Below are 57671 nucleotides of genomic sequence, written 5' to 3' on the forward strand. Positions count from 1 at the left end.
CCCGCTTTTTTCAGCACTTCAGCAGCAATGGCTACGGTGGTATTCACTGGGTTTGTGATAATACCGATACATGCTTTCGGGCAAGTTTTAGCAATCTGTTGAACCAGATTTTTCACGATACCCGCGTTGACGTTAAACAGGTCAGAACGGTCCATACCTGGCTTACGTGCTACACCCGCAGAGATCAGCACCACGTCCGCACCAACTAGGGCTGGAGTCGCGTCTTCACCGCAGAAACCTTTAATTTTCACATCGGTCGGGATATGACTTAGATCGACCGCAACACCAGGGGTGACAGGTGCAATGTCATACAGTGAGAGTTCTGAACCTGAAGGCAGTTGGGTCTTGAGTAGAAGGGCAAGCGCCTGGCCGATTCCGCCTGCTGCGCCGAGGACTGCAACTTTCATCCTAAACTCCTTATTATGGTTAGCAAATAGGTGCCGTAACTCCATGCGGTGGCGACCATAATCCAGAGAAGGGGTAATTACAATATTCCCGCTTGAGGTTTGCGACGTTACGCAAGCCTGAAACGTTACTGCTGCATTTACTCGCCGGGTGGAAATGACGCCTTAGCGCCCGGTCACAACCTGATGTTGTCACATCAACGGCGGTTACATTACCCCTCCCATCGCAGCAAAACAACATCATTTTGATAACATTTAATTTACTTGCCAACTTATTTTCGAGTCGTGACGAAGGCATGTTTCTCGATAACAAAATTTGATAAAATCCGCCTCTTTCATAACATTATTTCAGGCTTATACCCTGTTAATTATGCCCTTTAGCAGCTAACACCTTTGGCTCAAAGGATCTGGGCATATTGCATAAAAATTCATTTAAATGCATAGTAATGTTATCTTCGTTGGTCTGTATATAGGTGACCTATGCGTATTTCCTCAAAACAAGAAGAATTAGTTAAAGCATTCAAAGCATTATTGAAAGAAGAGAAATTCAGCTCACAAGGCGAGATTGTCCACGCATTGCAAAATGATGGTTTTGAAAACATTAACCAATCCAAAGTTTCTCGTATGCTGACCAAATTTGGTGCGGTGCGTACGCGCAATGCCAAAATGGAGATGGTGTACTGTTTGCCCGCAGAGCTTGGCGTGCCAACAACATCCAGCCCGCTGAAAAATCTGGTGCTGGATATTGATTACAACGATGCGGTCGTCGTTATCCATACCAGCCCGGGTGCGGCGCAGTTAATTGCTCGCCTGCTGGATTCTTTAGGTAAAGCAGAAGGTATTCTTGGCACCATTGCCGGGGATGACACTATCTTTACTACGCCTGCAAAAGACTTCACCGTTAAAGAGTTATATGAAGCTATCCTGGTGTTGTTCGAGCAAGAGCTTTAAGCACTAGTACTCCTGTTCCCGCTGTTTAGGCGGCGGGAATAACATTTCCGATACCCCTTCTTCTATCTTTTACTCCTGCCCTAAATTCCACTTCAGCGCTTCTTCTGTGCGTAAACGTTCGTTCTTCAGCTAGTTATGTGATGCACCGCACAAAAAGTCAAAGCCAGCCATCTCATTGTTTTTACTTATATTTAACATTAAAACAGCAATAAAAGATCATTTTTAATAACTTTACGAAATAAACAAAGCCTCTATTATTGTAAAGTTTCATAGAGAATAATTAGCGTGGTATTAATTTTTGCCGTTATTAGTGTATACTTGATTTTGTGATGAGGGTCACGAAACGAAGACCCCAATAAAAGAATACGACGAGGTAAAAATTATGAACATGAAATCAACCGTAGTAGCCGCAAGCCTGCTTTCAATGCTGTCATTTGGCGCTTTCGCAGCCACTTCAATCAACGCAGAACAGGCTCAGGGCCTGCAGCCAATCGGCTCAATTTCTGTAAGCCAGGTGGGCAGCGCGCCAATGGATATGCATCAGATGCTGAATGAAAAAGCCGAAGAGAAAGGCGCTTCTTCTTACCGCATCACCGAAGCACGTTCCGGCGACCAATGGCATGCTACTGCTGAGCTGTATAAATAACAGTCAGGCAGACATAAGAAACAAAGATAGACCGATTAACTAAAACGACGACCCCAAGAACAATAAATGCAGTTAAGCCCTTCCGGTCGTTGAAAAAATATTTCAGGAGTAGACATCATGAAAACTAAATTATCCCTCGCAGCACTGAGCCTTTTTTCCGTTATCTCTTTCGGCGCTAACGCAGCCGCACATCAGGTAACCAGCGAGCAGGCACAAAATATGCAATCTATGGGCAGCATTTCTGTAAGTCAGGTGGGTAGCTCGCCAATGGATATGCGTCATGAATTATCACAGAAAGCGACAGAAGAAGGTGCTTCAGCTTATCGTATTACCGAAGCACGTGACGGCGATGCATGGCACGCCACCGCTGAGCTGTATAAATAAACCCTCGTCGTCATGTCCGACGACTTTGCCCCCGCTTGCGGGGGCTTTTTTATGCCTTCAAAACAGTAATTTTAGCCGCGCACGTTAAACCGTAGTTGGCCTTCAAGCTCCTCTTCTGCTTCATCAAACAGCAAAATCAAAGCCCCATAGCGCCGCCGCTGCATCTCTGGCAGATGAACAAACTCAATCTCTGCCGGGAGCGGTAAAACGCCCCCGACAACCACATCCCATAAACTATCGAGATCGTGAACCTGTTTTTTCTCAAGTTGAAAAGCCTGGATAAAGTGACGATAGAATCCCGGCTGATCTTCTATCTGACTAAAATCAAAGGTGTATTTCTTCATTACTTGCCACCTTAACCAGAACGAGTCGTACCTTCTGAATTTCTACAGCCCACCGATATGCAAGGTTTTGACTTCCAGAAACTCGTCCAGCCCTAATACGGAACCTTCTCGACCCAGGCCGGATTCTTTAACGCCACCAAACGGCCCCAGTTCGGTCGATACAGCACATTCGTTAATCCCAATCATCCCGCTCTCAAGCGCCTGCGAAACCCGGAATACGCGCGATAAATTCTGAGTATAGAAGTAAGCCGCCAAACCAAACGGCGTATTATTCGCACGCTCAATCACCTCTTCTTCGGTTTTGAAACTAAAGCAGGCGGCTAATGGGCCAAAAGTCTCTTCCTGCGCCAGTTTCATATCATCGTGAGCATCAACGATGACGGTCGGTTCCCAAAAGTTGCCGCCCAAAGCATGGCTCTTACCGCCCACCAGCGCTTTTCCGCCCTTCGACAGGGCATCTTCAACGTGCTCACGGACTTTATCGACCGCAGATTTTTCAATGAGTGGCCCAACGACAACGCCCTCATCCAGACCATTACCCACTTTCAGCGCTTTCACTGCATCGGCTAATTTATTAACGAATTGATCGTAAACCTTCTCCTGAATGAAGAAGCGATTAACGCTGACACACACTTGGCCTGCGTTGCGGAATTTATTGGCAATAGCCCCTTTCACCGCTTCGTCGATGTCGGCATCATCAAATACGATATAAGGCGCGTTACCGCCAAGCTCCATCGAAACCTTTTTCATGGTTTCGGCCGCATTGCGCATTAATGTTTTGCCCACTGCGGTAGACCCGGTGAAGGAAATTTTACGCACCTCATGGCTCGCCATAATGGCGTCGCTGATTTCTTGCGTATTCCCCGCAACGGCATTCAGAACGCCGTCCGGCACACCTGCTTTTTTAGCCAGGGCAAGCAAAGCAAAGGCGGATAAAGGTGTGTTATTGGCTGGTTTGATAACACCGGTACAGCCCGCAGCCAGTGCGGGGCCGAGTTTGCGCGTCAGCATCGCCATCGGGAAATTCCACGGCGTAATCGCCGCTACCACACCGATGGGTTCTCGGGTGGCAAGAATGCGTGAGCCAGGTTTCGCGGGAGGAATAATTTCACCATTCGCCCGTTTCGCCTGTTCGGCAAACCACTGGATAAAACTTGCGGCATATTCGACTTCACCTTCCGCCTCTTTTAACGGCTTGCCTTGCTCGGTGGTCATTAAGCGCCCTAACCAGCTTTTGTTTTCAATAATCAGTTGGTACCAGCGATAGAGAATGGTGGAGCGTTCTTTGGCGGTTTTTGCACGCCATGCAGGAAAAGCTCTGGCCGCGGCGGCGATAGCTTCTTGGGTTTCCTTTTTGCCCGCTTTTGCGACTTTAGCGATGACGTCACCAGTGGCGGGATTAAGCACATCGAAGGTTTCGTTGAGTTTCCGCCATTCGCCATTGACCAGATAACCGGTGCTAAATAATTCACTGTCCTGGAGTGCCTGATTTGTCATAATTTTCTCCTGTTATGAATTGCGCATCAGTAAGTATAGATACAAAAAAGCCGACGCATGGCGTCGGCTCGGGTTAAGCATCTATTAGGGCGTGCTGGTATTTATGCAGCACCGTCGCCAGTCGTTTCACCGGCTCGGTGACCTGTAACGGCGCATCCCAGATACGCAGCTTTTCCTGGTAAATATCGAGTTCTTCCAGTAACTGATTAAAGTAACGGCGTTTTTTATCGTCGCTGCTGGCTGACGTCATTTTATCTGCCGTATTGCGCAGTTGCCGATGAAACGCAGAAAGATCGTCATTCACCGGTATCGGCGCATCGCGTAACCGCTGATGGGCGATAATCAACGTCAACGCCAGGCGATAACGGTCAATATCCCCAGGAAACGTATTCAGCAATAAGAAAAGCTGCTGATACAACGCCGGAAGGTGGTTCTCTTTACGACGGTTGTTATTGGTCGTCAGCGCAGAGACCGCAGCAGAAACAAATTGATTCAACAAGTTGCGTCCGGTGCGCTCTTTGGAGTTATCACGGATAAGCAATATCACCATCATGGCCAGGAAACAGCCTACGATCTGGCCCAGTGCGCTATCAAGGAAAGAGCTGAAATGGAATGTCATTGGGTTATCAAGCACGATAACGTTGATGGTTCCCGCAAGCGCCCCCATCGATCCCAGGCGCCGTTTCTGTACTTCAATCCCAATAAAGAATCCGAGTAAAGCAAGGCTTATGCACAGCAACAACAGGCTTTGCTGCGTCGACGGAATAACGACTAAAAAGTAGAACGCGCCCAGCGGAAGGGCCACTAACATACCGTATAAAAAATCGAGCGAAACCATGCGCGGATTAGGCAGACGCATCGCCAGCGAGGTGACCACGGCAATCATAACCATCGCACCGCTGCCTGAAGTCCAGCCCGTCCATAACCAAAACAGGCAGCCGAGCACGCATGAAATGGTGGTGCGCCAGAAGTTTATCATCGCGTGATGACCCTCTGCCGATTGCACTTTGATCACCACTTCCTGAGTTAAAACCTCTTCTTCAATGGAACTGATACGGGTATTGCAGATGACGCCGCGTTTTAGCAGAAGGTAGCGGGTGAGCGCGCCAACCCAAGTACGGATGGTCGCAGGCGTATTTTTATCACCGGCATGGGAAATCACGCTGCGGACAATTTTCATCTGCTTATGTACATCAGCAGCCGTTTCCACAGGTGTCTCAAACAGCATGCGGAACTCCGGCGTCATGTATTCCGGGCGCGTGTTTTGAATCAGAAACGTTTCACAAGCCTGGGTGATGAGCGTCAGCGAAAGCGTATTGATTGCCTTTAAGCGACGGTTAGCACGGCTCCAGCGCGCCGATTCAATATTGAGGTTTGCGCGCATGCCTTCCAGAGCAGTCGTGCGGCGCACCAGGCCGCTCCAGGCTTTATCAACTTCTGTTTTATCGCCATGGGCAATACATAGCTGCATCAGCCGGTATTGATCCACCAGCAAATTATCCAGCTCTCGGTCGATTTCTTGTTTAATGGATCGAGGTGAAAAAATTAAGTCGGCAAGGATCGCGCAAACAATCCCAATCACAATCTCACTGCAACGCTCGACGGCAAACTGCGGAGCGGTGAGAGGATTAGCCTGAATCGTGATAACAATAATTAATGCTGTATAACCCGAAAGGCCCCAGGCATAGGAGTTTTCAACTTTAACCAGCGAGGAGATCCACGTACAGAATCCCGCCCAGATACAGCACACCAGCAGCATCACGACCGGAGCACGAATCATAGAGGTGATGATAAACAATGCAGCGAAACAGCCGATAAACGTTCCCACGATACGCAGCATACCGCGATAGCGAATCGCTCCAGAATAGGGTTCGCCACCGGCCGCAAATGCCGGGCCTGCCGCCACAATCGCCGCCGTCAGAACGGCCCAGCGTGGCGTTTCGAGCTGAAAATGGAAGCCAACAAACAAAGCCAACACAATGGCGAAAGCCAGTTTGAAGGCAAAGCGTAAATGTAATCGCGAGATAAAATACATATTGTCCTACGCTTAGCCGAATTCGCGCAGACGATGCATTAACTTAATAAAGACCGATTCATGGTCCGTATTTCTGTCTTTCTCACCGGTTACTACTACCGTAGCCGTGGTGCCTGCGGGGTATAAATTACCCTGCTGCTCATCAAGATGAATGCGTACCGGCACGCGCTGCGCCAGACGTACCCATTCCAGATTGGAGTCCACTGTCGCCATACCTTTGGTATCGATCGTGCTGCTGGCATTCGTCACCCCGGCAGATACGCTATCTACCGTTCCATGTAATATGCGATTGCTACCCAGCGGCGTTATCTGTACCCGATAGCCAGGGCGAATACCTTCAAGCTTGGTCTCTTCCATATAGGCCAGAATGTAGAAAGTACCGCTTTTTACCAGGGCAACGCCTGTTGAACCACGCGTAATAAACTCGCCGGTGTAAACGTTAAGGTTGGTTACCCAACCTTCTGCTGGCGCACGAATAACGGTACGCTGTAAGTCCAGTTGAGCTAAATCACGGGTCGCTTCGGCTTTTGCCAGTTGGTGTAAAACGGTCTGTAACACGTTGTTGGATTGTTCAATTTCTTCACGCGACATCGCCTGAATTCCCAACGAATTTCGACGCCCCGCTTCACGGCGTTTTTCTCCGGCCAACGCCTGGTAATAGGCAACGTCGGCCTGAGCTTCTTCCAGCGCTTTTTGATAACGAGGCTGATCGATGGTGAACAGAATCTGATCTTTTTTCACCAGTTGGTTGTCATGTACCTTCACATCGGTAATCAAACCCGAGACATCCGGCGCAATCGCCACAACTTCAGCGGTAAAACGCGCATCTCGCGTCCACGGGGATTCGGTATAAAAAACCCAGGCGCGGAAGATGGCGATAAAAGCCAACAACACCAAAATGAGTGTGATGGCAGTGCGGGTCATTTTTCTTGTAAGTGCTTTCACATCAACCTCAAACAAAAAGACGCGAGATCAGATAAAACAGGCAGCAATAGAGCGCTGTGTTAAATAATGCCGGGTGCCAGACAAAATCGTAAATTCCCGTCGGGGTCAGCAGACGGCGAACTATCCAGAATAGTGCCAGCGAAAGAATTAGCTCGAAGAATATCGGCGGAAAAGAAAGGCCGAATATCACGATAACGGGAAATAGACTCATGTTAACCTTGCAGAAAATACAGAAGACGCAACTCCTGGAACAGCCAGGAACACTGAGCTAACGCGCGATAGGTGTCGTGTTGTTAATAGTATTTTAACGTAATTGTTAGCCAGTTATCTATAATGTGTGATCTAAATCACTTTTAACTCAGAGTGAACAATGGAAAGACTTAAACGTATGTCAGTGTTTGCCAAAGTGGTCGAGCTGGGTTCATTTACCGCCGCCGCAAGGCAGCTAGAAATGAGCGTATCGTCCATCAGTCAAACGGTATCCAAACTCGAAGATGAGTTACAGGTGAAGCTGCTAAACCGCAGTACTCGCAGCATTGGGCTCACCGAAGCCGGTAAAATTTACTATCTCGGCTGCCGCAAAATGTTGCATGAAGCACAAGAAGTCCACGAGCAACTTTACGCTTTTAACAACACCCCGATCGGTACACTGCGTATCGGCAGTTCTTCAACTATGGCACAGAATGTCCTCGCGTCCATGACGGCCGAGATGCTGAAAGAGTACCCTGAGCTGACCGTGAACCTGGTGACAGGCATTCCTGCACCCGATTTAATTGCAGATGGGCTGGATATCGTCATTCGCGTGGGGGCTTTGCAGGACTCGAGTCTGTTCTCGACACGCCTCGGATCGATGCCGATGGTAATTTGCGCCGCGAAAAGCTATTTACAGCAAAATGGCACGCCAGAAAAACCGGCCGATCTTGCCAACCATTCCTGGCTGGAATATAGCATCCGTCCACACAATGAATTTGAGTTGATCGCCCCGGAAGGCCTCACCACGCGCATGCTTCCGCAAGGGCGGTTTGTCACCAACGATCCCATGACGCTTAGCCGCTGGTTAAAAATGGGGGCCGGGATCGCCTATGTCCCGCTGATGTGGGTGATCGATGAGATCAATGATGGAACGCTTGAGATCTTACTTCCTGGCTACCAATCCGATCCGCGCCCGGTATACGCGCTATATACGGAAAAAGATAAGCTGCCGCTAAAAGTGCAGGTTTGTATTAACTATCTGACCGAGTATTTCGTGAAGGTGTCGCAGCTTTATCAGGGCGTGCGCGGAAGAAATGGAAGTGGGGATGAAAACAGCCGGGATTAACCCGGCTGTTAAATTTATTACGCGGTTCCGCCAACCGTCAGGTTATCGACTTTAAGCGTTGGCTGGCCAACACCCACAGGCAGACTTTGCCCTTCTTTGCCGCAAACGCCCACGCCGTTATCCAGCGCCAAATCGTTACCGACCATCGAAATCTGCTGCATGGTTTCGATGCCGGAACCAATCAGCGTGGCACCTTTCACCGGTGTAGTCACTTTGCCGTTTTCGATGAGATACGCTTCGGAGGTTGAGAAGACAAACTTACCGGAGGTGATATCCACCTGCCCGCCGCCAAAGTTCGGGGCATAGATACCGTACTCAACGGATTCGATAATCTCTTGCGGCGTAGATTTCCCCGCCAGCATATAAGTGTTGGTCATTCGTGGCATTGGCAGGTGCGCGTAAGATTCACGGCGACCATTCCCCGTTGGCGCAACGCCCATCAGGCGAGCATTGAGTTTGTCCTGCATGTAGCCTTTCAGCACACCGTTTTCGATCAATACGTTGTATTGACCCGGTACGCCTTCATCGTCGATAGCCACTGAACCACGGCGATTTGCCATGGTGCCGTCATCGACCACGGTGCACAGTTCAGAGGCCACGAGCTGGCCCATTTGCCCGCTGAATACAGAAGTGCCGCGACGGTTAAAATCACCTTCCAGACCATGGCCTACCGCTTCATGCAGTAGCACGCCAGGCCAACCTGCGCCCAGAACTACCGGGAACATACCTGCCGGTGCGGCAACGGCTGAAAGCGTTACCAGCGCCATACGCACGGCTTCTTTTGCCCACGCATCAGCGCGAACTTCGCCTTCAACGGTTTCAAGGAAATATTCATAGCCAAAACGACCGCCGCCGCCGCTGGAACCGCGTTCGCGTTTGCCGTCTTCTTCAACCTGAACGCTGACGGAAAGACGCACTAACGGGCGAACATCTGCCGCCAGGGTTCCGTCTGTTGCCGCGACCAGAATCAATTCATAAACACCAGTCAGGCTGGCGGTCACTTCCTGAACACGCTTATCGGCGGCACGAGCCACGCTGTCGACGCGTTTCAGGATGTCGAGTTTCTCTTCGCGAGTCATGCTTTGCAGAGGATCCGCGCTGGTGTAGAGCGCACTATGTTGCACCGCACCTAATGTCTGTACGCGACCATTTCCTTTTTCCTGCACAATGCTTCGCGCTGCATGAGCACTTTGCTCAAGCGCCAACAGGCTGACCTGGTCGGCATAAGCAAAACCGGTTTTCTCACCGCTTACGGCACGCACGCCCACACCTTGATCGATGTTGTAAGAACCATCTTTAATAATGCGGTCTTCCAACACCCAGGACTCGTGATAACTGGACTGGAAATAGAGATCTCCATAATCGAGTCGGCGTTCGGACAATTGTCCCAAAATGGAAAACAGATCTTGATGGGTTAAGCCATTCGCAGACAGCAACTGCTCACTTACCAGGTTCAGACTCATCGTTTCGCTACTCTTATTACTTACCGATTTGGTTGATCTATTGAGCTTGAGGCAATTAACCCCGCACGTCAAATCACTTAGCGTCCTTCACCCTTGGCTGACGGAGCACTTCATTAATTTGCGGTTTATCGACCGAACCGCTGATGTGGTAACGCAGCACGGAGATTTTGCTCCATACCGGTCCTAATACTTTACTGGCAGCGAACACGGCGGCACCCACTATTGGGTTAACTGCAAACGCAGCCGCGACACCCACGGTTGCCGAGATTTCAGGGGCGACGACCGCTTCCATATCCAGCCGACGGCGAACCAAATCGACAGAACCTTTCATAGCGATATCCGCCTCCAGGCCATCCACCAGCGTATCGTCAGTGTGTAACACACCCTCTTTGATCCACGCCGTGCTGCGGATGGAGTCGAAATAGAAGCCATTGCCGAAGGTATCGCTGAAGTCAAAACGCAGTTTGCGCATTAAGGCATCCACGCTAACCAGGCGTAATAGCTGCCCGGCATGGCCGGTACCTAAATCAGCTATCTGGCCTTTACCCAATTTGCTATGAAGAATGCCATTTAATGAGGCAGCATCAGGCTGCCAGGGTTTATCACGCCAGTGCAAATCATAATCCACATCAAACGAGGAGCCCTGAATCGGAGTTTTAACGCCAAAGAAGTTCGTCGCTGCGTCAAGTTTACCGCCGCTCAGTTTGCCTTTTAGCGAAGTGCGCTCCTCAGCCGGGCTATTGACCCACTGACCATTGGCGGTGAGCCTTGCAAATCCTGAATCGACCAAACCATTTTCCAGCTCCAGCGTGCTGCCTTTAACGGTGAAGTCCCCTTCAATGCGCCCGTATTTTTGCCCCCACAGCCAGCACTCGGCGCAACGCAGTTGCAAATCAGGCCAGTCACGGAAGTCAATTGAGCTGTTTTCACTCAGCGGAGAAGCGCTTCCCGATTTTGCCGTGCTGTTACCCCAGTTTGGATTGAAGTAGAGATATTTAATGGCTGCCCGCCACGGCGCGTTATTCTGCATGGTCAACGCCGCATTCACTTCACGTCCCTGAGCTTCTACACGCGTACCGCCCGGAATAGTGTGAGAAACCAGGCTCAGGTTGTTCCACTGCTGACCAGCAAACGTCAGGGATGGCGTGCGTAAGGTAATATCGGTCGGGAATGAGGTTGAACTGCCAACGCCTTCCGCCGCCCCCTGGCTAAACAGCGCTAACCATTGCGCACCATCCATTGCCGGAAGGTCGAGTTCCAAACCTGAGTTGTCCGGTAATGGCGGGATGGTATGGCTATTGGTTGCCCAAATCGCTCGGTCAAGCGTCAGCTTTTTATTCAGTAGCCAGCGGCTGGAGAAATGATTAGTGGCCCCTGCGTTACCCGTCAATGTGAAACTATTAAGATTGCCTTTTACGGCTACTTTCAATGGCATAGGCTGACCCGCAGCTTTATCTACTGGTGCTGGTAAGTGACTGCTCACATTTTTTAGATCTGCCGCCACGTTAACCTGGTAATTCGCCTCTGCATGATAAGGAAGCGTAATCGCAACATCACCTTTCCAGGGAATATTTCCACTGAGTTCTTTATTAACCGGCGCGGGCAGCACACCCATTTTGGTCGGCTGCCAGTCGCCCTGTAAATTAACGCCAACCTGGTAATCTTTCTCGCCAGTTTTGGTATTGAAATCAATATCTACAGGCTGATTAAACCAAGTCGCCCTTAACGGCTCGCTTTTCAAATCACCATTCGTGAAGCTAAATTTCCCGGTTAAATTATGAAGCGTGCTGGAGAGCGGTTTTATCAGCAACGTATTGTTGTTGAGCTGAACGTCACCGGAAGCCGTGGTCATTTTGCCATCAAGCGGGATATCCAGATGTAAGCGAGCATTCACATCACCCCCAAGCTGGAGTTCATCAAGAGCCGCAGAGAGGGAATCTTTGAGAGGCGTATCTTTGAAGTACGGGCCCACCGCATTTCCAGGGCCGCTAATATCAGAATCAATCAGCAGCTTTTCTTTCGAGTAATCCGGAATGATAGCCGTGAGATTTCGCCCGGTCACACCACCGAGTTTGACCGCATCGGATTTCATCCACAAACCGTCGTTGATGAAATCCAGATTGATATCCAGGTTTTCTAAAGCAGGCCAATCAGGCTGGAAGGCAAATTTTGCATTGCGCAGCGGGACGTAAACTTCAAACTGACCTTCGTTATGCAGATAAGGGAAAAGATGCGGATTGCCGCCGTAAACTAACGTTGCATTATCTGCTGTCCCGCCCTGAATCGCACCGCTGAGATAATCCACCAGCTCTTTGCCCATCAGATTCTCAGGGAAGTAGCGCCAGGCATCAGCCCCGTTACTGGTACTGATTCCGGCTAAAATACCTAACCACGGATCGCCGCCCATTGGCTGGTAATAACGGAAGTCACCTGCTGCCCATACTGAGAGCGCTTTGACATCAAGATTTTTACCGTCAAGCTGGAAACCTGCGGAGTTTTTCTTCCATTCGAGCGTTGCGTTTCCATGTTCAATTTCGAGCGGCGCGCGGAAAACGCCTTCATATGGCATTTTTGCATCAGTAACCTGAGCGTTAAGCTGACCGTGCCCGACACTTCCCGTCACTGAGCCCGAGAAATGCTCGACGCCAGGCAACATCTTCCATTGGTTCCAGCTCACCTCTTTCCAGCGCCCCTGCATACGGGTGTTTTCTGTCTGCTGAAGCGGGATATCCAGCGCCAGCACGTCTATGTGCCCGCGCGGTTTTAATGTGGTCCAAATCTCACCTAATTCAGGCGAGATTTTCTCAGCAATCGGCAGCAAACCAGCGAAGCTTTCCAGCTCCATATTGGTTGCGCGAACGCGTAATTCATCGCTGCGGGTGCTTTCTTTCCCACCCACATCCTGGGGGCCTATCCATGCCAGCGCCAGCGAACCTTTCGGCCAGGTTTTGTCATCAAGTGTGATATTGGTAGAGGGAATCGCCAGGTTCCAGCCTTCATCCGAACGATTGACGTGCGCCATTAAATTATCAACGGATAGCTTATGTGCCGTGCTTTTCCCCGCCCAGCTCGCGCCGCCCTGCTTCAGCCAAATGTTACCGCCAGCAATGTCGCCCGCTTTAATATCCATCCAGGCTTCAAGCGTAAATTGCGCGGTCTGCAAATCGACATTGTCTTTCATCCAGCGGCCAAGCCACGGCTTCACATCAACATTTTCTGCCTGCAACCAGACCTTGCCGTTATTAAGCAAACCGTTGTCGTCACGCAGATCCATGCGCACTTTCGCCACGCCATGTTGGCCGGTAAAGCTTGAGAGACTGACGAGCCCCTCCGCGCGGTGGCGGTTTTCTGTGTTCAACCAGGTCAGTTGTGGGATCGCAAGTTCAGCACGTTGGCCGGAAAGGGTGAGGAAACTCAGTGTGCTGTCGCGCAGATCGAAATGATCGAACTGGCGTAAGAAGAGATCGCTAATTTTGCCCGTTTCGAACTGGCTGTCTCCGCTGTTTTGACGCAGAGGAGTATTGGTGCGCATTTGTAACTGATAGAAGGTGAGATCGCGGAATTGCCAGCGAGCATGCAAGAGACTTTGCCAGAGATCGAGCGCCAGCGTAACCCGCTTTATCGTCAATTCGCCGCCGTCTTTCAGGCCCGCTTTAATGTCGCGTACGTCCAGCGTCGGGCCGAAATTTTGCCAGCTGGCATCAAGTTGGCTGGCATCCACCGGCGTACCGGTCATGGCTTCAATTTTTTCGAGCAACGCCGGGCGCCAGGCATCGAGATGCGGCAAAACCAGCCGCAAACCACTCACCAGCAGTGCGACGATAACGATCAACGTTGCGCCAGTGAGTAGCAGAATGCCGGGCAGTCGCCTCACGAATATCTCCTTGTTTGCCGCCGGAGCGGAACTCAACTCTGCACATTCCGCGCTGAGAGTTACATCATAACGACGTCGAACTGCTCCTGATTATAGAGCGGCTCAATCTGCACCTTGACTTGCTTGCCGACAAAGATTTCCACTTCCGCCAGGGAATGGGACTCTTCGCTTTTCAGCGCTTCACCCACGGCTGGAGAGGCATAAACCAGGAAGCGATCGGAATCGTAAGCATGATGCACGCGGACAATTTCACGCATGATTTCATAGCAGACCGTTTCAACGGTTTTCACCGTACCGCGGCCATGGCAAGTTGGACAGTCGTTACAAAGCACATGTTCAACGCTTTCACGCGTACGCTTGCGCGTCATCTCAACCAGACCGAGCTGCGAAAAACCGTTAATGCTGGTTTTCACGCGATCTTTACTCAGCGCCTGTTCGAGAGAGTGCAGTACGCGACGGCGGTGATCTTCATTATTCATATCGATAAAATCAATAATGATAATCCCGCCCAGATTACGTAAACGTAACTGGCGAGCGATGGCCTGCGTCGCTTCAATATTAGTATTGAAAATGGTGTCATCAAGATTACGGTGGCCAACAAACGCACCGGTGTTGATGTCGACGGTCGTCATCGCTTCAGTTTGGTCGATAACCAGATAGCCGCCAGATTTCAGCTCAACTTTTCGCTCCAGCGCGCGCTGAATTTCGTTTTCGACATCAAAGAGGTCAAAAATAGGTTGGCGCCCACTGTAGTGTTCGATTTTGTTGTGCATTTCCGGCATGTATTCTGCAGTAAATTCCAGCAGCATGTCGTAGGTCAGACGGGAGTCGACACGAATTCTGTCGAGAGCCGCATCGGCAAAATCACGCAGCACGCGTTGCGCGAGCGCCAGTTCACCGTAGAGTTGGCAGCGCGTTTTGTTGCGTTTTTTGCGCTCGCTAACTTTCGTCCAGACGCGTTTCAGGTAAGCCGCATCTGCGGATAAATCTTCTTCGCAAACCCCTTCCGCCGCGGTGCGAATGATAAATCCGCCCTGCTCATCGCAATAGGCATTAACGACTTTTTTAAGACGATCGCGCTCTGCTTCACTTTCGATACGCTGCGAAACACCTACGTGTGACGCTCCCGGCATAAAGACCAGGTAACGGGATGGCAACGTGATGTCCGTGGTGAGGCGTGCGCCTTTAGTGCCGAGCGGGTCTTTAACCACTTGCACCATGAGGTCTTGCCCCTGACGAACCAGCTCAGAGATATCACGCACGGTGAAGTTTTTCTGCTCTTCACCTGCCACGCATTCGGTGTGTGGCATGATGTCAGAAGCGTGAAGAAACGCGGCCTTTTCAAGGCCAATATCTACAAATGCCGCCTGCATTCCCGGAAGCACCCGGCTAACACGACCTTTGTAGATATTCCCTACGATCCCGCGACGTGCTTCACGCTCAATATGAATCTCTTGCAGTATCCCACCGTCAATGTAAGCCACCCGAGTTTCCGATGGGGTCACGTTGACTAATAATTCAGCCGTCATGTTTTCCTCGTCCATCACGCAATGCGTGAAAATTACTCAGCAATTCATAGGTTTCAACGAGCGGTAAACCGACTACAGCATGGTAGCTGCCATTAATCTTCCTGACAAAACAACCACCCAGCCCTTGAATACCGTACGCACCTGCTTTGTCCATAGGCTCACCGCTGGCCACGTAACCGGCGATATCCTGTTCTGATAATGCACGGAATGTCACTTCTGTCGTTACCAGGCATTCCAGCAACGATTCCCGGTCAGCAACGGCCACCGCCGTCATCACCTGGTGCTGATTACCGGACAACATCCGCAGCATTTGGGCTGCGTGTTGTGCATCTTTAGGTTTTTCCAACACATTGCCATTGTAGATAACAATAGTATCTGCACCTAAAACCGGTAAATCATGTTCAGCAAGTGCAACGCCTGCCCGCGCTTTATCACGCGCAAGGCGCACAACATATTGTTGCGCGCTTTCATGGCTAAGACGCTTCTCTTCCACGTCAGTAATGATGCGCTCAAAAGAGACGCCCAGTTGAGTCAGAAGTTCCTGCCGACGCGGTGAACCCGATGCCAGATATAAGGATGTCATGTTCAATCCTATTGCACAGCAAATTGTTGGCGAATTTTACGCATCAACAAAAATATCCATGGCCAGAGTACACCATTGACCACGCTGCTCCAGAAAATTTCTGGGCGGAAAGAGACATTGATAACTAAAAATTCAGACCAGAAAACAATGACATCTGTCATCAGTGACAACAGCATGACCACTAAGGCCTGTTGCCAAAGCGCGAGATTACGGAATAGCTGGTACTTTAACGCCACCAGATAAGCGACGATGCTCAGGGATAACGCCCGTACGCCAAGGGTCGAGCCGCTGATCAGATCCAGTATGGCACCGACCACAAAACCTGTTCCGACATTTACGCGGTGCGGCAAAGCCAGAATCCAGTACAGCAGGATAAGCAACACCCAGTCCGGACGATAAACTTTTAAATCGTCTGGCCAGGGCATGACTTGTAACAGCAAAGCGACGAGGAAAGAAAGCCAGATAACCCAACGGCCCTGGCTACGATAACTTCCCACTACTGCCCTCCCTGGGTAGCAGGTGCCGCAGAAGTTGCTGCGGGCGACTGTGCCATTCCCGTTGCTGGAGCAGGAACTGGCGCGGGAGCCGGTGGCCCCACAGAATCAGCTGGCGGTAAAACCTGCGGCATCATTTGCATTAAACGTTCGTTAGCTACGCGATGAACTTCTTCCGGCGGCATCGGGGTTTTGCCTTCACGATCGGCCCCCCACAACAACAGCAAATAACGCAGACGTTGCAAGCCAGCCGTTGGGCGAGCCTGAATGACTGTGTATGCGCGTTGCGTATCGAGTTTCACCGAAGAAACCACACCTACTGGGTAGCCTTCCGGGAAGCGACCGCCTAAACCAGATGTCACTAATACGTCGCCTACGCGAATATCGGTATTAGCCGGCAAGTGTTCCAGTTGCAAATCGTCGGTACAGCCGTTACCCGCCGCAATAATACGGATGTCATTACGCAGAACCTGAATCGGCAGCGCATGGGTCGCATCACAAATCAGCAAAACACGGCTAGTGAGTTTCGCGACGGCAACAACCTGGCCTACGACGCCTTTATCACTGATGACCGGCTGGCCTTCATAAACCCCGTTCACGCTGCCTTTATCAATAACCACCTGGTCACTGTAAGGGTCGTTAACGGTGGAGATCACCTGGGTCACCATTTTTTGCTCGTCCTGACGCAATGGCGAACCGAGTAACTCGCGCAGGCGTGCGTTTTCCTGACGATACTGTCCCATCATCAGTAGTTCGCTGTTTTTCAGGATCAGTTCCTGACGCAGAGCACGATTTTCGAGTTCTAGCTGGTCGCGTGATGCCAGTGTTTGCGAGACGCTGTCGAGCAATTCACGGGGACCATTTGAGACAAAATAGAAAGGGCTGACGGCAGTATCCATATACGTTCGGATCTGACTGAACGTACCCAGACGGCTATCGGCAATAATGACACCAATCGCCACCAGCACCGCCAGAATCAGGCGAAACTGCAACGAAGGGCCACGGCTAAAAATTGGCTTCATAGGCTATGCGTATTCCAGGGCCAGCAAGGAAAAGGCAGTGATATTCACTGCCTTTTACGTGTGGCTGATTACTCTTCGCTGAACAAGTCGCCGCCGTGCATGTCGATCATTTCCAGTGCCTTACCACCGCCACGGGCGACGCAAGTCAATGGATCTTCTGCAACTACTACCGGAATGCCTGTTTCTTCCATCAGCAGACGGTCAAGGTTACGCAGCAATGCGCCACCGCCCGTCAGAACCATACCACGCTCAGAAATATCGGAAGCCAGTTCTGGCGGGCACTGTTCCAGCGCAACCATAACGGCACTCACGATGCCCGTTAAAGGCTCTTGCAGCGCTTCGAGGATTTCGTTGGAGTTCAGGGTAAAGCCACGCGGAACACCTTCAGCCAGGTTACGGCCACGGACTTCGATTTCACGGACTTCGTCGCCAGGGTAAGCAGAGCCGATTTCGTGTTTGATACGTTCAGCTGTTGCTTCACCAATCAATGAACCGTAGTTACGGCGCACATAATTAATGATGGCTTCGTCGAAGCGGTCACCACCGATACGTACGGAAGAAGAGTAAACCACGCCGTTCAGAGAGATAACGGCAACTTCGGTAGTACCACCGCCGATATCCACAACCATAGAACCGGTTGCTTCAGAAACTGGTAGGCCAGCACCGATTGCCGCAGCCATTGGCTCTTCAATCAGGAAGACTTCGCGAGCGCCTGCACCTTGCGCAGATTCACGAATTGCACGACGTTCAACCTGAGTTGCGCCAACTGGCACACAAACCAGAACACGCGGGCTTGGACGCATAAAGCTGTTGCTATGCACTTGCTTAATGAAGTGCTGCAGCATTTTTTCGGTCACGAAGAAGTCGGCGATAACGCCATCTTTCATCGGACGGATAGCTGCGATGTTGCCAGGGGTTCGACCCAGCATCTGTTTAGCATCATGGCCGACGGCCGCAACGCTTTTAGGTGAACCGGCACGATCCTGGCGAATAGCCACGACGGATGGCTCATTCAGTACGATGCCTTGTCCTTTTACATAAATCAGGGTATTCGCGGTACCCAGGTCAATGGACAGGTCATTGGAAAACATGCCACGAAATTTTTTCAACATACTAAGGGATAATCCTGAAAGCTGGGGCGGAAACAAAATCCGCTTACTTTACCAACCACTCATTGCAGCGACAAGGCGCAAAAATGTTCTGCAATGGTGAAAAATTGTGCAGTTTACTACGACCATTACACTTTCGGCACGTTTATCCTCGAGGTGCAGAGGAAATAAACAAACGCTGTAGATTAAACGAACAGTGTAAGGAAGCAAACCGGGTTCATTTCATGCTTCAACAATCTGGTCAGCAGGCGTATTCGCCCCCTTGAGATGCAGCGCGCGTTATTCTACGTGAAATATTTATAAACGGCAGGTTAAACCGAATATCTTTGCGAATATTTTTTCACGTTGCTATCGAGCGGTTGAGAGGCGGCAAAAAAATCCCCCTGAGCACCCGCTACGCCTTTCTCGACCAGTGTCTGCCATTCACTTCGCGTCCTGACACCAACCGCAAAAACTTGCGTCTGAGTCCCGTTACAGGCCTCAACCAGGCTCTGGACAAACAGCTGATTTTCGGTTCGTTTCTCAATGTTGCGCACAAGCCCTGGATGCAGTTTTATTAATTCCACATCCAACTCTTTAATATAAGAGGTGCTCACGACAGTCAAACCGGCCTGGGAAATCGCAATGCGAACGCCCAACGCTTTGACCAGGCGAATCACTGGCTGTAAACGGCTGATGTGTTGACAAACATCTGCCTCAGCAAGTTCAAAAAGAATGCGCTTGCGAAGTGATTTTTCGGATTGCATCAGTGCATCACGCAACCAACGCTGGAACGGCGCCCGAATCAGAGATTCTACCGACACTTGAATCGCTAACGTCTCTTCTGGCCAGAATCCTGCTAATGGCAACAAACGGGCAATGGTTTGTCGATCATATTGCTCTGACAAACCAAACTGTTTCACCATCGGCAAGTATTCAGCGGCGAGCACTTCTTGCTCGCCGTCAAAAATACGACACATGATTTCACGGTGATGCACATAACCATTCCGTAACACCGACGGCTTCTGGTAAAAACGGGGGCCGCCGCGCTGCAGGACTTGCTCAATGAGCGTACGCCATTTCACATTACCGCGCCCCTTTTCAGGCAAACTATCGTCATATACAGACCAATTGTTTGTCCCTTGCAGGGCTGCGTTACGGGTCGCCACTTCGGCGTTTTCCATAACCTGCTCTTTGGTTTGCCCGCTACGCCACGCGCAAATACCGATATGCATCATGTCATTACGGTCCAACATTCGCGTCGGCGGCAGAGAATCCACGGCATTGAGTAACTGGCTGGCGATGCTGTCGGCTTCTTTTAAGGTACGGTGCGGTAACAATACGGCAAAATCGCTGCGGAAATAGCGTGCCAGTAAAGCGCCGGGATAACGCATCACAAATGTCGACAGCATATTAATAATGGTAAATAAATATTCCTCGACCGCATTGCGCCCCCACGTTTCATGCAGGGTTTCAAAATCCGGTAACCGGATAATCATCACTACCCCGTGCGCGCCAACTTGCTCTTGCTCATCGAGTAAGGTGGCCAGTTGGTTATCAAAGAAAAGTCGATTATTCAGGCCTGTTTTTGCATCTTGCGCGGCGAAAGCACGAATCAGGGTATCCATTCTGCTGCGCTGATCGCTGGCGTTTTGCAAATCTGAAAGCAGCAAATCAAGGGCGCTGCTGGCCTGCGGCGGCCACTCCAGAACCGAACCTCGCACATCAACGCCTCTTTCTCCATTCAGAATGCGTCGCGCGCGGTTTTCCAGCAGTTCTTGCCCGGCAAGTTGCTTTTTCATCCAGCGTATGGCAAAGAACAGCACGATAAGCATGATGCCGACCGCGATAGAAAGGGGAATCGTGGTGAAAAGCGAGTTGTAGTAATTCGATACCGGATCGCGATAAGTCAGGCTGAGAAACATCCCGGGGTGCTTCATCAGTTCGATTGTCACGGTGCGAAAACTGTAGCTATTTCCCAGTATGCGATAGGTTTGAGCCAGTTGATGTTGATAAACCGTGCTGTCGCCTATTTTGAAATCGACTTCGGTGATATCAATGGGAACCATCACTTCGTTGAGGCGATTGATAAGCTCTTCTGGGGAACTTGAAACCAGGTCGTTATCAATGATGGTAGCAACAGCCGCCACACGCTGATTCACTTTATAATGCATAGCATTAAAGAAGCTTAATGAGCAGCCGACGAGCGTCACAAAAATTGCGAGGCCGGTCAGAAGCGTCATAAAAGCAGAAAGTTTCGTCGTTAATCGCATCCTTGTGTTAACTCCGTGTGGTGAAAATAGACCTGCCTGACCTGATGCGGCATTACATAGTAAAAGAGCGGGTCTGGCAAACGTGACGAACGGATTCTCACCCTTTGTGGTATAGAACCAGCTTGAAACACACGCTTTCAAGTATAGACTTCGCCCCCTCTTTTTCCCATCAATGGCGATTAACCCCCTTAAACAGCCCATTTAAGTTTCAATTTTTTGTGACATATTCGCAGGGTTAGCCGTTCTCCGTCATGCTTAGGTTGTAATGCCACTCTGGAGAATAAGATGAAAAAGGTCGACTGCTTGACCGAAGCCGATGTCACACCCGAATCCGTCTTTATGCTGAAACGTCGCCAGGTGCTGAAAGCGCTAGGCATTAGTGCGGCCGCCCTTACACTTCCTCAAACGGCACAGGCGGATATTCTCTCCTGGTTTAAAGGTAACGACAGGCCGCCCGCGCCGTCTGGGAAGCCTTTGCAATTCAGCCAGCCTGAACAGTGGCAGGCAAAGTTGACTATGACGCCAGAAGATAAAGTCACTGGCTACAATAACTTTTATGAATTTGGCCTTGATAAAGCCGACCCTGCCGCCAACGCCGGTAGCCTGAAAACCGATCCGTGGAAAGTCAGTATTAGCGGTGAAGTTGCAAAACCGCTCACGCTTGATCTCGATGATTTGTACAAGAAATTCCCGCTTGAACAGCGTATTTATCGGATGCGCTGCGTTGAGGCCTGGTCGATGGTTGTCCCATGGATTGGCTTCCCGCTCCACAAATTATTGGCGATGGTTGAGCCCACCAGCAATGCAAAATACGTCGCCTTTGAAACGCTTTACGACCCGGAACAAATGCCCGGACAGAAAGATCGATTTATTGGCGGTGGGTTGAAGTATCCCTATGTTGAAGGGTTACGCCTTGATGAAGCAATGAATCCCCTGACGCTGCTAACCGTTGGGGTTTATGGCAAAGCATTACCCCCACAAAACGGTGCCCCGATACGTCTCACCGTTCCGTGGAAGTACGGCTTTAAAGGAATAAAGTCGATTGTCAGTATCAAACTGGTACGTGAACTGCCCCCGACAACCTGGAATATGGCCGCGCCTGACGAATATGGGTTTTATGCCAACGTAAATCCGCATGTTGATCATCCGCGCTGGTCGCAGGCCACTGAACGATTTATCGGTGCGGGCGGCGTGCTTGATGTGAAGCGCCAGCCAACATTGCTGTTTAATGGCTATGCCGATCAGGTTGCATCGCTTTATCGCGGTTTGAATCTGAAGGAGAATTTCTAAAGTGAGATTAACAGCGAAACAGGTCACATTCCTGAAAGTAGTGCTGCATCTGGCTGCCTTTTTGCCGTTTGTCTGGTTATTTTATGCCGCAAGCCAGGGGCTGTTAAGCGCCGATCCCGCCAAAGATATTCAGCATTTTACTGGCAGGATGGCGTTGAAGTTATTGCTGGCAACGCTTTTAGTTACGCCTTTAGCCCGTTATGGGAAGCAACCGCTGTTGATTCGCACCCGCCGCCTGCTGGGATTATGGTGCTTTGCGTGGGCGACACTTCATTTAATCAGTTATGCCACGCTGGAGTTGGGCATCAATAATCTGGCGCTACTTGGCCAAGAATTGGTGACGCGCCCCTATTTAACTTTAGGAATAATCAGTTGGCTGGTGCTGCTATCATTGGCAGCAACATCCACCCAAGCTTTACAGCGAAAATTAGGCACGCGCTGGCAAAAACTGCATAACTTCGTCTATCTTGTGGCGATTCTGGCACCGATTCATTACCTCTGGTCAGTGAAGATAATCTCCCCTCAGCCACTGTTTTATGCGGCAGGGGCAGTCATCCTTTTGGCCTTGCGCCACAAGAAGTTTCGCCAGTGGCTGCGATAACACCAGATATGTGTTCTTCCCCGCAGAAAAGTGATCAACCATTCCCCTGAAAAGGATATCGGTTGATCATCTTCCCTGATAAGACCAGTATTTAGCTGCCAAATGCTACGAAATCGTTATAATGTGCGACTTTGGTTTTTCTGACAGGCCATTTTCTGGCTCTGAAGGTGACAACCGAGCAACTTAGGTATATTTTGTAAATTACCTACAAATTGCAGGAGATGGCAGCACGATGTCAGCTAATTTTCACATTTTGCTTTTGAATGGTCCGAACCTTAATATGCTGGGCACACGTGAGCCTGAGAAGTACGGCACGCAGACGTTAACCCAAATTGTTAACTCGCTCGAAGATGAAGCAAAGCAGCTAAATGTCTCGTTAAGTCACCTGCAATCCAATGCGGAATATGCGTTGATCGACCGAATTCATCAGGCTAAAGACACTGTCGATTTTATTCTGATTAATCCGGCCGCGTTTACGCATACGAGCGTTGCACTGCGTGATGCCTTGTTAGCGGTAGATATTCCGTTTATCGAGATCCATCTCAGCAATGTGCATGCGCGTGAACCCTTCCGTCATCATTCATATCTTTCTGATAAAGCGGTTGGTGTCATCTGCGGATTAGGCGCTGACGGCTATTCATATGCACTACAGACAGCGGTAAAACGTTTGTCAAAATCCATCTAAACAAGAGTACGGAACCCACTCATGGATATTCGTAAGATTAAAAAACTGATCGAGCTGGTTGAAGAATCAGGCATCTCCGAACTGGAAATTTCTGAAGGCGAAGAGTCTGTACGCATCAGCCGCGCACCGGCAAACACGGGTTTCCCGATGATGCAACAGGCTTATGCAGCTCCAATGTACCAGCAGCAGCCAACCCTGGCTGGCGCTGTTGCCCCTGCCGCAACACCAGTAATGGAAGCGCCAGTTGCTGCTGAAGTCAGTGGTCACATCGTGCGTTCCCCAATGGTCGGTACTTTCTACCGCACCCCAAGCCCGGATGCTAAAGCATTTGTTGAAGTTGGCCAAAAAGTAAACGTTGGCGACACTCTGTGCATCGTTGAAGCAATGAAAATGATGAACCAAATCGAAGCTGACAAAGCCGGTGTGGTGAAAGCCATCCTGGTTGAGAATGGCCAACCGGTTGAATTTGACGAGCCGCTGGTCGTCATCGAGTAACGAGGCGAACATGCTGGATAAAATTGTCATCGCTAACCGTGGCGAGATTGCTCTGCGTATTCTTCGTGCCTGTAAAGAGCTGGGCATCAAGACTGTCGCTGTGCACTCCACTGCGGATCGCGATCTAAAACACGTATTGCTGGCGGATGAAACCGTATGTATCGGCCCGGCTCCATCCGTGAAAAGCTATCTGAATATCCCGGCAATCATCTCTGCGGCAGAAATTACTGGTGCAGTAGCGATTCACCCGGGTTATGGCTTCTTGTCTGAAAACGCCAACTTTGCTGAGCAAGTTGAGCGTTCAGGCTTTATCTTCATTGGCCCGCGCGCTGAAACTATTCGTCTGATGGGCGATAAAGTTTCTGCGATCAATGCGATGAAGAAAGCTGGCGTACCTTGTGTACCAGGTTCTGACGGCCCGCTGAATGACGATATGGATAAAAACCGTGCCCATGCTAAACGCATTGGCTACCCGGTGATTATCAAAGCGTCCGGCGGCGGCGGCGGTCGTGGTATGCGCGTTGTACGTAGCGATGCCGACCTGGAACAATCCATTAATATGACCCGTGCGGAAGCAAAAGCTGCTTTCAACAACGACATGGTCTATATGGAGAAGTACCTGGAAAACCCACGCCACATCGAGATTCAAGTTCTTGCTGATGGCCAGGGTAACGCGATTTATCTGGCTGAACGTGACTGCTCTATGCAGCGTCGTCACCAGAAAGTTGTTGAAGAAGCGCCAGCGCCAGGCATCACGCCTGAACTGCGTAAATTCATCGGTGAGCGCTGCTCCAAAGCGTGTATCGACATCAACTATCGCGGTGCTGGTACCTTTGAGTTCCTGTTCGAAAACGGTGAGTTCTACTTTATCGAGATGAACACCCGTATTCAGGTTGAGCATCCGGTAACAGAAATGATTACCGGTGTTGATCTGATTAAAGAACAACTGCGCATTGCAGCTGGGCAGCCAATGTCTATTAAGCAAGAAGATGTTCAGGTTCGCGGTCATGCGGTTGAATGCCGTATTAACGCCGAAGATCCGAATACCTTCCTGCCAAGCCCGGGCAAAATTACTCGTTGCCACGTGCCGGGTGGTTTTGGTGTACGTTGGGAATCGCATATCTATTCCGGCTACACTGTTCCTCCGTACTACGACTCAATGATCGCGAAGCTTATCTGTTACGGTGAAACCCGCGAAGTTGCGATTGCTCGTATGAAGAATGCTCTGGCTGAGCTGATCATCGATGGCATTAAAACCAACGTTGATTTGCAAACGCGCATCATGAACGATGAAAACTTCCAGCACGGTGGAACAAACATCCACTACCTGGAGAAGAAACTGGGTCTTCAGGACTAAGTTCTCTCAGGTTTTCAGCTTAAAAGGCCGGTTTTCCGGCCTTTTTCTTTTTTGATCCCCATCCCGCAGCTATGCGTTACAATCGCCGCTTTCCGCCAACTCAAGGGATAATAATGGACGCGCGTTTTGTTCAGGCCCATAAAGAAGCCCGCTGGGCGCTTTGGCTGACTCTTTTCTATCTTGCAGCATGGTTAGTGGCTGCTTACTTACCTGGTAATGAGATCGGCCCAACCGGCCTGCCGCACTGGTTTGAAATGGCATGCCTGCTGGTACCGTTGCTGTTCATTTTGCTGTGCTGGGCAATGGTTCGGTTTATCTTCCGTGACATTCCTCTGGAGGATGATCATGCAGCTTGAAGTTATATTGCCTCTGGTGGCGTATTTGTTGGTGGTATTCGGTATTTCAATGTACGCCATGAGGCGCCGCACTACGGGTAATTTCCTCAACGAATATTTCCTTGGCAGCCGTTCAATGGGTGGCTTCGTGTTAGCGATGACACTCACCGCTACCTACATCAGCGCAAGCTCATTTATTGGTGGGCCAGGGGCGGCATATAAATACGGTCTTGGCTGGGTTCTGCTGGCGATGATTCAGCTTCCGGCGGTTTGGTTGTCGCTGGGTATTTTAGGTAAAAAGTTTGCCATTCTTGCCCGTCGCTATAACGCCGTTACCTTGAATGACATGCTGTATGCCCGCTATCAAAGCCGTTTACTGGTGTGGCTGGCGAGTGTGAGCCTGCTGGTCGCTTTTGTGGGCGCAATGACCGTCCAGTTTATTGGCGGAGCGCGACTGCTGGAAACCGCCGCCGGTATTCCTTACGAAACAGGCCTGTTGATTTTTGGTATCAGTATTGCGCTGTACACCGCATTTGGTGGCTTCCGAGCCAGCGTTCTCAACGATGCCATGCAGGGAATGGTGATGTTAATCGGCACGATTTTGCTGCTGGTTGGCATCGTTCATGCTGCGGGTGGTTTGCATAGCGCGGTTGATAAACTTCAGCATATCGATCCTAAACTGGTTTCGCCGCAGGGTGCGGATAACATTCTGTCTCCGACGTTTATGACTTCATTCTGGGTGCTGGTCTGCTTTGGGGTGATTGGTTTGCCTCATACCGCAGTGCGTTGTATCTCGTATAAAGATAGCAAAGCCGTACACCGCGGAATTATTCTCGGCACGATTGTGGTCGCTATTCTGATGCTAGGTATGCACCTGGCGGGAGCATTAGGCCGCGCGGTTATCCCTGATCTGAAAGTCCCTGATTTGGTTATTCCAACATTAATGGTCACCGTTTTACCGCCGGTCGCGGCGGGCATTTTCCTCGCCGCCCCGATGGCCGCCATTATGTCGACAATCAACGCCCAATTGCTGCAATCTTCAGCTACGATCGTCAAAGATCTTTATCTGAATATGCGTCCGGAACAGATCCACAATGAAAAGCGTCTGAAGAGGATGTCATCCGTGATCACCCTGGTGCTGGGGGCATTATTGCTGCTCGCGGCCTGGCGCCCACCGGAAATGATTATCTGGCTGAATTTACTGGCGTTTGGTGGGCTTGAAGCCGTGTTCCTGTGGCCGTTGGTGTTGGGCCTGTATTGGGAACGCGCCAATGCTGCCGGGGCGCTGAGTGCAATGATTGTCGGTGGTGGACTGTATGCGGTGCTGGCGAGTTTCAAACTCCAGCCACTAGACTTCCACCCTATCGTACCGTCGCTATTACTAAGTTTGCTGGCGTTCCTGGTGGGCAACCGTTTTGGTCAGCCGCTTCCTGTTCCAGCACTCGTTTCAACTACTGATAAATAAAGAGTTTCGCTATGCCATGGATTCAACTGAAAATTAATACTACCGGTGGGAGCGCTGAAGAGCTCGGCGATGCACTGATCGAAAGCGGTGCGGTTTCCGTTACCTTTCAGGACACCCATGACACACCGGTATTCGAGCCGCTGCCAGGCGAAACCCGTTTATGGGGCGATACCGATGTCATTGGACTGTATGACGCTGAAACGGATATGAAAGAAGTCGTGGCAATTCTCGAAAACTGCCCACTGCTCAGCGTCGGTTTCCACCATAGAATTGAACAGCTTGAAGACAAAGACTGGGAACGTGAATGGATGGACAACTTCCACCCAATGCGCTTTGGTCAACGTTTGTGGATCTGCCCAAGCTGGCGTGATGTTCCGGATGAAAACGCCGTAAACGTGATGCTTGACCCGGGCCTTGCATTTGGTACCGGCACTCACCCAACTACTTCGCTGTGCCTGGAATGGCTTGATGGCCTGGATCTGGCTGGCAAAACGGTAATTGATTTCGGCTGCGGCTCCGGCATTCTCGCGATTGCCGCACTGAAATTGGGCGCAGCCAAAGCGATTGGTATTGATATCGATCCACAAGCGATTCAGGCCAGCCGTGATAACGCGCAGCGCAATGGCGTTTCCGATCGCCTTGAACTCTATTTACCAAAAGACCAGCCAGAAGCCATGAGCGCCGATGTTGTCGTCGCTAACATCCTTGCAGGCCCATTACGTGAACTCGCGCCGTTAATCAGCGTGCTGCCTGTACAGGGCGGTTTCCTGGGGCTTTCTGGTGTACTGGCAAGCCAGGCTGAAAGTGTTTGTGAGGCGTATCAGGATAAATTTACTCTCGACCCTGTCGCTGAAAAAGAAGAATGGTGCCGTATTACCGGTCATAAACGTTAATCCCACCGTCTAAAACAACATGGCCTTCGGGCCATGTTGTCGCTGAATAAAACCCTTTTTACCCCACATTTCATTCCGTTCCCTTTACGGAAAACGCCTCTCTTTTCACTCGGCAAAATGGGATGCAGCTCTCAGAAAAACACTAAAATAGGTGAACAAAACAGCAATTTATCTGGCGCTTACTGCTTATTTTGCGGTTAATTGCTGTCAAATTTCACTAAAAACCAATAGAGCAAATATTAACCAAAAACAGGTAACTAAATGAAAATTAATATAAATAATTTTCATTTTATTCTCTGGATAATGATTCATTGATCTACAACATCTGATTGTTCAAAGTTTGTCCTTTCATCTCGTGTAAAAAATGCGTAATATACGCCGCCTTGCAGGTATGAATGGTCATTTCTTAACTCATGCACATCGGACACCACCAGCTCAGAAATCGACTAATCGCAGCACCTATGGCTGGTATCACTGACAGACCATTCAGGACGCTGTGTTACGAAATGGGAGCCGGGTTAACCGTTTCCGAGATGATGTCCTCTAACCCTGAAGTTTGGGCGAGTGATAAATCACGTTTACGAATGGTGCACGTGAATGAACCAGGTATCCGCACCGTGCAAATCGCCGGGAGCGATCCTGATGAGATGGCAGAGGCCGCACGCATTAACGTGGCTAATGGCGCCCAGATTATTGATATCAATATGGGATGCCCGGCTAAGAAAGTGAATCGTAAACTGGCGGGCTCCGCTCTGCTGCAATACCCAAGCCTGGTGAAGTCTATCCTGACGACGGTCATTAACGCAGTTGACGTACCCGTTACGTTGAAGATTCGCACAGGCTGGGATACGGCGCACCGTAACTGTGAAGAGATTGCCCAACTGGCTGAAGACTGTGGCATTCAGGCTCTGACAATTCATGGACGCACACGCGCCTGTTTATTTCAGGGTGATGCTGAATACGACAGCATTCGGGCAGTTAAGCAGAAAGTTTCCATTCCGGTAATCGCGAATGGTGACATTACTGACCCGCTTAAAGCCAGAGCTGTGCTTGACTATACAGGGGCTGATGCTCTGATGATAGGACGTGCAGCTCAGGGAAGACCCTGGATCTTTCGGGAAATCCAGTATTATCTGGACACTGGAGAGTTGCTTCCTCCACTGCCTCTGGCAGAGGTGAAGCGCTTACTTTGTGGACACATTCGGGAACTTCATGGTTTTTATGGCCATGCAAAGGGATACCGAATTGCTCGCAAACACGTTTCCTGGTACTTACAGGAACACGCTCCAAATGACCAGTTTCGGCGCACATTCAACGCCATTGAGGATGCAAGCGAACAGCTTGAGGCGTTGGAGGCATACTTCGAAAATCTTGCGTAATTAGAAATAAAGAGCTGACAGAACTATGTTCGAACAACGCGTAAATTCTGACGTACTAACCGTTTCCACCGTTAACTCACAGGATCAGGTTACCCAAAAACCTCTGCGTGACTCCGTGAAACAGGCACTGAAGAACTATTTTGCTCAACTGAATGGTCAAGATGTTAATGATCTGTATGAGCTGGTATTGGCTGAAGTAGAGCAGCCATTGTTGGACATGGTGATGCAATACACCCGTGGCAACCAAACCCGCGCTGCCCTGATGATGGGCATCAACCGTGGCACGCTGCGTAAGAAATTGAAAAAATACGGCATGAACTGATATTAATCAGTTAAGTTGTTGTTTAAAAAGGCGCTACTCGGCATGGGGAAGCGCCTTTTTTAATATTCGTGATACATCAGGTGAGAAACTAACTTCCGAATAAAGACGATCGATTGAAAAGAGCATGCATCCGTAAAACTTAATCGGTATGCGCATGTTCAGCTTGTACTAGTGCCCGGAGCTGCTCCTGCATATACGAAGAAAAGTATTCAGGATTTTTAATAAGAACACGTTCGCCGGAGTCGATTTTTTCAGCCCACCCAGCCACTTTTTTTGTGAATTCAATATTCCATCCTTCCTTAGTAGCCCGCGCTGTAACATCTTCTGCACTAGCAGGTACACCTAGCGCTTTCAGGTACTTAAATATTCCCTTAGCTGTACTCTCATCCATAGAATGTGGCGTTGATGCAGATGTGTTCATACCGCCAATATAATCCAATGCTTTTTCAATGACAGCTGGCATATTCTTATCCTTAAATTAACCATGTATTAAACGAGTCTGTAGCATGCATCGACGCTTACCAGTTAACCATATGGCTTGAATGGTTACTACTCTTGGTCATGCACGCTTTTTTATAGTTGTGACACGGCTCGGTTATCTGAAAATGCGTCACTTCACTTTCTCTCCACACTCCTTTGCCCTTTGTTCACTTTTCTCCACTTTGTTTACACAGCACATGAATTGCAATTATTCCTCTCTCCTCTTAATCCACCCCCCGGTGATAAAATCAGCTTATTCACACCGGAACAGGTTTTAAGGTACCTCTTTACTTTAATACACGAGTTATCCCTGACCGGAGTTTGCGTTAACGAGGTTCCAAATGAAAAAGCTTATTGCCGCTGCGTTGCTTTCTACACTTCTGGCTGGCTGTGCAACCAATTCACCTTGCGTTCCAGTCTATGATGACCAGGGTCGTTTGGTGCACACCAATACCTGTATGAAAGGCACTACTCAGGATAACTGGGAAACCGCAGGCGCTATTGCCGGTGGGGCCGCTGCCATTGCGGGTTTAACCTTGGGTATCGTTGCTTTAACTAAATAAGTACCACCACTTTGAAAAAGCGCGCCCTTATGAGGCGCGCTTTTTTATTTGATGCGCGAAAGGAGTTTGTTTGCATCATTTGAGTGCAACCTCCTTGAAACCAACAAAATTTTAGCGTGAAACAAATCACTCCATTCTTTCTACGTTTGTTTTATTGCAGCAGTAGTCGTGATCACTTTCACATTCCAATCTGAATAGTATTCAGGCTAATTTTCCCCCACGAAATTACTTCTTTTAACATGATCAAAAACTGAAACTTTTTTGCGCTGAAATGTGGCGTAGGTTTCAGTTTTGCACCTTTGCGGGGCGCTGAGAGCCATTTTTACTGTCTACACTCTGCTTACTGTGACGAGAGGTGCACGCACACTGTCTCTCGCAATCTTGGCACTCCGTTTGCTTTAACCAGACAGGCAGATGCCGCAGACAGGAAAAACGGCGCCACTCGGACGCCAACACTTATAACGATAATTTCGCCACACAGGATGCATTATGAAAAAGACATTGATCTCCACTCTGGTCGCTGCCGGTGCATTATTCGCGGTTGTAAACCAGGCTCATGCTGGCACTACATTTGACGCGGTTAAAAAGAAAGGCTTCGTGCAATGCGGGATAAGTGATGGCTTGCCTGGTTTTTCTTATGCCGATGCAAACGGCAAATTTACCGGTATTGATGTGGATGTTTGCCGCGGCGTCGCTGCTGCGGTATTTGGGGATGCCTCGAAAGTTAAATATACACCCCTGACAGCGAAAGAGCGTTTTACCGCACTTCAATCCGGTGAAGTGGACATTCTGTCGCGTAATACCACATGGACATCTTCACGCGATGCCGGTATGGGTATGGTGTTTACCGGCGTCACATATTATGACGGTATCGGCTTCCTGACGCACAATAAAGCAGATTTGAAGAGTGCTAAGGAACTGGATGGCGCAACGGTTTGTATTCAGGCGGGTACGGATACTGAGTTGAACGTGGCTGACTACTTCAAAGCAAACAATATGAAATACACGCCGGTAACCTTTGATCGTTCCGATGAATCTGCCAAAGCACTCGAATCTGGGCGCTGCGATACCCTCGCCTCGGATCAGTCTCAGCTCTATGCCCTGCGCATTAAACTAAGCAAACCAGATGAATGGATTGTTCTGCCGGAAGTCATCTCGAAAGAGCCTCTGGGGCCGGTCGTTCGCCGTGGTGATGAGGAATGGTTCTCCATCGTGCGTTGGACGCTGTTCGCTATGCTGAATGCCGAAGAGATGGGGGTGGACTCGAAAAACGTTGATCAGATGGCGGCCAATCCAACAACGCCTGATATGGGCCACCTGTTAGGGAAAGAGGGTGATTTTGGTAAAGATCTAAAACTTGATAATAAATGGGCTTACAACATCGTCAAACAAGTCGGTAACTATGCTGAAATCTTCGAACATAACGTTGGATCCGAAAGTCCTTTGAAGATCAAACGTGGGCAAAATAATCTGTGGAACAAAGGCGGGATCCAATACGCACCACCGGTTCGCTAAGCGATACATCAGAAATGGGCACTACTGCGGTAGTGCCCAGGGTTAGAGTTTATATTACTGAGGTTCGCTTATGTCCCATCGCCGCCCACTCTTAAAAGGTGATATATCCTTTTCTAATCCAGCGGTTCGCGCCTGGCTGTATCAGATTATCGCCGTCGTCGTTGTCGTTGGCATCGCTATTTACCTGATACACAATACCGTCACCAACCTTAGCAATCGTGGCATTACCTCAGGTTTTGCATTTCTCGACCGCAGCGCGGGTTTCGGTATCGTTCAGCATCTTATCGATTACGAACAGGGCGATACGTACGGCCGCGTGTTCGTCGTCGGTCTGCTGAATACCTTATTGGTTTCTGCGCTGTGTATCGTATTCGCTTCATTTATCGGGTTCTTTCTCGGTCTGGCTCGCCTGTCTGATAACTGGTTACTACGCAAACTTTCTACGTTCTACATTGAGACGTTCCGCAATATTCCGCCTCTATTGCAGATTTTCTTTTGGTATTTTGCGGTATTGCGTAACCTGCCGGGTCCCCGTCAGGCGGTCAATGCCTTCGATCTTCTCTTTGTGAGTAACCGCGGACTTTATATTCCTTCTCCACAAATCGGCGAAGGAGCTCTGGCATTTGTTGCCGCGATTGTTCTGGCATTGATCGTCTCTGCGGGTTTGTTTCGCTATAACAAAATGCATCAAATCAAAACCGGACAACTGCGCCGTTCCTGGCCTTATGCTTTAACGTTGCTGATCTTATTACCCATGTTTGCTCAGTGGGTTTTCGGTGCGGCATTGCATTGGGATGTACCGGCATTACGCGGCTTTAACTTCCGTGGCGGTATGGTGTTGATTCCAGAGCTCGCAGCACTCACTCTGGCTTTGTCGGTATATACCTCCGCATTTATCGCCGAAATCATTCGTGCCGGTATCCAATCGGTACCTCACGGCCAACATGAAGCGGCACGTTCTTTAGGGATACCGAACCCGGTCACATTGCGACAGGTCATCATCCCGCAAGCAATGCGCGTGATCATTCCTCCGCTCACCAGTCAGTATCTCAATATTGTGAAGAACTCATCTCTGGCAGCTGCTATCGGTTATCCGGATATGGTTTCACTATTTGCAGGCACGGTTCTAAACCAGACCGGTCAGGCAATTGAAACCATTGCCATAACCATGTCGGTCTATCTGATTATTAGCCTGACGATTTCGTTACTGATGAATATCTATAACAGACGAATTGCCCTGATTGAGCGCTAAGGAAATATGATGACTAAAGCATTGATGTCACATCAAGCGCCCCCAAAGGTAATTCGCTCAGGGGCGATGCAATGGATTCGTAGGAATCTCTTTTCCAGCTGGTCTAACAGTTTACTGACCATTTTCTGCATATGGATGATGTGGGAGTTAATTCCACCCTTATTAAACTGGACGATTTTCCAGGCGAACTGGATTGGTGACAGCCGAGCAGACTGCACCAAAGAAGGTGCATGTTGGGTGTTTATCCACACACGTTTTGGACAGTTTATGTATGGGCTTTATCCGCACGATCAGCGCTGGCGAATTAATCTCGCCCTCATTATTGGCCTGACATCCATTATTCCCATGTTCTGGAATGCCATGCCGAGGCGGGGGCGTTATATCGCCGCATGGGCTGTTATCTACCCGCTGATAGTTTGGGGGCTGTTATACGGTGGATTTTTGGGGCTGGAGCGCGTCGAAACACGTCAGTGGGGCGGGTTAACTCTAACGTTGATTATTGCTTCGGTGGGGATTGCCGGTGCTTTGCCGCTGGGGATTTTACTGGCATTAGGGCGTCGCTCAACAATGCCAGTCGTCAGAATCTTGTCGGTGATATTTATCGAGTTCTGGCGCGGCGTACCGCTGATTACCGTGCTGTTTATGTCATCAGTGATGTTACCGCTATTTCTCTCTGAAGGCACAAGCATTGATAAATTAATCCGCGCGCTGGTCGGGGTCATTTTATTCCAGTCGGCTTACGTGGCTGAAGTAGTACGTGGGGGTTTGCAGGCTTTACCAAAAGGACAATATGAAGCAGCAGAATCGCTGGCGTTGGGATACTGGAAAACTCAAGGGCTAGTTATCTTACCGCAAGCCCTGAAAATGGTTATTCCAGGCCTGGTTAACACGATTATTGCCCTCTTTAAAGATACCAGCTTGGTGATCATTATTGGCCTGTTTGATCTCTTTAGCAGCGTACAACAGGCCACGGTTGACCCTGCATGGCTCGGTATGTCGACCGAAGGCTATGTCTTTGCCGCTCTTATTTATTGGATTTTCTGTTTCAGTATGTCGCGCTATAGCCAACATCTTGAGAAGCGTTTTAACACCGGACGAGCACCGCATTGAGGATGAATAAATGAGTCAAATTACATTGCAACCCGCTGATGCGATGATCATGTTGGAAAATGTGAACAAATGGTATGGGCAGTTTCACGTACTAAAAAATATTAACCTGAAGGTAAAACAAGGCGAGCGTATTGTACTGTGCGGCCCTTCTGGATCCGGTAAGTCCACAACAATACGTTGTATTAACCACCTTGAAGAGCATCAACAAGGACGAATTATTGTTGATGGAACAGAGCTTAACGATGACTTACGCAATATAGAAAAAGTAAGGACGGAGGTTGGGATGGTGTTCCAGCATTTTAACCTTTTCCCGCATCTGACAGTCTTACAAAATTGTACCCTGGCACCAATTTGGGTACGTAAAATGCCAAAGAAAGAAGCCGAAGCGTTAGCCATGCATTATCTGGAAAGAGTTCGTATCGCGGAGCACGCCCATAAATTCCCCGGTCAAATATCCGGTGGCCAACAACAACGTGTCGCTATCGCTCGATCGTTATGCATGAAACCAAAGATTATGTTGTTCGATGAACCGACTTCTGCTCTTGATCCCGAGATGGTAAAAGAAGTACTCGATACCATGATTGGTCTGGCTGAATCTGGTATGACAATGCTGTGTGTAACACATGAAATGGGATTTGCGCGAACCGTAGCAGATAGAGTGATCTTTATGGACCGTGGGGAAATTGTTGAGCAAGCAGCTCCTGATGAGTTCTTTGCTCACCCTAAGTCAGAACGTACCAGAGCGTTTCTGTCTCAGGTTATTCATTGATATTTAAAACTAAAGGTCACTAAAGTGGCCTTTCCTTTTTGAAAAACACCAAAACAAAAAGGCCATCCTTTCGGATGGCCTTTTTGTTTATTTGAAGCCTGGCAGTTCCCTACTCTCGCATGGGGAGACCCCACACTACCATCGGCGCTACGGCGTTTCACTTCTGAGTTCGGCATGGGGTCAGGTGGGACCACCGCGCTACTGCCGCCAGGCAAATTCTTTATCTAGCGCCGAACTTTAACCTAAAAACTGGTGCTGATACCCAGAGTCGAACTGGGGACCTCACCCTTACCAAGGGTGCGCTCTACCAACTGAGCCATATCAGCACGCTTTAATTTGGAGCCTGGCAGTTCCCTACTCTCGCATGGGGAGACCCCACACTACCATCGGCGCTACGGCGTTTCACTTCTGAGTTCGGCATGGGGTCAGGTGGGACCACCGCGCTAGTGCCGCCAGGCATATTCTGTTTCATCGACCGTTATACTTCTGTATAACCATCAACTTAAATTCCGGAATTCAGCTGAAAATTAAATCTCTGTCTCTCAAACAAAACACCTTCGGTGTTGTAAGGTTAAGCCTCACGGATCATTAGTACTGGTTAGCTCAACGTATCGCTACGCTTACACACCCAGCCTATCAACGTCGTCGTCTTCAACGTTCCTTCAGGAGCCTTAAAGGCTCAGGGAGAACTCATCTCGGGGCAAGTTTCGCGCTTAGATGCTTTCAGCGCTTATCTTTTCCGCATTTAGCTACCGGGCAATGCCATTGGCATGACAACCCGAACACCAGTGATGCGTCCACTCCGGTCCTCTCGTACTAGGAGCAGCCCCCCTCAATTCTCCAGCGCCCACGGCAGATAGGGACCGAACTGTCTCACGACGTTCTAAACCCAGCTCGCGTACCACTTTAAATGGCGAACAGCCATACCCTTGGGACCTACTTCAGCCCCAGGATGTGATGAGCCGACATCGAGGTGCCAAACACCGCCGTCGATATGAACTCTTGGGCGGTATCAGCCTGTTATCCCCGGAGTACCTTTTATCCGTTGAGCGATGGCCCTTCCATTCAGAACCACCGGATCACTAAGACCTGCTTTCGCACCTGCTCGAGCCGTCACTCTCGCAGTCAAGCTAGCTTATGCCTTTGCACTAACCTCACGATGTCCGACCGTGATTAGCTAACCTTCGTGCTCCTCCGTTACGCTTTAGGAGGAGACCGCCCCAGTCAAACTACCCACCAGACACTGTCCGCAACCCGGATCACGGGTCTACGTTAGAACACCAGCCATTAAAGGGTGGTATTTCAAGGTTGGCTCCACAAGAACTGGCGTCCTCGCTTCAAAGCCTCCCACCTATCCTACACATCAAGGACCAGTGTTCAGTGTCAAGCTATAGTAAAGGTTCACGGGGTCTTTCCGTCTTGCCGCGGGTACACTGCATCTTCACAGCGATTTCAATTTCACTGAGTCTCGGGTGGAGACAGCCTGGCCATCATTACGCCATTCGTGCAGGTCGGAACTTACCCGACAAGGAATTTCGCTACCTTAGGACCGTTATAGTTACGGCCGCCGTTTACCGGGGCTTCGATCAAGAGCTTCAGCTTGCGCTTAACCCCATCAATTAACCTTCCGGCACCGGGCAGGCGTCACACCGTATACGTCCACTTTCGTGTTTGCACAGTGCTGTGTTTTTAATAAACAGTTGCAGCCAGCTGGTATCTTCGACTGCCTTCAGCTCCACCCGCGAGGGGTTTCACTTACCGACAGCGTGCCTTCTCCCGAAGTTACGGCACCATTTTGCCTAGTTCCTTCACCCGAGTTCTCTCAAGCGCCTTGGTATTCTCTACCTGACCACCTGTGTCGGTTTGGGGTACGATTTGATGTTACCTGATGCTTAGAGGCTTTTCCTGGAAGCAGGGCATTTGTCACTTCAGCACCGTAGTGCCTCGTCGTCACACCTCAGCGTTATACAGAAGTCCGGATTTACCTAAACTTCCCGCCTACATGCTTAAACCGGGACAACCGTCGCCCGGCCAACATAGCCTTCTCCGTCCCCCCTTCGCAGTAACACCGAGTACAGGAATATTAACCTGTTTCCCATCGACTACGCCTTTCGGCCTCGCCTTAGGGGTCGACTCACCCTGCCCCGATTAACGTTGGACAGGAACCCTTGGTCTTCCGGCGAGCGGGCTTTTCACCCGCTTTATCGTTACTTATGTCAGCATTCGCACTTCTGATACCTCCAGCAGCCCTCACAGGCCACCTTCGACGGCTTACAGAACGCTCCCCTACCCAACAACGCATAAGCGTCGCTGCCGCAGCTTCGGTGCATGGTTTAGCCCCGTTACATCTTCCGCGCAGGCCGACTCGACCAGTGAGCTATTACGCTTTCTTTAAATGATGGCTGCTTCTAAGCCAACATCCTGGCTGTCTGTGCCTTCCCACATCGTTTCCCACTTAACCATGACTTTGGGACCTTAGCTGGCGGTCTGGGTTGTTTCCCTCTTCACGACGGACGTTAGCACCCGCCGTGTGTCTCCCGTGATAACATTCTTCGGTATTCGTAGTTTGCATCGGGTTGGTAAGCCGGGATGGCCCCCTAGCCGAAACAGTGCTCTACCCCCGAAGATGAGTTCACGAGGCGCTACCTAAATAGCTTTCGGGGAGAACCAGCTATCTCCCGGTTTGATTGGCCTTTCACCCCCAGCCACAAGTCATCCGCTAATTTTTCAACATTAGTCGGTTCGGTCCTCCAGTTAGTGTTACCCAACCTTCAACCTGCCCATGGCTAGATCACCGGGTTTCGGGTCTATACCCTGCAACTTAACGCCCAGTTAAGACTCGGTTTCCCTGCGGCTCCCCTATACGGTTAACCTTGCTACAGAATATAAGTCGCTGACCCATTATACAAAAGGTACGCAGTCACCCCATAAAGAGGCTCCCACTGCTTGTACGTACACGGTTTCAGGTTCTGTTTCACTCCCCTCGCCGGGGTTCTTTTCGCCTTTCCCTCACGGTACTGGTTCACTATCGGTCAGTCAGGAGTATTTAGCCTTGGAGGATGGTCCCCCCATATTCAGACAGGATACCACGTGTCCCGCCCTACTCTTCGAGTTCACAGCATGTGTATTTTTGTGTACGGGAGTATCACCCTGTACCCTGCGACTTTCCAGACGCTTCCACTAATACACAAACTGATTCAGACTCTGGGCTGCTCCCCGTTCGCTCGCCGCTACTGGGGGAATCTCGGTTGATTTCTTTTCCTCGGGGTACTTAGATGTTTCAGTTCCCCCGGTTCGCTTCGTTAAGCTATGTATTCACTTAACGATAGTGTGACGAATCACACTGGGTTTCCCCATTCGGAAATCGTCGGTTATAACGGTTCATATCACCTTACCGACGCTTATCGCAGATTAGCACGTCCTTCATCGCCTCTGACTGCCAGGGCATCCACCGTGTACGCTTAGTCGCTTAACCTCACAACCCGAAGGTGTCTCGTGAGACACAATCGGTGTCGTGAAAATTTGAGAGACTCGAACACACTTCACTTCCTTTCTTATTACGGAGAAAGGAAACAGTGTGTCGTTTCAATTTTCAGCTTGTTCCGGATTTTTAAAGAGCAAATATCTCAAACGTGACTGATTAAGTCAGTTTTGAGATATTGAGGTCGGCGACTTTCACTCACAAACCAGCAAGTGGCGTCCCCTAGGGGATTCGAACCCCTGTTACCGCCGTGAAAGGGCGGTGTCCTGGGCCTCTAGACGAAGGGGACACTGAAGTCTCACTCGCAAGACGCCTTGCTTCTTTACATCTATCAGACAATCTGTGTGAGCACTACGCAAGTTCGTATCTTTCAGGTAAGGAGGTGATCCAACCGCAGGTTCCCCTACGGTTACCTTGTTACGACTTCACCCCAGTCATGAATCACAAAGTGGTAAGCGCCCTCCCGAAGGTTAAGCTACCTACTTCTTTTGCAACCCACTCCCATGGTGTGACGGGCGGTGTGTACAAGGCCCGGGAACGTATTCACCGTAGCATTCTGATCTACGATTACTAGCGATTCCGACTTCACGGAGTCGAGTTGCAGACTCCGATCCGGACTACGACGCACTTTATGAGGTCCGCTTGCTCTCGCGAGGTCGCTTCTCTTTGTATGCGCCATTGTAGCACGTGTGTAGCCCTACTCGTAAGGGCCATGATGACTTGACGTCATCCCCACCTTCCTCCAGTTTATCACTGGCAGTCTCCTTTGAGTTCCCGGCCGGACCGCTGGCAACAAAGGATAAGGGTTGCGCTCGTTGCGGGACTTAACCCAACATTTCACAACACGAGCTGACGACAGCCATGCAGCACCTGTCTCACAGTTCCCGAAGGCACTAAGGCATCTCTGCCGAATTCTGTGGATGTCAAGAGTAGGTAAGGTTCTTCGCGTTGCATCGAATTAAACCACATGCTCCACCGCTTGTGCGGGCCCCCGTCAATTCATTTGAGTTTTAACCTTGCGGCCGTACTCCCCAGGCGGTCGACTTAACGCGTTAGCTCCGGAAGCCACTCCTCAAGGGAACAACCTCCAAGTCGACATCGTTTACGGCGTGGACTACCAGGGTATCTAATCCTGTTTGCTCCCCACGCTTTCGCACCTGAGCGTCAGTCTTTGTCCAGGGGGCCGCCTTCGCCACCGGTATTCCTCCAGATCTCTACGCATTTCACCGCTACACCTGGAATTCTACCCCCCTCTACAAGACTCAAGCTTGCCAGTTTCAAATGCAGTTCCCAGGTTGAGCCCGGGGATTTCACATCTGACTTAACAAACCGCCTGCGTGCGCTTTACGCCCAGTAATTCCGATTAACGCTTGCACCCTCCGTATTACCGCGGCTGCTGGCACGGAGTTAGCCGGTGCTTCTTCTGCGAGTAACGTCAATCACTGTGGTTATTAACCACAATGCCTTCCTCCTCGCTGAAAGTACTTTACAACCCGAAGGCCTTCTTCATACACGCGGCATGGCTGCATCAGGCTTGCGCCCATTGTGCAATATTCCCCACTGCTGCCTCCCGTAGGAGTCTGGACCGTGTCTCAGTTCCAGTGTGGCTGGTCATCCTCTCAGACCAGCTAGGGATCGTCGCCTAGGTGAGCCATTACCTCACCTACTAGCTAATCCCATCTGGGCACATCTGATGGCAAGAGGCCCGAAGGTCCCCCTCTTTGGTCCGAAGACGTTATGCGGTATTAGCTACCGTTTCCAGTAGTTATCCCCCTCCATCAGGCAGTTTCCCAGACATTACTCACCCGTCCGCCGCTCGCCGGCAAAGTAGCAAGCTACTTCCCGCTGCCGCTCGACTTGCATGTGTTAGGCCTGCCGCCAGCGTTCAATCTGAGCCATGATCAAACTCTTCAATTAAAAGCTTGATTTGCTTCAACTCGTGAAGCGGTGCTCAAAAATTAACTTTCGTAATAATTCAACTAAATGAATTACTGCTTGGTCACTCTTCAAGACTTGATATTTTTTTGATACCCGGAGGTATCTGAGATATCAATCCTGCGAGTGCCCACACAGATTGTCTGATAAATTGTTAAAGAGCAGTGAGTTACGCGCTTTCGCTTGCTAACTCGAGGTGGCGTATATTACGCTTTCCTCTTTCAGAGTCAACCCTTAATTTCAGGATATTTGACTCTCATCGCCGCCGTTACTCTGTGATGTTGTTCACATGTTTCGTGTCGATGGAGGCGCATTATAGGGATCTCTTTTTATTGCACAACCCTTTTCTCGATCTTTTCTATCAACTGCTTAGTTTTCGCCCTTTTCGCTGCGATCGTGTTCTATCTGCCCTGTTTTTGACGCTTTACTTTCTTGCCATCGGTTAAGAAAGCAGCCACAGTCTATCTACAAAGAGAACTTCCAGAGGTGTTTATGTCAGCCGTATTACGACCTTTCCAAAAAACTTATCCTGAAGTTGGCCAACGCGTGATGCTTGATCGTTCGAGTGTAGTGATTGGTGATGTACGTCTTGCAAACGATGTGAGTATCTGGCCATTAGTTGCCATTCGTGGTGACGTTAATTATGTAGTGATTGGCGCTCGGAGCAATATTCAGGATGGAAGCGTACTGCATGTCACCCACAAGTCTTCCTATAATCCAGAAGGCAACCCGCTCATTGTTGGTGAAGATGTGACTGTTGGGCATAAGGTGATGCTACACGGCTGTACGATCGGGGATCGCGTGCTTGTGGGTATGGGATCAATTTTGCTGGATGGTGTAGTAATAGAAGACGATGTAATGATCGGTGCGGGAAGTCTGGTGCCGCAAAACAAGCGTTTAGAAAGCGGCTACCTTTACTTAGGCAGCCCGGTAAAACAGATCCGCCCTCTTACACCTGAAGAGCGCGAAGGCTTAAAATATTCAGCGAATAACTATGTTCGTTGGAAAGATGAATATCTTGCTCAGGAAAGCCAGACCCAACCTTGATCATCATCTTCACCAGCAGCAATTAGCGCTTCAGCTTCTTCTTCAAGATCCCAGCGATTCATGCGAAAGAACTCAAGCCATAACTCTTTATTATCGCCACCAGAACGGCTGGCGATAATCTCCCTGCTAATACCGCACATTACCTGAAAGCCATTCACTAATGCAGGAAAGCAGATAGCCTGATGTTGTTCGTCCCATTCTTCACGATCGGGAAATTGAATCGCTTGGTTCACTGTGACATCTCTTGTTTAAGCTTTTCTATTACTGGCGTGATTTCGGGTAATACACCATGCCACAAGAAAAAGGCATGCGCGGCCTGAGCCACGAGCATTCCTAAACCATCAGCATAATGTTGAACACCGTGCTGCTTGCACCAATGCAAAAATGGCGTATCGCCTTTTTGGTAGAACATGTCGTAGCAGCTTACGTTATGTGAGAGCAGCGATGCAGGGATTGCTGGAATGTCTCCGGCAATTCCACTGGACGTAGCATTTATGATGAGATCAAATTTGTGACTCTCCAGCTCTGACTGCTCTAGCGCCTGTACGCTACCCATGTGCTTAAATAACTGCGCGAGTTCTTGCGCACGAGAAAATGTTCGGTTGCAGATCGTCACCCCGCAATCTAACGAAAGTAGCGGAAGCAACACTCCCCTTGCCGCGCCACCAGCACCCAACAATAAAACTCGCGAACCCGGCTTAATAAGAGATAAACGTTCCAGATCGGTTAATAGACCAATTCCATCCGTGTTATCTCCCAATAGGCGGCCATCTTCCAGGCGCTTCAGGGTATTTACTGCCCCCACTAAAGCAGCGCGCTCCGTCAGTTCATCGGCACGTGTAAATGCCTGCTCTTTAAAGGGAACCGTAATATTGGCTCCTTTACCGCCCGCTATAAAGAACCGCTCAAGTGCTTCACTAAAAGCATCTACAGGTGCAAGCACGCGACCATATGGATGCTCTATTTTTAGTTGCTCAGCAAACATATTATGAATTTGCGGTGATTTACTGTGCTGAATGGGATTACCAAAAACGGCAAAGGATTCCATTAATTACCCCTGGCGGAAAAGTTCGCCGGTCAAAGCGTCACGAATTTCAGAAGGATTAAGTCGGCCTCCGGTATCGCCACACAGAACAGGGAAGTCATCACCAAATTGTAAAAAGACTTCCTGGAAAGTACGACATGGAGGTAAACCAGATAAATTGGCACTGGTAGAAACCAGAGGCTTTCCATATGCCAGGCATAAATCACGAACCAATGGATGATCCGTCACTCTCACAGCTAAGGAGTCAAATCGCCCAGTTAACCACCGTGGCGTTGAAGGAAGCGCAGGGAATACAAATGTGACGGGGCCAGGCCAGCGAGAAAATACAGCTTCTTGCTGCATCTTTGAAAGTGCAGAGCTATCTATATAAGGAATAAGCTGCTCGAAATTCGCGGCTATTAGGATTAGGCCTTTATCGATGGGACGATGTTTTAATTCAAGCAAACGCGTAACTGCCAGCTCACTGTCTGGATCACAACCGACGCCAAATACAGCTTCAGTTGGGTAAGCGATGACTTGTTGTTGTTTTAAGGCGGCAACGATCTCTACGAGTTGCTCTTTTTGCAGGTTTGTCTTCACAAGCTTTTATTCCGCCGTTACCGGCTTTCCACATTGTTTGCTGGCACAGAACTGTTTTAATCCTTGCGCCGTTTTCTTTTCGATGAGTAAAGGATAGTGACACGCAGGGCATTCGCCTGCCACTGGTTTGCTATTAATGACGAACTGACATGTCGGATAACTATCACATGACCAAAAGTTTTTACCGAATCGGGAACGTCGCTGGACTAATTGCCCTTTCTGGCATTGCGGGCAACTGATTGCAGTTTCGTCGGGTTTGTCGATGACGTCAGTGTGTTCACAAGTTGGATAGTTAATGCAAGCAATGAACATCCCGAAGCGCCCTTGCCGTAAAACAAGGTTTTCCTGACATAGCGGGCAGAGTTGCCCCTCGAGCACTTTAACAACATGCCCATCAGCCTGGCTTTTTAGTGGGCGTACATAATCACATTCCGGATAATGAGAGCAGCCAAGAAAAGGGCCGTGTTTACCAGAACGAATGACTAACCCTGCCCCGCATTGAGGACAGGGTTCATTTTTAGGCACAGTGAACAGTGCTGATTTGGTCATAACATCTCATACAGGAACTTTAATTTAGTGCAGCATACCTTCATTTACTTCGAAGAGTAATTCTTCCATCTGTTGATAAGCGTTTTCGCACCCAGGGATGTTGAACAACACCATTAGCACCACCCACTTTAAATCCTCAAGCTCAAACTCGGCGGTGTCTAACGCTAATACGCGTTCAATAACCATTTCACGGGTTTCGAGGTTCAGCACCTGAATCTGTTCAAGGAACAGTAAAAACCCCCGGCAAGTCGCATCAAGTCGCTGGCATTCTTCTGCGGTATACATCCTCATAGAAAGCGGGTCAGCAGCGAGCTGCATGGGTTCAGCCAGCCCATCTTGATAGTCAGCCAGCTTTTCAAGCCATACAAGAGCGTTATAAATGTCTTCATGATCAAAACCAGCATCGGCGAGATCATGCGTCAATTTATCTTGATCAACTCGCATTTCCACTTCGTTGTGGATGTAGGTTTCAAATAAGTACATTAGTACGTCGAACATGGCATGCCCTCCTCAATCGGACATAGCCGCCGGGTACAGCTGCGATCCATCCTGCTAACTCCAGTTCGAGTAGCTGGGCTACCGTTTCTGGCACAGGTTGGCCGGCACGTTCAGCGACGACGTCAACAGGTGTAACCTCATCTCCTACGTTAGCCAACAGCTCAGGAAATGGCAATGTACGATCCTCTTCATTGCGTGAATATATTAATGCTTTGTGAGGTGAAGGGAGCCAGTGCAATTCAGTTTCAAGATATTCAAGTATGTCCGAAGGGTGGCTCACAAGATTAGCACCTTGTTTGATTAACGAGTGTGGCCCTTCACTTCCCGGGCTACCCACCGCTCCCGGCAGTGCAAATAATTCACGCCCTTGCTCAAGCGCATAACGAGCCGTGACGAGTGACCCGCTACGTTCACTCGCTTCCACCACAAAAACCGCCCGACTCAATCCACTAATAATGCGATTCCTTCGAGGAAAATTACTCGGGAAGGCTGAAGTATTGAGAGGGAATTCTGAGATGAGGGCGCCACCCTCTGCAACAATTTGTTCGGCCAGTTGTTTATGACGCTTAGGGTAAATTTCTGCCAGACCATTACCCAAAACAGCAATGGTTTTTCCATGCACATTCAATGCAGCCCGGTGTGCCACGGCATCAATTCCCAAAGCTAAACCACTGGTTATGGTTAATCCCGCGGTGGCTAACGGCTCACAAAACATCCGACACCAGCGTTCGCCATAAAGAGAAAGACTGCGGTTACCAACAACGGCAAGTTGGTTACTGGAAAGAAGAGCAAGGTCGCCGGCTATAAACAACGCGGCAGGGTAGCAATCTATCGAACGTAATTGATTGGGATAACGTACGTCATCTACAGTTAGAAGGTGATGCTGAGGCTGCTCAAGCCAGAGCATTGCCTTCTCTAATTCTTTTTCACTAAACGCCAAAAATTGAGATATCTGGCGGGCAGAAAGCCCAGATCTGGCGAGCGAAACGGTTGAATATTCAGGCTCACTCAATAAGAAATGGGCGATTTTTAATAGCTTATCACCGCTTAAAGTTTGAACAGCCATCAGACGTAACCAAATCTCTTTTGGTGGCACAGCATCCTCCTGCCATAAGCGATAAAAGCAATCCTTGCGATTGGTCACTGATGCTGTCAATCAGGCGGGGAAATGTCTAGAATAGAGATAATAATCTTTCTATCAATTGAACACAGCTCTGGATATTTATGTCAGTTTTGCAGGTATTACATTTTCCGGACGAGCGCCTTCGCACTGTGGCGACGCCGGTCAAAGAGGTAAATGCGGAAATTCAGCGGATTGTCGATGACATGTTCGAGACAATGTACGCGGAAGAAGGTATTGGCCTTGCAGCAACACAGGTGGATATCCATCAACGTATTATTGTGATTGATGTTTCTGAAAACCGCGATGAGCGCCTGGTTTTAATCAACCCTGAACTATTGGAAAAGAGCGGTGACACCGGTATCGAAGAAGGTTGTCTCTCTATTCCAGAACAACGTGCACTCGTTCCGCGCGCAGAAAGAGTCAAGATCCGTGCGCTGGACCGTGAAGGCCAATCGTACGAACTGGAAGCCGATGGTCTACTCGCCATTTGTATTCAGCATGAAATGGATCACCTGGTTGGTAAACTGTTTGTCGATTATCTGTCTCCGTTGAAGCGTCAGCGTATTCGTCAGAAACTGGAAAAAATGGCTCGTCTGAATAAGAGCGCCTAATCCATCACAAAAGGGAATAATGTGTCTGATTCACTGCGTATTATTTTCGCTGGTACTCCTGACTTTGCAGCGCGTCATCTTGACGCGCTGTTGTCTTCTCAGCACCAAGTCGTTGGCGTGTTTACACAACCTGACCGCCCTGCTGGACGCGGAAAAAAGCTGATGCCAAGCCCGGTCAAAGTACTGGCCACTGAAAAAAACATCCCCGTTTTTCAACCTGCCTCTTTGCGACCTGCGGAAAATCAGGAACTCGTTTCGAGCTTGAATGCCGATGTTATGGTCGTAGTGGCTTACGGTTTGATCCTTCCCAAAGCCGTTCTTGATATGCCACGCCTGGGTTGTATTAATGTACATGGTTCTCTGCTGCCACGCTGGCGAGGGGCAGCTCCAATTCAACGTTCATTGTGGGCGGGTGATGCCGAAACTGGCGTAACCATTATGCAAATGGATGTTGGTTTGGACACCGGCGATATGCTGTTTAAACTCGCTTGCCCGATTGAAGCCACGGATACCAGCGCAACGCTATACGACAAACTGGCAAATCTTGGGCCGCAAGGATTGCTGGAAACGTTAAATCAACTGGCTACGGGCAATGCTAAACCCGAAGTTCAGAGAGAAGAATCAGTGACTTACGCTGAAAAGCTCAGCAAGGAAGAGGCGCGTATTGACTGGTCACTTTCAGCGGTACAACTTGAGCGTTGCATTCGGGCATTTAATCCCTGGCCGATGAGTTGGCTGGAAATTGACGGACAACCGCTTAAAGTCTGGCAAGCATCAGTCATTGATCAGCCTGCGAAAGCCGTACCAGGTACCATTCTTGAAACCACTAAACAGGGTATCCAAGTGGCAACGGGTGAAGGGATTTTAAATCTGGAGTCTCTTCAGCCAGCAGGTAAGAAAGCAATGTCCGCTCAGGATCTTCTGAACTCACGTAGCGAATGGTTTAAGCCAGGCGCACTTCTCGCCTGAGAAAAGAAATTCTTTACGCCCAGGCCAAACACCTGGGCATTTTTGTTTTTAAGCGCCGGAAAACCAGAGCGTTGTTATGAAAAAAACTCTAAATCTTCGCAGTATGGCCGCACAAACGATTGAACAAGTTGTGGAGCAAGGCCAATCACTCAGCAATGTGCTGCCTGGGATGCAACATAAAGTCTCTGATAAAGATAAAGCACTGCTCCAGGAAATTTGCTTTGGTGTATTGCGTACTCTGCCGCAACTCGAATGGTTGATCGGTAAACTGATGTCGCGCCCGATGACAGGCAAACAGCGCACCATTCACTATTTGATTATGGTGGGTTTTTACCAGCTGCTTTATACCCGAATCCCAGCTCACGCCGCTCTCGCAGAAACGGTTGAAGGGGCTGTAGCTATCCAACGCCAGTCGCTAAAAGGCTTGATTAATGGCGTGCTGAGGCAGTTCCAGCGTCAACAAGAATCATTGATGGCAGAAGCGGCTAAACACGAAAGTCGTTTTTTGCATCCTTCCTGGCTATTGCAACGTCTGAAAAAAGCCTATCCGAATCAATGGCAATCAATTGTCGATGCAAATAACCAGCGGCCACCAATGTGGCTGCGTGTGAATCGCCAGCACCATTCTCGTGATGAGTGGATGGCGCTGCTGGTTGAAAACGGTTTAGAAGGCCACGCCCATCCGCAATACCGTGATGCAGTTCGTCTGGAAACCCCTGCGCCAGTCCATGCCTTACCGGGATTTGAGCAAGGCTGGGTAACTGTGCAGGATGCTTCAGCACAGGGCAGCGTTGATCTGCTCGATCCGCAGGATGGTGATAAGATCCTCGATTTATGCGCCGCACCAGGTGGAAAAACTACGCATATTCTGGAAGCCGCACCTAAAGCACACGTGATGGCGGTTGATATTGATGAGCAGCGCCTGAAACGGGTGCATGAGAATTTGCAGCGTCTGGGTATGACCGCTGATGTGAAAACCGGTGACGGACGTTTCCCGGAGCAGTGGTGTGGCGACCAACAATTTGATCGTATCCTGCTTGATGCACCATGTTCAGCTACCGGCGTTATTCGTCGTCATCCCGATATCAAATGGTTGCGTCGTGACAGAGATATCGCTGAATTAGCGGCTCTGCAAAAAGAGATCCTGGAAGCGATTTGGCCGAGACTGAAATCAGGTGGCACATTAGTTTACGCTACCTGTTCTATCCTGCCCGAAGAAAACTGCCAGCAGGTCGCTGCATTCCTGGAAAAACATCCAGAGGCCAAACTGGTTGAAACTGGTACGCCAGAGAAACCAGGTATCCAGAATCTGCCGTCGCAAGAAGAAGGTGACGGCTTCTTTTACGCTAAGCTAATTAAAAGCTGATTCAGGATTACTGAGTCTTAGGTTTCATCACCAATGAAGCTATAAATAATGAAAATAATCATTCTCGGTGCGGGCCAGGTTGGCGGCACCCTGGCAGAAAACCTGGTGGGTGAGAACAACGATATTACGGTTGTTGATACTAATCAGGATCGCCTACGCAGTTTGCAGGATAAGTTCGATTTACGCGTTGTGCAGGGGCACGGCTCGCATCCTCGCGTTTTGCGCGAGGCCGGTGCTGATGATGCAGATATGCTCGTTGCGGTAACCAGTTCGGACGAGACGAATATGATTGCCTGCCAGGTTGCGTACTCACTTTTTAATACACCCAACCGAATTGCGCGTATTCGTGCCCCAGATTACGTGCGCGACGCCGAGCGTTTATTCAACGCTGAAGCGGTGCCAATCGACCATCTTATCGCGCCAGAACAGTTGGTTATCGATAACATTTATCGCTTGATTGAATATCCTGGCGCACTGCAGGTTGTTAATTTTGCCGAAGGAAAAGTGAGCCTTGCCGTGGTAAAAGCCTATTACGGCGGTCCGCTAGTTGGGAATGCACTTTCGACTATGCGCGAGCATATGCCACATATCGAAACTCGCGTTGCCGCTATTTTCCGCCACGATCGTCCTATCCGTCCGCAAGGTTCAACTATTGTCGAAGCCGGGGACGAAGTCTTCTTCATTGCCGCCTCCCAGCATATCCGAGCGGTCATGAGCGAATTACAACGTCTTGAAAAACCCTACAAGCGCATCATGCTTGTTGGCGGCGGTAATATTGGTGCGGGTCTGGCGCAACGTCTTGAAAAAGATTACAGCGTCAAGCTCATCGAGCGCGATCCTCAGCGTGCCGCAGAACTTGCTGAAATGTTGCAAAACACCATCGTTTTTTATGGGGATGCTTCCGATCAGGAACTTTTGGCCGAAGAACATATTGAGCAAGTCGATTTGTTTATCGCCGTCACCAACGATGATGAAGCAAATATCATGTCTGCCATGCTGGCTAAACGTATGGGGGCCAAGAAAGTTATGGTTCTTATTCAGCGTAAAGCCTACGTCGATCTGGTACAAGGCAGCGTCATTGATATTGCTATTTCTCCACAGCAAGCAACAATTTCGGCACTATTGGGCCATGTGCGTAAAGCCGATATCGTTGGCGTTTCATCTTTACGGCGTGGTGTCGCTGAAGCAATTGAAGCGGTGGCTCACGGTGACGAAAGTACGTCACGTGTGGTAGGTCGCTCTATTGATGAGATAAAACTTCCACCAGGCACAATTATCGGTGCCGTAGTCCGTGGCAATGATGTCATGATCGCCAATGACAACTTGCGCATCGAACAGGGTGACCATGTCATTATGTTCCTGACAGATAAGAAATTTGTTAGTGATGTGGAACGCCTGTTCCAACCGAGCCCCTTCTTCCTGTAATTTCTTAGGGCGGGTTAATCTCTCGCCCTATTAATCTTCATAATATAGAAACCATCATAAAATTAAGGAATTAGCCGTTAATTCTTATTTCCGCATGTAATGGCAATCGAGTCATCATTTGTTAGACTTATTAACGTCAGCCAGTACAAGGAGAGAAAAATGAGCATGTTAAAAGAATTCCGCGAATTTGCGATGCGTGGAAATGTTGTCGATTTGGCAGTGGGTGTAATTATTGGTGCAGCATTCGGGAAAATCGTTTCTTCACTGGTTGCGGATATTATTATGCCGCCACTTGGGTTGCTGATTGGGGGCGTTGATTTTAAGCAATTCGCCTTAACACTAAGACCCGCAGTAGGAGATGTTCCAGCAGTTGTAATGCATTACGGTGTATTTATTCAGAATATCTTTGATTTCCTGATCGTTGCCTTTGCGATCTTCATGGCAATCAAAGTGATTAACAAACTGAATCGTAAGAAAAAAGAAGAACCAGCCGCACCACCTGCGCCAACTAAAGAAGAAGTATTACTCAGTGAAATTCGCGATCTGCTTAAACAGCAGAATGAGCGAATTTAATTGCGCTAGCTAAAAATGGAAGGCCAGTGGTAAAAAAGCGATTTGCTTGTTTGCCACTGGCCTCCCAGTTACCACTTTTGACATGTTTTGCAGCACGTTGATAACTGCCCTTTCCTTTCTTGTTCTGCTCAATTCTTTGACGAAACAGCGGGTCATGTAATAACGCCTCGATGGCGTTATCCTTAATAACCCCTTTTTTATGTTGATACTTGCTCATACAAACTCCAGAGTGATTAAAATAACGGCGCAAGTTTATGCCTGTGCACAACAGATCGCAATTTATTATTTTCGCTGACTAGCCCCCTGCTCAAGCGCTTCCAGTATTGAACAATACGCGCTGCTGTGTGCGCTTCCACAACATGCATCGTTTAGTCGCTGTAAAGATCGACGCATATGCTGCAACTCTTTAATTTTAGATTCAACTTCGACAAGCCGTGACTGTACGATGCTCTTAGATTCCTGACAGGTGTGATGCTCAGGATCGATTCGGATCGAAAGCAGCTCACGAATAGTTTCCAGCGTAAAACCTAATTGCTTGGCGTAACGGATAAACTTCAGGCGCTGCAAATCACTTTCGGTGTAAAGTCGAAATCCCCCCTCCGTTCTAACTTCGTGATCCATCATTTGCTGTTTTTCATAATAGCGAATGGTGTCAGGGGTGACATCCGCCAGTCTGGCTAATTCTCCAATACGAAACATGATCATTCCTCATCAGCTTTATAAAGCACTCTGCACATTAAGCCGGAACTCTGCATAGTAGACACTGTGCGAACAGGAGATAATACAAAGATACGATGAATTGGTGTAGGAAGGGAAATTACAGATATAAAAAAACCGGGCAAGCCCGGTTTTTTCACGTTACTACAGATTACTCTGCAGCAGCTTCTGTTTGAGACTCGGCGCGGTCAACCAGCTCGATGTAAGCCATCGGAGCATTGTCACCAGCACGGAAGCCACACTTAAGAATACGAGTGTAACCACCAGTACGCGCTGCAAAACGCGGACCCAATTCATTAAACAGTTTTGCCACGATCTCGTTATCACGAGTGCGGGCGAATGCCAGACGACGATTAGCAACGCTATCAGTCTTGGCAAGAGTAATCAGCGGCTCAACTACGCGACGCAGCTCTTTCGCTTTAGGCAGAGTCGTCTTGATGATCTCATGACGAACCAGTGAACCTGCCATATTGCGGAACATAGCCTGGCGATGGCTGCTGTTGCGGTTCAGTTGACGACCACTCTTACGATGGCGCATGACCTTATCCTTCTCAGTAAAACCTTAACCTGTGATCCGGTTACTCGTCAGCGATGCTTGCCGGTGGCCAGTTTTCCAGGCGCATGCCCAGAGACAAACCACGGGAAGCCAGCACGTCTTTAATCTCGGTAAGAGATTTTTTACCCAAGTTAGGCGTTTTAAGCAGCTCAACTTCGGTACGCTGTACCAGATCACCGATATAGTGGATAGCTTCTGCCTTAAGGCAGTTAGCAGAGCGGACAGTCAATTCCAGATCGTCAACAGGGCGCAGCAGGATCGGATCGAACTCTGGTTTCTCTTCTTTAACTTCTGGCTGACGAACATCACGTAAGTCAACAAAAGCTTCAAGTTGTTCAGCCAGAATGGTTGCCGCACGACGAATCGCCTCTTCAGGATCGATTGTACCGTTGGTTTCCATTTCGATGACCAGCTTATCCAGGTCGGTACGCTGTTCTACACGCGCTGCTTCAACATTGTAGGCAATTCGCTCTACAGGGCTGTAGCAGGCGTCGACCAGCAGACGACCAATTGGGCGCTCATCTTCTTCCGAATGAATTCGGGCAGAGGCCGGCACATAACCGCGACCGCGCTGAACTTTGATACGCATACTAATAGATGCGTTCTCATCAGTCAGGTGGCAGATCACATGCTGCGGCTTGACGATTTCGACATCACCATCATGGGTGATGTCGGCTGCAGTCACAGGGCCAATGCCAGACTTATTCAGAGTAAGAATAACATCATCTTTACCTTGAACTCTTACCGCCAGCCCTTTCAGGTTGAGCAGGATTTCCAGGATATCTTCCTGTACGCCTTCTTTGGTGCTGTACTCATGTAGTACACCATCAATCTCAACCTCAGTCACCGCGCAACCCGGCATCGATGAGAGCAGAATACGGCGCAGTGCATTACCAAGAGTATGGCCAAAGCCACGCTCTAAAGGCTCAAGGGTCACCTTGGCGTGCGTCGAACTCACTTGCTCGATATCTACCAGGCGCGGTTTTAGAAACTCTGTCACAGAACCCTGCATTGTGTCCTCTCTTTGGTACTAAGCTTTACTTGGAGTAAAGCTCGACGATCAGGTGTTCGTTAATGTCCGCAGACAGATCAGTACGCTCAGGCTTACGCTTGAACACACCTTCCATCTTAGCAGCATCAACTTCCAGCCAGGTTGGCTTTTCACGCTGTTCAGCCAGCTCCAGAGCGGCCTTCACGCGAGATTGCTTTTTGGCTTTCTCACGGATGCTGACTACGTCATTCGGAGTTACCTGATAAGAAGCGATGTTAACAACGCGACCATTTACCATAACTGCTTTATGGCTAACGAGCTGACGTGCTTCTGCACGTGTAGCGCCGAAGCCCATACGGTAAACAACGTTGTCCAGACGACCTTCCAGCAGAGCCAACAGGTTTTCACCGGTGTTGCCTTTCAGACGAGCTGCTTCTTTATAGTAGTTACGGAACTGACGCTCCAGAACACCGAACATGCGGCGAACTTTTTGCTTTTCACGCAACTGCACACCATAGTCAGACAGACGCGGTTTACGCGCACCGTGCTGGCCAGGAGCTTGTTCAATTTTACACTTGGTATCGATCGCGCGAACACCAGACTTAAGGAACAGGTCTGTGCCCTCGCGACGGCTCAGCTTGAGCTTAGGACCCAAATATCTTGCCATTTTCTTTCTCCAACATTCCTAAAAACGAGCGTTATACGCGACGTTTTTTCGGCGGACGACAACCGTTGTGAGGGATCGGAGTCACATCAGTAATATTAGTGATGCGGAAACCAGCGGCGTTCAGAGCACGAATGGTAGATTCGCGGCCTGGACCCGGTCCCTTAACCATAACTTCCAGGTTCTTGATACCGTATTCTTTCACGGCTTCTGCGCAACGCTCTGCTGCAACCTGAGCTGCGAACGGAGTAGATTTGCGAGAACCACGGAAACCGGAACCACCGGCAGTTGCCCAACCCAATGCGTTACCCTGACGATCAGTAATAGTAACGATAGTGTTGTTGAAAGAAGCATGGACATGAGCCACGCCGTCAGAGACTTGTTTTCTTACACGCTTACGTGCACGAATTGGTGCCTTTGCCATTATTCAATCACCCCGATTATTTCTTGATCGGTTTGCGCGGACCCTTACGGGTACGTGCGTTGGTCTTCGTACGCTGACCGCGCACTGGCAGACCACGACGATGACGCAAACCGCGATAGCAACCAAGGTCCATCAGACGCTTGATGCTCATACTCACTTCACGGCGCAGATCACCTTCAACGACAAATTTGGCAACTTCGTCACGCAGCGTGTCGATTTGTTCTTCAGACAGCTCTCTGATCTTAACATCTTCAGCGATACCCGCCGCGGCACAAATTGCCTTTGAGCGAGTCTTGCCGACACCGTAAATCGAAGTTAAAGCGATTACGGTATGTTTTTGATCAGGAATGTTAATGCCTGCTATACGGGCCACTATGCACTCCTACTATTTAGATTATGCGTCCCATACCGAAAAGCCCGTTTTCAGGATACTCAAATGGAAACGCATAGACATACAAAAGATTGGCTGGCTAATCTAGCCAGCTCAACCCAACTTTGCAAGAAAAATATGCGAGATAATCAGCCTTGACGCTGTTTATGCTTCGGTTCGGCGCTGCAAATCACGCGAATAACACCGTCACGCTTAACGATTTTGCAGTTACGACATAATTTCTTGACGGAAGCACGAACTTTCATTTTTACTCTCCGTAACTTCTCAAGCGACTATTAACGGCCGTAGCCTTTCAGATTCGCTTTCTTCAATGCAGACTCGTACTGACTAGACATCATCAGAGTTTGCACTTGAGCCATAAAGTCCATGATAACCACGACAACAATGAGCAGTGAGGTTCCACCGAAGTAGAAAGGCACCTTCATTGCGTCACGCATGAACTCCGGGATTAGGCAGATAAAGGTAATATACAACGCACCAACCAAAGTCAGGCGGGTCATTACTTTATCAATATACTTCGCCGTTTGTTCTCCCGGACGAATTCCTGGTACAAATGCACCGGACTTCTTCAGGTTATCTGCTGTTTCACGTGGGTTGAAAACCAACGCCGTATAGAAGAAACAGAAGAAGATGATTGCAGACGCATAGAGTAACACATAAAGCGGTTGCCCAGGCTGCAAATACAGCGAAATTGTAGTCAGCCAGTTCCAACCGGTACCGCCCCCGAACCACGATGCAATCGTCGCTGGGAACAGAATAATACTGGAAGCAAAAATTGCTGGAATAACACCAGCCATATTCACTTTCAGCGGTAAATGCGTGCTCTGCGCAGCATAGACACGACGACCTTGTTGACGTTTTGCGTAGTTTACCACAATGCGGCGTTGACCACGTTCAACAAAAACAACGAAGAAGGTCACTGCGAATACTAGTACTGCAACCAACAGCAACAGGAGGAAGTGCAGGTCGCCTTGCCGTGCTTGTTCGATAGTATGGCCAACGGCCGGCGGCAAACCCGCAACAATACCAGCGAAGATTATGATTGAGATACCGTTACCGATACCACGCTCAGTAATCTGTTCGCCTAGCCACATCAGGAACATAGTCCCCGTGACAAGACTCACAACAGCAGTGAAATAGAATGCAAAGCCTGGGTTCAAAACCAGGCCCTGCATACCAGGCATATTCGGTAAACCGGTAGCAATACCGATTGACTGGAATATTGCCAGCACCAGAGTGCCGTAACGGGTGTACTGGCTTATCTTACGACGTCCAGACTCCCCTTCTTTCTTCAACTCTGCTAACGCTGGATGAACCACCGTTAACAGTTGGATAATAATCGATGCCGAAATATACGGCATGATACCCAATGCAAAGATAGAAGCACGGCTGAGAGCACCACCAGAGAACATGTTAAACATTTCAATGATAGTGCCTCGCTGTTGCTCAAGCAGTTTGGCAAGTACAGCGGCATCAATACCAGGGATCGGAATAAAAGAGCCAATACGGAACACAATCAGCGCACCGATAACAAACATCAGTCTGCGTTTCAGCTCGCCAAGCCCGCCTTTAGCACTTTGAAAATCTAATCCCGGTTGCTTTGCCATCTGCTACTTATTCCTCGATTTTACCGCCAGCAGCTTCGATAGCAGCACGAGCGCCTTTAGTGACACGCAGGCCGCGAACAGTTACCGGACGAGAAACCTCGCCAGACAGAATCACTTTCGCGAATTCAATCTGAATACCGATAATGTTTGCTGCTTTCAGCGTGTTCAGGTCAACTACGTCGCCTTCAACTTTCGCCAGATCAGAGAGACGAATCTCACCAGTGATCATTGCTTTGCGAGAGGTGAAACCAAACTTCGGCAGACGACGGTATAACGGCATCTGACCACCTTCAAAACCGCGACGTACGCCACCGCCAGAACGAGAGTTCTGACCTTTGTGACCACGACCACCGGTTTTGCCGAGACCAGAACCGATACCACGACCCAGACGCTTGGAAGCGTGCTTAGACCCTTCGGCCGGAGACAGAGTATTTAAACGCATCTCTTACTCCTCAACTTTAACCATGTAGGAAACCGCGTTGACCATACCACGTACAGCAGGAGTATCCTCGCGCTCCACGGTGTGGCCAATACGACGCAGACCCAGGCCAAGCAGCGTTGCCTTGTGTTTCGGCAGACGACCGATTGCACTGCGGGTTTGTGTAATTTTAATAGTCTTTGCCATGGTCAATTACCCCAGAATTTCTTCAACGGATTTACCACGCTTGGCAGCGACCATTTCCGGAGACTTCATATTCGCCAGGCCATCAATAGTTGCACGAACCACGTTAATCGGGTTGGTGGAACCATATGCTTTAGCCAAAACGTTATGAACTCCAGCGACTTCCAGAACGGCGCGCATTGCACCACCGGCGATGATACCGGTACCTTCGGAAGCCGGCTGCATGAACACACGAGAACCTGTGTGCACACCTTTAACAGGGTGCTGCAGGGTGCCGTGGTTCAGCGCGACGTTAATCATGTTGCGACGGGCTTTTTCCATCGCTTTCTGGATCGCTGCTGGAACTTCACGCGCTTTTCCGTAACCAAAACCAATGCGACCGTTACCATCGCCAACCACTGTCAGAGCAGTGAAGGAGAAAATACGACCACCTTTAACGGTTTTAGATACGCGATTTACCGCGATCAGCTTTTCCTGCAGTTCGCCAGCTTGTTTTTCGATGTGAGCCATCTTACACCTCTACCTTAGAACTGAAGGCCAGCATCACGGGCAGCATCTGCCAGTGCCTGGACACGACCATGATATTGGAAACCAGCACGGTCAAAAGCAACAACAGTGATGCCTTTTTCCAGTGCGCGCTCTGCAACAGCTTTACCCACAGCTGTAGCGGCGTCTTTATTTCCAGTGTACTTCAGTTGCTCAGCGATAGCTTTCTCTACAGTAGATGCAGCTACCAGGACTTCTGAACCGTTCGGTGCGATTACCTGTGCATAAATATGACGAGGCGTACGGTGAATCACCAGACGAGTCGCACCCAGTTCTTTGAGCTTGTGACGTGCGCGGGTCGCACGACGGATACGAGCAGATTTCTTATCCATAGTGTTACCTTACTTCTTCTTAGCCTCTTTGGTACGCACGACTTCGTCGGCGTAACGAACACCCTTGCCTTTATAAGGCTCAGGACGACGGTAGGCGCGCAGATCAGCAGCTACCTGTCCAATCATCTGCTTATCAGCGCCTTTCAGCACGATTTCAGTTTGAGTTGGACATTCAGCAGTGATTCCCGCTGGCAGTGGATGTTCAACGGGGTGAGAGAAGCCCAGGGCTAAACTAACCGCATTGCCTTTCACTGCTGCA

60 protein-coding genes, 2 tRNA genes and 4 rRNA genes (2 of these 66 only partly in view) are annotated in these 57671 nt (G+C 49.5%); 25 read left to right on the forward strand and 41 right to left on the reverse strand.

Going from position 1 to position 57671, the window contains the following annotated elements:
* Positions 1-407 carry the 5' end (the start) of a malate dehydrogenase gene (gene mdh / locus AB1E22_RS07240; protein ID WP_064543062.1) on the reverse strand. The gene continues 532 nt to the left of window position 1, outside the view, so 407 of the gene's 939 nt are visible here — the first part of the coding sequence; its start codon is at positions 405-407; its stop codon lies beyond the left edge, outside the window.
* A 477-nt stretch (positions 408-884) separates the two neighbouring features.
* Between mdh and argR the strand changes: the two genes are divergently transcribed.
* The 3 genes from argR (at position 885) to yhcN (AB1E22_RS07255) (ending at position 2385) form a co-directional block, all read left to right on the forward strand.
* Entirely contained in the window at positions 885-1355 is a 471-nt protein-coding gene (gene argR / locus AB1E22_RS07245) for a transcriptional regulator ArgR (RefSeq protein WP_183270831.1), read from the forward strand.
* Positions 1356-1737: 382 nt separating this feature from the next.
* A complete protein-coding gene (gene yhcN, locus AB1E22_RS07250; protein WP_367594739.1) occupies positions 1738-2001 on the forward strand; it encodes a peroxide/acid stress response protein YhcN in 264 nt (87 codons plus the stop codon).
* Between the two features lie 117 nt (positions 2002-2118).
* A complete protein-coding gene (gene yhcN, locus AB1E22_RS07255) occupies positions 2119-2385 on the forward strand; it encodes a peroxide/acid stress response protein YhcN (protein WP_367594740.1) in 267 nt (88 codons plus the stop codon).
* 71 nt (positions 2386-2456) lie between these two features.
* Here the strand turns inward: yhcN (AB1E22_RS07255) and AB1E22_RS07260 are convergent, their stop codons facing one another.
* The 5 genes from AB1E22_RS07260 to aaeX form a co-directional block, all read right to left on the reverse strand.
* Positions 2457-2729 (reverse strand): barstar family protein, encoded by a 273-nt coding sequence (locus AB1E22_RS07260; RefSeq protein ID WP_367594741.1) that lies wholly within the window; start codon positions 2727-2729, stop codon positions 2457-2459.
* Between the two features lie 42 nt (positions 2730-2771).
* Entirely contained in the window at positions 2772-4226 is a 1455-nt protein-coding gene (locus tag AB1E22_RS07265; protein WP_367594742.1) for an NAD-dependent succinate-semialdehyde dehydrogenase, read from the reverse strand.
* Positions 4227-4299: 73 nt separating this feature from the next.
* Complete coding sequence (gene aaeB / locus AB1E22_RS07270; protein ID WP_367594743.1) at positions 4300-6261, reverse strand: p-hydroxybenzoic acid efflux pump subunit AaeB; 1962 nt, start codon at positions 6259-6261, stop codon at positions 4300-4302.
* A 12-nt stretch (positions 6262-6273) separates the two neighbouring features.
* On the reverse strand, positions 6274-7206 hold the full coding sequence (gene aaeA / locus AB1E22_RS07275; RefSeq protein ID WP_367594744.1) for a p-hydroxybenzoic acid efflux pump subunit AaeA: 933 nt from the start codon (positions 7204-7206) through the stop codon (positions 6274-6276).
* A gap of 7 nt (positions 7207-7213) precedes the next feature.
* Positions 7214-7417: a p-hydroxybenzoic acid efflux pump operon protein AaeX gene (gene aaeX, locus AB1E22_RS07280; protein ID WP_367594745.1), complete on the reverse strand. Its 204-nt coding sequence runs from the start codon at positions 7415-7417 to the stop codon at positions 7214-7216.
* A gap of 159 nt (positions 7418-7576) precedes the next feature.
* Here aaeX and aaeR point away from each other — a divergent pair, with 159 nt between their 5' ends.
* On the forward strand, positions 7577-8524 hold the full coding sequence (gene aaeR / locus AB1E22_RS07285) for an HTH-type transcriptional activator AaeR (RefSeq protein ID WP_367594746.1): 948 nt from the start codon (positions 7577-7579) through the stop codon (positions 8522-8524).
* 17 nt (positions 8525-8541) lie between these two features.
* Here aaeR and tldD read toward each other — a convergent pair whose 3' ends face one another.
* The 8 genes from tldD to csrD form a co-directional block, all read right to left on the reverse strand.
* The gene (gene tldD, locus AB1E22_RS07290) at positions 8542-9987 is read right to left on the reverse strand and encodes a metalloprotease TldD (protein ID WP_367594747.1); all 1446 of its coding nucleotides are present in this window, start codon (positions 9985-9987) and stop codon (positions 8542-8544) included.
* Between the two features lie 73 nt (positions 9988-10060).
* The gene (yhdP, locus tag AB1E22_RS07295) at positions 10061-13861 is read right to left on the reverse strand and encodes an AsmA2 domain-containing protein YhdP (RefSeq protein WP_367594748.1); all 3801 of its coding nucleotides are present in this window, start codon (positions 13859-13861) and stop codon (positions 10061-10063) included.
* 59 nt (positions 13862-13920) lie between these two features.
* Positions 13921-15390, reverse strand: coding sequence for a ribonuclease G (rng, locus tag AB1E22_RS07300; RefSeq protein ID WP_367594749.1), 1470 nt, complete (start codon positions 15388-15390; stop codon positions 13921-13923).
* Positions 15380-15973: a Maf family protein gene (locus AB1E22_RS07305; RefSeq protein WP_367594750.1), complete on the reverse strand. Its 594-nt coding sequence runs from the start codon at positions 15971-15973 to the stop codon at positions 15380-15382. Before AB1E22_RS07305 ends, rng begins: the two co-directional genes overlap by 11 nt.
* Before the next feature lie 8 nt (positions 15974-15981).
* The gene (gene mreD, locus AB1E22_RS07310) at positions 15982-16470 is read right to left on the reverse strand and encodes a rod shape-determining protein MreD (RefSeq protein ID WP_064561047.1); all 489 of its coding nucleotides are present in this window, start codon (positions 16468-16470) and stop codon (positions 15982-15984) included.
* Positions 16470-17489: a rod shape-determining protein MreC gene (gene mreC / locus AB1E22_RS07315; protein WP_367594751.1), complete on the reverse strand. Its 1020-nt coding sequence runs from the start codon at positions 17487-17489 to the stop codon at positions 16470-16472. The genes mreD and mreC overlap by 1 nt, the downstream gene beginning before the upstream one ends.
* A gap of 68 nt (positions 17490-17557) precedes the next feature.
* A complete protein-coding gene (gene mreB / locus AB1E22_RS07320; protein WP_000913396.1) occupies positions 17558-18601 on the reverse strand; it encodes a rod shape-determining protein MreB in 1044 nt (347 codons plus the stop codon).
* Between the two features lie 308 nt (positions 18602-18909).
* The gene (csrD, locus tag AB1E22_RS07325) at positions 18910-20850 is read right to left on the reverse strand and encodes an RNase E specificity factor CsrD (RefSeq protein ID WP_367594752.1); all 1941 of its coding nucleotides are present in this window, start codon (positions 20848-20850) and stop codon (positions 18910-18912) included.
* Positions 20851-21135: 285 nt separating this feature from the next.
* Between csrD and msrP the strand changes: the two genes are divergently transcribed.
* The 10 genes from msrP (at position 21136) to fis (ending at position 29672) form a co-directional block, all read left to right on the forward strand.
* Entirely contained in the window at positions 21136-22140 is a 1005-nt protein-coding gene (gene msrP / locus AB1E22_RS07330; RefSeq protein WP_367594753.1) for a protein-methionine-sulfoxide reductase catalytic subunit MsrP, read from the forward strand.
* Position 22141: 1 nt separating this feature from the next.
* On the forward strand, positions 22142-22741 hold the full coding sequence (gene msrQ, locus AB1E22_RS07335) for a protein-methionine-sulfoxide reductase heme-binding subunit MsrQ (protein ID WP_367594754.1): 600 nt from the start codon (positions 22142-22144) through the stop codon (positions 22739-22741).
* A 232-nt stretch (positions 22742-22973) separates the two neighbouring features.
* Positions 22974-23426 carry a type II 3-dehydroquinate dehydratase gene (gene aroQ, locus AB1E22_RS07340; RefSeq protein WP_367594755.1) on the forward strand — a complete coding sequence of 151 codons (453 nt, stop codon included), beginning with the start codon at positions 22974-22976 and terminating at the stop codon, positions 23424-23426.
* Positions 23427-23447: 21 nt separating this feature from the next.
* Positions 23448-23921, forward strand: coding sequence for an acetyl-CoA carboxylase biotin carboxyl carrier protein (gene accB / locus AB1E22_RS07345; protein WP_367594756.1), 474 nt, complete (start codon positions 23448-23450; stop codon positions 23919-23921).
* A gap of 10 nt (positions 23922-23931) precedes the next feature.
* Positions 23932-25278 carry an acetyl-CoA carboxylase biotin carboxylase subunit gene (gene accC / locus AB1E22_RS07350; protein ID WP_367594757.1) on the forward strand — a complete coding sequence of 449 codons (1347 nt, stop codon included), beginning with the start codon at positions 23932-23934 and terminating at the stop codon, positions 25276-25278.
* A 113-nt stretch (positions 25279-25391) separates the two neighbouring features.
* Complete coding sequence (locus AB1E22_RS07355) at positions 25392-25634, forward strand: YhdT family protein (protein ID WP_367594758.1); 243 nt, start codon at positions 25392-25394, stop codon at positions 25632-25634.
* Positions 25624-27078, forward strand: coding sequence for a sodium/pantothenate symporter (gene panF, locus AB1E22_RS07360; protein WP_367594759.1), 1455 nt, complete (start codon positions 25624-25626; stop codon positions 27076-27078). Before AB1E22_RS07355 ends, panF begins: the two co-directional genes overlap by 11 nt.
* An 11-nt stretch (positions 27079-27089) precedes the next feature.
* Positions 27090-27971 carry a 50S ribosomal protein L11 methyltransferase gene (gene prmA / locus AB1E22_RS07365; RefSeq protein WP_367594760.1) on the forward strand — a complete coding sequence of 294 codons (882 nt, stop codon included), beginning with the start codon at positions 27090-27092 and terminating at the stop codon, positions 27969-27971.
* A 413-nt stretch (positions 27972-28384) separates the two neighbouring features.
* Positions 28385-29350 (forward strand): tRNA dihydrouridine synthase DusB, encoded by a 966-nt coding sequence (dusB, locus tag AB1E22_RS07370; RefSeq protein WP_367594761.1) that lies wholly within the window; start codon positions 28385-28387, stop codon positions 29348-29350.
* A gap of 25 nt (positions 29351-29375) precedes the next feature.
* Positions 29376-29672 (forward strand): DNA-binding transcriptional regulator Fis, encoded by a 297-nt coding sequence (gene fis, locus AB1E22_RS07375; RefSeq protein ID WP_000462905.1) that lies wholly within the window; start codon positions 29376-29378, stop codon positions 29670-29672.
* Positions 29673-29811: 139 nt separating this feature from the next.
* On the opposite strand, the gene AB1E22_RS07380 is transcribed toward fis, so the two are convergent.
* The gene (locus tag AB1E22_RS07380) at positions 29812-30135 is read right to left on the reverse strand and encodes a DUF1889 family protein (RefSeq protein WP_367594762.1); all 324 of its coding nucleotides are present in this window, start codon (positions 30133-30135) and stop codon (positions 29812-29814) included.
* A gap of 358 nt (positions 30136-30493) precedes the next feature.
* On the opposite strand from AB1E22_RS07380, the gene AB1E22_RS07385 reads away from it, so the two are divergent.
* From AB1E22_RS07385 to AB1E22_RS07405, 5 genes are all read left to right on the forward strand, one after another.
* Entirely contained in the window at positions 30494-30715 is a 222-nt protein-coding gene (locus AB1E22_RS07385) for a hypothetical protein (RefSeq protein ID WP_034459881.1), read from the forward strand.
* 489 nt (positions 30716-31204) lie between these two features.
* Positions 31205-32230, forward strand: a complete 1026-nt coding sequence (locus AB1E22_RS07390; RefSeq protein ID WP_367594763.1) for an amino acid ABC transporter substrate-binding protein — start codon at positions 31205-31207, stop codon at positions 32228-32230.
* 70 nt (positions 32231-32300) lie between these two features.
* Positions 32301-33482, forward strand: a complete 1182-nt coding sequence (locus AB1E22_RS07395) for an amino acid ABC transporter permease (RefSeq protein ID WP_367594764.1) — start codon at positions 32301-32303, stop codon at positions 33480-33482.
* 9 nt (positions 33483-33491) lie between these two features.
* The gene (locus AB1E22_RS07400; RefSeq protein ID WP_367594765.1) at positions 33492-34592 is read left to right on the forward strand and encodes an amino acid ABC transporter permease; all 1101 of its coding nucleotides are present in this window, start codon (positions 33492-33494) and stop codon (positions 34590-34592) included.
* 10 nt (positions 34593-34602) lie between these two features.
* A complete protein-coding gene (locus AB1E22_RS07405) occupies positions 34603-35361 on the forward strand; it encodes an amino acid ABC transporter ATP-binding protein (protein WP_367594766.1) in 759 nt (252 codons plus the stop codon).
* Positions 35362-35457: 96 nt separating this feature from the next.
* Here AB1E22_RS07405 and rrf (AB1E22_RS07410) read toward each other — a convergent pair.
* From rrf (AB1E22_RS07410) to AB1E22_RS07435, 6 genes are all read right to left on the reverse strand, one after another.
* Positions 35458-35573, reverse strand: a 5S ribosomal RNA gene (rrf, locus tag AB1E22_RS07410).
* A 38-nt stretch (positions 35574-35611) separates the two neighbouring features.
* Positions 35612-35687 (reverse strand) — tRNA-Thr (locus tag AB1E22_RS07415).
* Between the two features lie 15 nt (positions 35688-35702).
* Positions 35703-35818 (reverse strand): 5S ribosomal RNA (gene rrf, locus AB1E22_RS07420).
* 110 nt (positions 35819-35928) lie between these two features.
* Positions 35929-38836 (reverse strand): 23S ribosomal RNA (locus AB1E22_RS07425).
* Positions 38837-39055: 219 nt separating this feature from the next.
* A tRNA-Glu gene (locus tag AB1E22_RS07430) sits at positions 39056-39131 on the reverse strand.
* 86 nt (positions 39132-39217) lie between these two features.
* Positions 39218-40759, reverse strand: a 16S ribosomal RNA gene (locus AB1E22_RS07435).
* Together the 16S, 23S and 5S rRNA genes with 2 tRNA genes alongside form the textbook arrangement of a ribosomal RNA operon.
* 510 nt (positions 40760-41269) lie before the next feature.
* On the opposite strand from AB1E22_RS07435, the gene AB1E22_RS07440 reads away from it, so the two are divergent.
* Entirely contained in the window at positions 41270-41824 is a 555-nt protein-coding gene (locus AB1E22_RS07440) for a gamma carbonic anhydrase family protein (protein WP_367594767.1), read from the forward strand.
* Here AB1E22_RS07440 and AB1E22_RS07445 read toward each other — a convergent pair.
* Genes AB1E22_RS07445 through dprA form a run of 6 tightly spaced genes read right to left on the reverse strand, consistent with a single transcriptional unit; the run spans position 41800 to position 45591 of the window.
* A complete protein-coding gene (locus AB1E22_RS07445) occupies positions 41800-42057 on the reverse strand; it encodes a DUF1488 domain-containing protein (protein WP_367594768.1) in 258 nt (85 codons plus the stop codon). The two genes, AB1E22_RS07440 and AB1E22_RS07445, sit on opposite strands and share 25 nt — an antisense overlap.
* Positions 42054-42872 (reverse strand): shikimate dehydrogenase, encoded by an 819-nt coding sequence (gene aroE / locus AB1E22_RS07450; RefSeq protein ID WP_367594769.1) that lies wholly within the window; start codon positions 42870-42872, stop codon positions 42054-42056. The genes AB1E22_RS07445 and aroE overlap by 4 nt, the downstream gene beginning before the upstream one ends.
* A 3-nt stretch (positions 42873-42875) precedes the next feature.
* Positions 42876-43448, reverse strand: coding sequence for an L-threonylcarbamoyladenylate synthase type 1 TsaC (tsaC, locus tag AB1E22_RS07455; protein WP_367594770.1), 573 nt, complete (start codon positions 43446-43448; stop codon positions 42876-42878).
* Positions 43449-43454: 6 nt separating this feature from the next.
* Positions 43455-43997, reverse strand: a complete 543-nt coding sequence (locus tag AB1E22_RS07460) for a DNA topoisomerase family protein (protein ID WP_367594771.1) — start codon at positions 43995-43997, stop codon at positions 43455-43457.
* Positions 43998-44021: 24 nt separating this feature from the next.
* A complete protein-coding gene (gene smg, locus AB1E22_RS07465; protein ID WP_367594772.1) occupies positions 44022-44495 on the reverse strand; it encodes a DUF494 family protein Smg in 474 nt (157 codons plus the stop codon).
* Entirely contained in the window at positions 44467-45591 is a 1125-nt protein-coding gene (gene dprA, locus AB1E22_RS07470; RefSeq protein ID WP_367594773.1) for a DNA-protecting protein DprA, read from the reverse strand. Before dprA ends, smg begins: the two co-directional genes overlap by 29 nt.
* A 128-nt stretch (positions 45592-45719) precedes the next feature.
* Between dprA and def the strand changes: the two genes are divergently transcribed.
* The 5 genes from def to mscL all read left to right on the forward strand — a co-directional run bounded on the left by def (position 45720) and on the right by mscL (position 50562).
* Positions 45720-46229, forward strand: coding sequence for a peptide deformylase (gene def / locus AB1E22_RS07475; protein ID WP_367594774.1), 510 nt, complete (start codon positions 45720-45722; stop codon positions 46227-46229).
* A gap of 21 nt (positions 46230-46250) precedes the next feature.
* Entirely contained in the window at positions 46251-47198 is a 948-nt protein-coding gene (fmt, locus tag AB1E22_RS07480) for a methionyl-tRNA formyltransferase (RefSeq protein ID WP_367594775.1), read from the forward strand.
* A gap of 76 nt (positions 47199-47274) precedes the next feature.
* Positions 47275-48564, forward strand: coding sequence for a 16S rRNA (cytosine(967)-C(5))-methyltransferase RsmB (gene rsmB, locus AB1E22_RS07485; RefSeq protein ID WP_367594776.1), 1290 nt, complete (start codon positions 47275-47277; stop codon positions 48562-48564).
* A gap of 48 nt (positions 48565-48612) precedes the next feature.
* Positions 48613-49989 carry a Trk system potassium transporter TrkA gene (gene trkA / locus AB1E22_RS07490; protein ID WP_034461757.1) on the forward strand — a complete coding sequence of 459 codons (1377 nt, stop codon included), beginning with the start codon at positions 48613-48615 and terminating at the stop codon, positions 49987-49989.
* Positions 49990-50148: 159 nt separating this feature from the next.
* Positions 50149-50562 carry a large-conductance mechanosensitive channel protein MscL gene (gene mscL, locus AB1E22_RS07495; RefSeq protein WP_367594777.1) on the forward strand — a complete coding sequence of 138 codons (414 nt, stop codon included), beginning with the start codon at positions 50149-50151 and terminating at the stop codon, positions 50560-50562.
* On the opposite strand, the gene AB1E22_RS07500 is transcribed toward mscL, so the two are convergent.
* The 14 genes from AB1E22_RS07500 to rplF all read right to left on the reverse strand — a co-directional run.
* Positions 50537-50779 (reverse strand): alternative ribosome-rescue factor A, encoded by a 243-nt coding sequence (locus tag AB1E22_RS07500; RefSeq protein ID WP_367594778.1) that lies wholly within the window; start codon positions 50777-50779, stop codon positions 50537-50539. The genes mscL and AB1E22_RS07500 overlap by 26 nt on opposite strands.
* A 65-nt stretch (positions 50780-50844) precedes the next feature.
* Positions 50845-51261 (reverse strand): Zn(2+)-responsive transcriptional regulator, encoded by a 417-nt coding sequence (gene zntR / locus AB1E22_RS07505; protein ID WP_367594779.1) that lies wholly within the window; start codon positions 51259-51261, stop codon positions 50845-50847.
* Positions 51262-51430: 169 nt separating this feature from the next.
* Positions 51431-51817 (reverse strand): 50S ribosomal protein L17, encoded by a 387-nt coding sequence (rplQ, locus tag AB1E22_RS07510; RefSeq protein WP_034461760.1) that lies wholly within the window; start codon positions 51815-51817, stop codon positions 51431-51433.
* Between the two features lie 40 nt (positions 51818-51857).
* Positions 51858-52847 carry a DNA-directed RNA polymerase subunit alpha gene (locus AB1E22_RS07515; RefSeq protein ID WP_034461761.1) on the reverse strand — a complete coding sequence of 330 codons (990 nt, stop codon included), beginning with the start codon at positions 52845-52847 and terminating at the stop codon, positions 51858-51860.
* 25 nt (positions 52848-52872) lie between these two features.
* Positions 52873-53493 (reverse strand): 30S ribosomal protein S4, encoded by a 621-nt coding sequence (gene rpsD / locus AB1E22_RS07520; RefSeq protein ID WP_183273268.1) that lies wholly within the window; start codon positions 53491-53493, stop codon positions 52873-52875.
* A gap of 31 nt (positions 53494-53524) precedes the next feature.
* Positions 53525-53914: a 30S ribosomal protein S11 gene (rpsK, locus tag AB1E22_RS07525; RefSeq protein ID WP_002438687.1), complete on the reverse strand. Its 390-nt coding sequence runs from the start codon at positions 53912-53914 to the stop codon at positions 53525-53527.
* A gap of 16 nt (positions 53915-53930) precedes the next feature.
* Positions 53931-54287 (reverse strand): 30S ribosomal protein S13, encoded by a 357-nt coding sequence (gene rpsM / locus AB1E22_RS07530; protein WP_034461763.1) that lies wholly within the window; start codon positions 54285-54287, stop codon positions 53931-53933.
* 146 nt (positions 54288-54433) lie between these two features.
* Positions 54434-54550 carry a 50S ribosomal protein L36 gene (gene rpmJ, locus AB1E22_RS07535; protein WP_000868187.1) on the reverse strand — a complete coding sequence of 39 codons (117 nt, stop codon included), beginning with the start codon at positions 54548-54550 and terminating at the stop codon, positions 54434-54436.
* 30 nt (positions 54551-54580) lie between these two features.
* Complete coding sequence (secY, locus tag AB1E22_RS07540; RefSeq protein WP_034499015.1) at positions 54581-55912, reverse strand: preprotein translocase subunit SecY; 1332 nt, start codon at positions 55910-55912, stop codon at positions 54581-54583.
* Between the two features lie 7 nt (positions 55913-55919).
* On the reverse strand, positions 55920-56354 hold the full coding sequence (rplO, locus tag AB1E22_RS07545; protein WP_034461765.1) for a 50S ribosomal protein L15: 435 nt from the start codon (positions 56352-56354) through the stop codon (positions 55920-55922).
* Positions 56355-56357: 3 nt separating this feature from the next.
* A complete protein-coding gene (gene rpmD, locus AB1E22_RS07550) occupies positions 56358-56537 on the reverse strand; it encodes a 50S ribosomal protein L30 (RefSeq protein ID WP_004846568.1) in 180 nt (59 codons plus the stop codon).
* 6 nt (positions 56538-56543) lie between these two features.
* Complete coding sequence (gene rpsE / locus AB1E22_RS07555) at positions 56544-57044, reverse strand: 30S ribosomal protein S5 (RefSeq protein WP_121264447.1); 501 nt, start codon at positions 57042-57044, stop codon at positions 56544-56546.
* A 14-nt stretch (positions 57045-57058) separates the two neighbouring features.
* Positions 57059-57412 carry a 50S ribosomal protein L18 gene (rplR, locus tag AB1E22_RS07560; RefSeq protein WP_367594780.1) on the reverse strand — a complete coding sequence of 118 codons (354 nt, stop codon included), beginning with the start codon at positions 57410-57412 and terminating at the stop codon, positions 57059-57061.
* A gap of 9 nt (positions 57413-57421) precedes the next feature.
* Positions 57422-57671 carry the 3' end of a 50S ribosomal protein L6 gene (gene rplF, locus AB1E22_RS07565; protein ID WP_367594781.1) on the reverse strand. Its footprint extends 284 nt past the window's final position, so 250 of the gene's 534 nt are visible here — the last part of the coding sequence; the start codon falls outside the window, past its right edge — the gene reads right to left on this strand; the stop codon is at positions 57422-57424.

Origin of the sequence: Buttiauxella gaviniae (genome assembly GCF_040786275.1) — a bacterium.
In the GTDB taxonomy this organism is placed as follows: Bacteria; Pseudomonadota; Gammaproteobacteria; order Enterobacterales; family Enterobacteriaceae; genus Buttiauxella; species Buttiauxella gaviniae_A.

Coding starts and splice junctions, on each gene's coding strand:
- argR (WP_183270831.1), top strand. CDS start 885: ATGCGTATTTCCTCAAAACAAGAAGAATTAGTTAAAGCATTCAAAGCA.
- yhcN (WP_367594739.1), top strand. CDS start 1,738: ATGAACATGAAATCAACCGTAGTAGCCGCAAGCCTGCTTTCAATGCTG.
- yhcN (WP_367594740.1), top strand. CDS start 2,119: ATGAAAACTAAATTATCCCTCGCAGCACTGAGCCTTTTTTCCGTTATC.
- AB1E22_RS07260 (WP_367594741.1), bottom strand. CDS start 2,729: ATGAAGAAATACACCTTTGATTTTAGTCAGATAGAAGATCAGCCGGGA.
- AB1E22_RS07265 (WP_367594742.1), bottom strand. CDS start 4,226: ATGACAAATCAGGCACTCCAGGACAGTGAATTATTTAGCACCGGTTAT.
- aaeB (WP_367594743.1), bottom strand. CDS start 6,261: ATGTATTTTATCTCGCGATTACATTTACGCTTTGCCTTCAAACTGGCT.
- aaeX (WP_367594745.1), bottom strand. CDS start 7,417: ATGAGTCTATTTCCCGTTATCGTGATATTCGGCCTTTCTTTTCCGCCG.
- aaeR (WP_367594746.1), top strand. CDS start 7,577: ATGGAAAGACTTAAACGTATGTCAGTGTTTGCCAAAGTGGTCGAGCTG.
- tldD (WP_367594747.1), bottom strand. CDS start 9,987: ATGAGTCTGAACCTGGTAAGTGAGCAGTTGCTGTCTGCGAATGGCTTA.
- rng (WP_367594749.1), bottom strand. CDS start 15,390: ATGACGGCTGAATTATTAGTCAACGTGACCCCATCGGAAACTCGGGTG.
- AB1E22_RS07305 (WP_367594750.1), bottom strand. CDS start 15,973: ATGACATCCTTATATCTGGCATCGGGTTCACCGCGTCGGCAGGAACTT.
- mreC (WP_367594751.1), bottom strand. CDS start 17,489: ATGAAGCCAATTTTTAGCCGTGGCCCTTCGTTGCAGTTTCGCCTGATT.
- mreB (WP_000913396.1), bottom strand. CDS start 18,601: ATGTTGAAAAAATTTCGTGGCATGTTTTCCAATGACCTGTCCATTGAC.
- csrD (WP_367594752.1), bottom strand. CDS start 20,850: ATGCGATTAACGACGAAACTTTCTGCTTTTATGACGCTTCTGACCGGC.
- msrP (WP_367594753.1), top strand. CDS start 21,136: ATGAAAAAGGTCGACTGCTTGACCGAAGCCGATGTCACACCCGAATCC.
- aroQ (WP_367594755.1), top strand. CDS start 22,974: ATGTCAGCTAATTTTCACATTTTGCTTTTGAATGGTCCGAACCTTAAT.
- accB (WP_367594756.1), top strand. CDS start 23,448: ATGGATATTCGTAAGATTAAAAAACTGATCGAGCTGGTTGAAGAATCA.
- accC (WP_367594757.1), top strand. CDS start 23,932: ATGCTGGATAAAATTGTCATCGCTAACCGTGGCGAGATTGCTCTGCGT.
- AB1E22_RS07355 (WP_367594758.1), top strand. CDS start 25,392: ATGGACGCGCGTTTTGTTCAGGCCCATAAAGAAGCCCGCTGGGCGCTT.
- panF (WP_367594759.1), top strand. CDS start 25,624: ATGCAGCTTGAAGTTATATTGCCTCTGGTGGCGTATTTGTTGGTGGTA.
- prmA (WP_367594760.1), top strand. CDS start 27,090: ATGCCATGGATTCAACTGAAAATTAATACTACCGGTGGGAGCGCTGAA.
- dusB (WP_367594761.1), top strand. CDS start 28,385: ATGCACATCGGACACCACCAGCTCAGAAATCGACTAATCGCAGCACCT.
- fis (WP_000462905.1), top strand. CDS start 29,376: ATGTTCGAACAACGCGTAAATTCTGACGTACTAACCGTTTCCACCGTT.
- AB1E22_RS07380 (WP_367594762.1), bottom strand. CDS start 30,135: ATGCCAGCTGTCATTGAAAAAGCATTGGATTATATTGGCGGTATGAAC.
- AB1E22_RS07385 (WP_034459881.1), top strand. CDS start 30,494: ATGAAAAAGCTTATTGCCGCTGCGTTGCTTTCTACACTTCTGGCTGGC.
- AB1E22_RS07390 (WP_367594763.1), top strand. CDS start 31,205: ATGAAAAAGACATTGATCTCCACTCTGGTCGCTGCCGGTGCATTATTC.
- AB1E22_RS07395 (WP_367594764.1), top strand. CDS start 32,301: ATGTCCCATCGCCGCCCACTCTTAAAAGGTGATATATCCTTTTCTAAT.
- AB1E22_RS07400 (WP_367594765.1), top strand. CDS start 33,492: ATGACTAAAGCATTGATGTCACATCAAGCGCCCCCAAAGGTAATTCGC.
- AB1E22_RS07405 (WP_367594766.1), top strand. CDS start 34,603: ATGAGTCAAATTACATTGCAACCCGCTGATGCGATGATCATGTTGGAA.
- AB1E22_RS07440 (WP_367594767.1), top strand. CDS start 41,270: ATGTCAGCCGTATTACGACCTTTCCAAAAAACTTATCCTGAAGTTGGC.
- aroE (WP_367594769.1), bottom strand. CDS start 42,872: ATGGAATCCTTTGCCGTTTTTGGTAATCCCATTCAGCACAGTAAATCA.
- AB1E22_RS07460 (WP_367594771.1), bottom strand. CDS start 43,997: ATGACCAAATCAGCACTGTTCACTGTGCCTAAAAATGAACCCTGTCCT.
- smg (WP_367594772.1), bottom strand. CDS start 44,495: ATGTTCGACGTACTAATGTACTTATTTGAAACCTACATCCACAACGAA.
- def (WP_367594774.1), top strand. CDS start 45,720: ATGTCAGTTTTGCAGGTATTACATTTTCCGGACGAGCGCCTTCGCACT.
- rsmB (WP_367594776.1), top strand. CDS start 47,275: ATGAAAAAAACTCTAAATCTTCGCAGTATGGCCGCACAAACGATTGAA.
- trkA (WP_034461757.1), top strand. CDS start 48,613: ATGAAAATAATCATTCTCGGTGCGGGCCAGGTTGGCGGCACCCTGGCA.
- mscL (WP_367594777.1), top strand. CDS start 50,149: ATGAGCATGTTAAAAGAATTCCGCGAATTTGCGATGCGTGGAAATGTT.
- AB1E22_RS07500 (WP_367594778.1), bottom strand. CDS start 50,779: ATGAGCAAGTATCAACATAAAAAAGGGGTTATTAAGGATAACGCCATC.
- zntR (WP_367594779.1), bottom strand. CDS start 51,261: ATGTTTCGTATTGGAGAATTAGCCAGACTGGCGGATGTCACCCCTGAC.
- rplQ (WP_034461760.1), bottom strand. CDS start 51,817: ATGCGCCATCGTAAGAGTGGTCGTCAACTGAACCGCAACAGCAGCCAT.
- AB1E22_RS07515 (WP_034461761.1), bottom strand. CDS start 52,847: ATGCAGGGTTCTGTGACAGAGTTTCTAAAACCGCGCCTGGTAGATATC.
- rpsD (WP_183273268.1), bottom strand. CDS start 53,493: ATGGCAAGATATTTGGGTCCTAAGCTCAAGCTGAGCCGTCGCGAGGGC.
- rpsK (WP_002438687.1), bottom strand. CDS start 53,914: ATGGCAAAGGCACCAATTCGTGCACGTAAGCGTGTAAGAAAACAAGTC.
- rpmJ (WP_000868187.1), bottom strand. CDS start 54,550: ATGAAAGTTCGTGCTTCCGTCAAGAAATTATGTCGTAACTGCAAAATC.
- secY (WP_034499015.1), bottom strand. CDS start 55,912: ATGGCAAAGCAACCGGGATTAGATTTTCAAAGTGCTAAAGGCGGGCTT.
- rplO (WP_034461765.1), bottom strand. CDS start 56,354: ATGCGTTTAAATACTCTGTCTCCGGCCGAAGGGTCTAAGCACGCTTCC.
- rpmD (WP_004846568.1), bottom strand. CDS start 56,537: ATGGCAAAGACTATTAAAATTACACAAACCCGCAGTGCAATCGGTCGT.
- rpsE (WP_121264447.1), bottom strand. CDS start 57,044: ATGGCTCACATCGAAAAACAAGCTGGCGAACTGCAGGAAAAGCTGATC.
- rplR (WP_367594780.1), bottom strand. CDS start 57,412: ATGGATAAGAAATCTGCTCGTATCCGTCGTGCGACCCGCGCACGTCAC.